The organism is Rathayibacter sp. AY1F4 (assembly GCF_002931775.1).
Classification (GTDB): domain Bacteria; phylum Actinomycetota; class Actinomycetes; order Actinomycetales; family Microbacteriaceae; genus Rathayibacter.
In genome coordinates this window covers 1-57671 of sequence record NZ_PSVE01000011.1, presented here as the reverse complement: position 1 = coordinate 57671, position 57671 = coordinate 1, and the positions used below count along the sequence as shown (strand labels likewise).

Below are 57671 nucleotides of genomic sequence, written 5' to 3'. Positions count from 1 at the left end.
AGGCGGATCGAGCCCGGTCGCGCACGCGACGGCCGGCGCCGGCACGGACGACGTGATCCCGCGCGACTACCGCCCGGGGGACGCCATGCGCCGGGTGCACTGGCGGGCGAGCGCCCGCTCCGGCGAGCTCATGGTCCGCCAGGACGAGCAGAACACCGATCCGCACGCGTGGATCCTCCTCGAGACCCGGGCCGAGCGCGTGCTCGAGCGGCGCGGCGACGATCGGCTCGACTGGGCGGTGTCGATGACGGCCTCCCTCGCCGTGCACCTGCTCGACCGCGGCTTCGAGACCCACCTCGTCGAGACGGGTGCGGACGGCGAGCCGGAGCACTCGGAGGACGAGCGCGAGGTGGCGCACGACGTGCTGCTGCGCCTCGCCGAGCTGGCGCCCTCGCGCGACTCGGTCGACGCGGTGACCCGGATCTCGGCCGACATGCGCGACACCGGGGGAGTGCGACCGGTCTTCGCCGTGCTCACGCGACTCCTCGAGTCGGACCTCGACGCCCTCGGCTCCCTGGCCGCGCAGTCGCGCCCCGCGATCGCCTTCGTCGTCGCCGGCACCGCTGAGGAGGAGGCGGCTCTCGCCTCGCTCGGCTGGTACGCGGTGTCCGTCGACCCGAGCGCCTCCGTCGAGGAGGCGTGGGCGCAGGCCCTCGCCCTGCGGGTGGTGGCGTGAGCCGCCGGGTCGAGAGCGATCCGCGCGCCGGGTCGGCTCCTCTGAGCGGTCTGCTCTTCCTCGCGATCACCGCCGCCGCCGCCGGCATCGGCCGGCTCCTCGTCGGCGTCGACTGGCTGGTGCTCCTCGCGAGCGCGGTCGCCGTCGTCCTCGGCGTCCCGGCGGCCGCCCGGGCGCTGCGCGTGCACCCCGTCGTCCCGCCGATCCTCGGCACGCTGACGATGGTCGGCGTGCTGACCGCGATGTTCGTGCCCGGTCGGGCCCTGCTGTTCGTGATCCCCACACCCGGCGCCGTCGCGCAGGCGGAGGCGCTCGCGCAGGGCGGCTTCCAGTCCATCGCGCAGCAGGGGCTTCCGGCGGTCGCCGATGACGGCATCTCGTTCCTCCTGATCGGCGGGGTGGTCGTGCTCGCCTGGGCGGCCGACCTGTTCGCCTTCTCCGTCCGCCTCCCCGCCCTGGCCGGTCTGTTCCCCGCGGCGCTGCTCGCGGTGCCGGCGATCGTGGACCCCTCCGAGGTGTCCTGGGCGAGCCTCGTCGTCACCGCGCTCGCCTACGCGGGCGTGCTCGCCGCAACGGCCGCCCCCCGCCGCCCGAGCGGCCCGAGCGCGGCCTCGGCCGTGCTGCCCGCCTTCGCGGCCGTGACCGTCGCCGTCCTGGGCGCGGGAGTCGTCGCCGGCTCGGCGGCCGGCTACGCGCGCACCACCGCCCCCTCGGGCGTCTCCGGGAGCCTCTTCAACGGCGCGATCGACCCGGTGGTCGCCCTCGGTGCGGACCTGCGCCGCCCGAACCCCGTGACCGTGCTGCGCTACGCCACCGACTCCGACCTGCCCGTCTACCTCCGCGTGCTGACCGTCTCGGACTTCGACGGCGACGACTGGGCGCCGAGCGAGACGGAGCAGACCGCTCCGATCGACGCGCCGATCGCGCCCGAGGGGCTCTCCGAGAGCGTGCCGCGCGAGGCGGAGGAGGTCGACGTCTCGGTGGAGACGCTGCGGAGCCAGTGGCTCCCCGTGCCGTATCCGGTCTCGTCGCTGACGGGCGTCGGCGACGGCTGGCTCCAGGACGTGCAGGACGGCTCGATCCGCGGCGACGCGACGACCCGCTCCGGAGACGACTACCAGGTGCAGGCGCTGCGGCTCGAGCCCGACCCGCAGCAGCTGCTCGCCGCTCCCGCGCCGTCCGGCGTCGACCGGTACCTCTCGCTCCCCGACGACGTGCCCGAGATCGTCCGCACCACCGCCGAGGAGGTCACGGCCGAGGCTCCGACCGCCTACGACCGGGCGCGCGCGCTGCAGACGTACTTCCGCTCGTCCGAGTTCCGCTACTCCGAGGACACCCCCGCGGAGGAGGGCTACGACGGCGACGGAGTCGGCGTGCTCTCGGCGTTCCTGACGACGAAGGAGGGCTACTGCGTCCACTTCGCCTCGGCGATGGCGGTGATGGCGCGCGAGCTCGGGATCCCGTCGCGGCTCGCCATCGGCTACCAGCCCGGCTCCGTCGTGCCCTCCGGCGGCAGCGACCTGACCACCTACCGCGTCCTCTCCTCCGACCTGCACGCCTGGCCGGAGCTGTACTTCGAGGGGGTCGGCTGGCTGCCCTTCGAGCCGACGCCCAGCCGCGGCGCTCCGGCCTCGTACACCCTGCCGAGCGCGACGGCGTCCTCGGGCCCCACCGCCCCGGGCTCGACCGCGACCACCGCGCCCGGTGCGACCAGCGCTCCCGCCGCGACGCCCACTCCGACGGCCGCGTCGGCGACGCCGACCCCCGGTGCCGTCGGCGCCTCGAGCACCACGGCGGCTCCCGCGGCGACGCTCTGGGTGCTGCTCCTGCTGCTCGTGCTCGTCCCCTGGCTGATGCGCGCCGTCCAGCGCGTGCTGCGGCGCCGGTCCGCGCGCTCCGGCTCCGTCGAGGCCGCGTGGGCCGAGCTGCTGGCGACCGCCCGCGACCTGGGCGTCCCCGTGGAGGACACGGAGTCGCCGCGCGCGCAGGAGGCCCGCATGGCTCCCGCCCTCGACCCCGGAGCGGCGGCACGTCTGCAGGGGCTCCGGGAGCGCGTCGAGCGCCGGCGCTACTCGCCGTCCGGGAGCGAGTCGGAGGCGTGGGACGACGCGACCGCCGTGGCCGCCGCGCTCCGCGGCTCCGCGGGTGCCGGTCGTCGGGTGCTCGCGTCGGTCGTGCCCCGCTCGGCGCTGGACCCGGTCGCCCGGCTCGCGCGTCCGAGGTCCGACCTATGATCGCTAGGTGATCCCGGACCCCCTCGACGCCTCGCTCGCGCCGCTGATCGGGCCGCGCACGGCGAGCGCGGTCGAGAAGGCCTTCGGGTACCGCACGGTCGGCGAGCTCCTGGGCCACTACCCGCGCCGCTACGCGAAGCGGGGCGAGTTGACGGCGCTCTCGCGCCTCCCCGTGGGAGAGAGCGTGACGATCGTGGCGGAGGTGCGCGAGGTGCGCGAGCGCCCGATGCGCAACCGGCGCGGCACCCTGCTCGAGGTCGTCATCTCGGACGGCTCGGGCACGCTCTCGCTGACGTTCTTCGGACAGCCCTGGCGCGCGGCGAAGCTCCACCGCGGCGTGCGCGGGATCTTCGCGGGCACGGTCTCGATGTTCCGCGACACCCCGCAGCTCACGCATCCCGACTACCGCCTGTTCGACGACGAGGAGGCCGCCGCGACGGAGACGGGAGGCGGTGAGCTCGCGAAGGACTGGGCCGAGCGGCCGATCCCGATCTACCCCGCGACCAGCGCGATCTCGAGCTGGCAGCTCCAGGCCGCGATCGGCGTGCTGCTGGACGGCCTGCGCGACGTGCCCGACCCGATGCCCGAGCAGGTGCGCGCCGGCCGCTCGCTGCTGGGCCTCGGCGAGGCGCTGGAGCTGATCCACCGCCCGCAGCGGGAGGGCGAGGAGGCGCAGGCGCGCGAGACGCTGCGCTTCCACGAGGCGTTCCTCCTGCAGCTCGCCCTGCTCGAGCGCCGGGCCTCGGCGCGCAGCAGCCCCGCGACCGCCCGCGTACCCGGCCCCGGCGGTCTGCTCGAGCGCTTCGACGCCGCGCTGCCCTTCGCCCTCACCGGCGACCAGACCGCGGTGGGGCACGAGATCGCCGCCGATCTGGCCGCCGAGAGCCCGATGACCCGGCTGGTGCAGGGCGAGGTCGGCTCCGGCAAGACCCTCGTCGCGCTCCGGGCGATGCTCGCCACGGCCGAGAGCGGCGGGCAGGCGGCACTGCTCGCTCCGACCGAGGTGCTCGCGGGGCAGCACCTCCGCTCGATCGCGAGGACCCTCGGCCCGGAGCTCGCGGCCGAGCTGGTGCCGACCCTCCTCACCGGCGGGCTGGGGGCGGCGCCGCGCCGCGCGGCCCTCCTCCGGATCGTCTCGGGCACGGCGAAGATCGTCGTCGGCACGCACGCCCTCCTTGGCGACGCGGTCTCCTTCTACGACCTGGGCCTCGTCGTGATCGACGAGCAGCACCGCTTCGGCGTCGACCAGCGGGACGCCCTGCGCCGGAAGGGCGCCACCCCGCCGCACGTGCTGGTGCTGACGGCCACGCCCATCCCGCGGACCGTCGCCATGACGGTCTTCGGCGATCTCGACACCTCGACCATCCGCGAGCTGCCCGCCGGGCGCCCCGGCATCACGAGCCACGTGGTCCCGCTCGCCGACCACCCCGCGTGGATCGCGCGGGCGTGGGAGCGCGCCGAGGAGGAGATCCGCTCGGGCCACCAGGTCTACCTCGTCTGCCCGGCGATCGAGCCGGGGGAGCCCGCCGAGGGCGCGCAGCCGCCCGAGGAGGACGCCGCCGCGCCGCTCACGACCGTCGCGGCGACGCTGGAGGGCGTGCGCGCGCATCCGCTGCTCGGGAAGCGGCGGTCGGCCGCGCTGCACGGGCGGATGACGACGGAGGAGAAAGACGCCGTGATGCGCTCCTTCGCCGCGGGGGAGATCGACGTCCTGGTGTCGACGACGGTCATCGAGGTCGGCGTGGACGTGCCGAACGCCTCGATGATGGTCGTGCTCGACGCGGAGCGGTTCGGGGTCTCCCAGCTGCACCAGCTCCGCGGGCGCATCGGGCGCGGCGGCGTCGCGGGGGTGTGCCTGTTCGTGACGGCGGCGGAGGCGGGGACGGTCGCGCGCGAGCGTGTGGAGGCGGTCGCCGCGACGCTCGACGGCTTCGCGCTGGCCGAGGTCGACCTGGAGCTGCGCCGCGAGGGCGACGTGCTGGGCGACTCGCAGTCCGGCGGGCGCTCGTCGCTCCGCCTGCTGCGGGTGGTGCAGGACGCGGACGTGATCGTGGAGGCGCGGGCGCTGGCCGAGCGGCTCCTCGCGGAGGATCCGTCGCTCGCCGCGCACAACCGGCTCCGTGCCGCGCTCGAGCGCCGCGTGCAGGACCGCGACCGGGAGTTCCTCGCCAAGAGCTAGGCGGTGCCCGCCCGCTACTCTGTCGGCATGGCCCGCATCGCCGTCGTCCCCGGCTCCTTCGACCCCGTGACCCTCGGTCATCTCGACGTGATCGAGCGGGCCGCGCGCCTGGTCGACGAGCTGCACGTCGTGGTGGTGCACAACCCCGCCAAGACGGCGCTGCTGCCGATCGCCCAGCGCGTCTCGCTCATCGAGCAGTCGATCGCGGAGGCAGGGGTCGAGGGGCGGATCGTCGTCGCTTCGTGGAGCATGGGCCTGCTCGTCGACTACTGCACCGACGTCGGCGCGAGCATCCTGGTGAAGGGCATCCGCTCGCAGGTCGACGTGGCCTACGAGACCCCCATGGCGATCGTGAACCGCAACCTCGCGCACGTCGAGACGGTGTTCCTCCTGCCCGATCCCGCGCACGCCCATGTGTCGAGCTCGCTGGTGCGGCAGGTCTCCTCCCTCGGCGGCGACGTCGCCCCCTACGTGCCGCCCGCGGTCGCCGCGTACCTCGCCGCCGGCTGAGGCGCCGCCGATCGTCCACTCGGGCGATCTCGGGCCGTGGACCCGTGCGCCCGCGGCAGCCGGGAGAATGGACCGGTGAGCGAGACGCGCGTGCAGGCCTGGGCCCTCGACGGCATCCCGGAGGTGACTCCCGGTGACGACCTGCTCGAGCTGATCCTCGCGGCCGTCGCCGCCGCCGCCGAGGAGGACCGGCCCGCGGACGGCGACATCCTCGTGGTCACGAGCAAGATCGTCTCGAAGGCGGAGGGGCGCGTCGTCGCCGCGACCGACCGCGAGGACGCGATCACGGCCGAGACCGTCCGCGTCGTCGCCACCCGGGCGCACGGCTCCGGCGTCACCCGCATCGTGGAGAACCGCCTCGGGATCGTGCAGGCGGCGGCCGGAGTCGACGCCAGCAACGTCGCGGAGGGGACGGTCCTCCTCCTCCCCGTCGACCCGGACGCCTCGGCGCGGGCCCTCTGTGCGGGCCTCCGGGAGCGGCTCGGCGTGGAGGTGGGCGTGCTCGTCAGCGACACCCTGGGCCGCGCCTGGCGCGTCGGGCAGACCGACGCGGCCATCGGAGCCGCGGGCGTCCTCGTGATCGACGACCTCCGCGGCGGGGTCGACGCCCTGGGGCGCACGCTCGGAGTGACCATGCCGGCCGTGGCGGACGAGATCGCCGCACTCGGCGACCTGGTGAAGGGCAAGGCGAGCGGCCGTCCCGTCGCCGTCGTCCGCGGGCTCGCCCGCCTGGTGACGGGGGTCGAGAGCCCGGGCGCCCGCACGCTGACCCGCACGGGCCCCGACGACATGTTCCGCCTCGGCGCCGACGAGGCCTTCGCCGAGGGCTTCGCGGCCGGAGCCGCCTCGCGCGAGGAGCGCGCGTGACCGGCTGGAGCGCGGTCGTCGTGTTCAAGGGCCGCGGTGGCTCGAAGACGCGCCTCGACGTGCCGGGCCGCGCGGCGCTGGCCGAGGCGTTCCTCCTGGACACGCTCGCCGCCGTAGCCGCTGCGGAGCCGGTGGCGAGCCTTCTCCTGGTCACCTCCGACGCCGGTGCGGCCGACCGCGCACGGGCGGAGCACCCGCAGTTGGTGGTGGTGCCCGACCCGGGGACCCTCGACGCCGCCGTGTCCGGGGGAGCCGAGGCCGCCCTGCACCGCCGGCCGGGCGCCCCGGTGATCGTGCTGACCGGGGACCTGCCCGCCCTGCTGCCGTCGGACCTCTCCGAGGCGCTCGCGACGCGGTCGCTCCCGGCCGTCGTCCCGGACCGCGAGGGGAGCGGCACCACGGCGCTCCTGCTGGCGGCCGGAGCCCTCGTCGCTCCGGCGTTCGGCCCGGGCTCTCTGGCCCGGCACCGCGCCGCGGGCTGCGCCGTCGTCGTGCTGCCCGGCTCGTCGACGCTGAGGCTGGACGTCGACACGCTCGCCGATCTCGGAGACGCGGAGGAGGCCGGCGTCGGCCCGCACACCTCCCGTGCGCTGGCCGCAGCGGCCTGAGGCGCAGGGAGTCCGAGCCGCGGACGCGGTCAGCCGGCGAGCAGCCCCGCCTCGAACACCACCGTCAGGCCGGCGTCGATCGCGAGCGGTGCGCCGTCGACCGAGCGGACGGGGATCGCCCGCCGGGTGCTCGACACCAGCCACGCCGCATCGGCACCGGTGAGCGCCGAGACCGGCAGCTCGCGGCGCGACGACGCGAGCCCGCGGCGCTCGCCCAGCGCGAGGACCCGCTCGACCGTCGTGCCGGCGAGCACGCTGCCCGAGAGCGGCGTCGCGAGCACCCCGTCGCCGAGGAGCACCAGGCTCGACGTCGCTCCCTCGAGGAGCAGCCCGTCGCTCGTGCGCCAGACCACGTCGTCCGCGCCCCGGGATGCCGCCTCGCGCAGCGCCGCCCGGGTGACGGCGCCCGAGGTGGTCTTGACGCCCGGGAGCAGCCACGGCGCGAGCGGACCGCTCGCGTACCCGCGGTCCAGCACGACGACGGCCGCGCCCTTCTCCCGGAGCGCCCTCGAGTCGGGAGTCGGAGCCGCGCGCACGGTGCACCGGGCGGAGTCGCCCGACCCGTGGGCGGCGATGAAGCGGACCGTCAGGTCGTCGACCCGATCGTGCTCCGCCACGGCGAGGTCGACCGCTCGGGACCAGAGGGGCGCCTCCGGGATCGTCAGCCCGACGGCCCGGGCCGATCCGGCCAGCCTCTCGAGGTGCTCGCCGAGCGCGCGGGGACGTCCATCGAGGACCGCGACGGTCTCGAAGACCCCGTCGCCGCGGAGGTAGCCCGCCTCGTCGACGCGGACGAGCGGACCCTCCGGGTCGCGGAGGACGACGACGCCGGAGGTGATCTCGACCAGGACGGGGGTGCTCATCCGCCCATCCTGCCCCCGGCGGAGCCTCAGCGGGGGAGGAGGCCGCTCGCCACGTCGGACGGCTCGACGATCTCGCGCCACGGCTCCGGCCGGAGTCCTGCCGAGCCGAGCACGTCGGCCCCGGCGAGGAGGTCCACGTCGAGACCTGTCAGCTCGCCGATCGCGGCGACCGGCAGCTGGAACGTCCTGAAGCCGCCGAGCGGCACCAGGCCCTCGCGCACGCGCTCCACGAGCTCGCTCTGGTCGAGCAGGTACGCGCTCGTCGCGAGCGTCGATCCGTCCGGGCTCCACGCCGCGATCTTCCAGAAGCGGCGGGGGATGCCCGTACCGCGGTAGACCGGGTCGTCGTCCGCGAGCACGGGCCCGGTGAAGACGCTCAGGCGCGTGCGCCAGGTCTGCGCGTACTCGAGCACCAGCGTCTCGAGCCCGAGCCACAGCTCCTGCGACTGGTTGAAGCCGCTCGCCTGGGGCGCGGCGTTCGTGTAGCAGAAGCTGTCGCGGTTGGCCGCGGCGGCCTCGTCCCGGTCGCCCCAGACGGGGTCGCGGCGGCGGACGAGGTGGCCCCGGTCGAGGTCGTTGCGGGCGTACACCTCCGGCCCGGTCTGCTCGGAGGCGGGGATGCGGTCGTCGAGGTGCCAGTCGTCGCCGCGGCCGAGCTCGACCAGGCGCGCGCCGTCGATGTTCACGGCCGTCGAGACGGCCAGGCGCCGCTCCGGATCCAGCAGCACCTCGAAGTGCGTGTACGGCAGGAGCCGCACCGGGCGCTCGACCCTCAGGCGCGGCGCACCCGCGGGGACGCCGAGGAAGTCCGCGTCGAAGCTCACTCCTCGACCTCCGCCGTCGGAGTCGCCGTGGCTGTCGCTGTCGGGGTCGCCGTGGGCGTCGCCGGGGGAGCCTCGGTCGCGGGGACTCCCGTGCCGGTCGGAGCCGGAGCCGGTGCCTGGGTGGCGGGAGCCGGGACCTGCGAGCCGTTGCTGATCAGCAGGGCGATGTCGGAGTAGCGCGCGACGGTCGTGCCCGCGGCCGGGTCGGTGCCCGCCACCACGCCGGCGGGGAGCGACGAGTCGATGGTCGCCCCCTCCTCGACGTCGAAGCCGAGGTCCTCCAGCGCCTCCGTGGCGTCGTCGACCGAGCGGCCGGAGACGGTCGGCACGGCGATCTGGCGGCCGTTCAGCAGGGCGCTGCTGGGCTCCTCGAAGTCGTCCCCGCCGTACTTCTGGTCGGCGCGGGTCATCACCGAGTTCCAGATGTAGTGGCGGATGTTGGAGGCGTACGGGCGGCTCTCGAGCTCCGAGTTCGGGAAGCGGACCTCGCGCATCGAGGTGTGGCCGTCGATGTTGCCCACCCAGACCACGGTCGCGACGCGCGAGCTCGCCCCGTCCATCCAGGTCGACTCCGCGTTGTCGGTGGTGCCGGTCTTGCCGATGTGCTCGATACCGTCGTCCGGGTCGGACTGGGCGGCCGTGCCGCCGGTGACGACGCGCTGCAGGGCGTAGTTCGCGACCGCCGTCAGCTCGGGGCTGAGGGCCTGGTTGCAGGTGGAGGTCGGCGGCTGGACGGCGGCGCCGGTCGCGTCGGTGATCGAGTCGATGGCGATCGCGGAGCAGGCGGTGCCGTTGTTGGCGAAGCCGGCGAAGGCGGTGACCATCGAGAGGGGGGAGATGAGCGTGTCCGAGCCGAGGATGGCGGACGGCTTGTAGTCGACCTCGCCGCCGTCGGCCGCCTTCACGCCGAAGCCGACCGCGCGGTCGCGGATCGCGCAGAGGTCGAGCTGCTGCGCCATCGAGACGTAGACGGTGTTGATCGACTGCATCGTGCCGGTCAGCACGCTGTAGCTCCCGTTCTCGCTGTCGTCGTTGTTGACCTCGTACGAGGTGTCGAGCTCGCCGCCCGGGGCGCAGCTGGCGGGGAAGCCCGAGAAGGTGCGCTCGCGGCCGTTGATCGTCTCGTTCAGGGTGCGTCCGCTCGCGAGCCACTGCGCGAGCGTGAACACCTTGTAGGTCGATCCGACCTGGAACCCGGCGGAGCCGCCGTAGGCCGTGTCGGTGTTGAAGTTGACGGCGGAGAAGTTCGCGCCGTTGACGGCGCCGGCCGCGTCGTAGTCCTTGTTCTGCACCATCGCCAGGATCCGGCCGGTGCCGACCTCCATCGAGACGGTCGCGCTGCCGATGTTGGTGTCGAGGGTGGGGACCTTGGGGACGGCGTTGTTCGTCGCGTTGGCCGCGGTGTCCTGCAGGTCGCGGTCGAGCGTCGTGTAGATCTTGTAGCCGCCGCGCTGGAAGTTCGCGAGGCGGGTGTCCGCGTCGTCGCCGAACGCCGGGTCGTTCTGGACGACACGGGTGATGTAGTCGCAGAAGAAGGCCGCGTTGCCGGCGGTCTGGCAGCCGGTGGGCGTCTGCGTGATCGCGGGGACGACCTCCTCGGCGACGGCGGCGTCGTGGTCGGCCTGCGAGATCTTCCCCTCCTGCAGCATCTGGTCGAGGACGTAGTCGCGGCGGATCTTGTTGTCCGGGATGTTCTCGGGCTGGTCGATCCTGAGGCCGTTGGGGTTGTTGACCGTGGCGATCAGGCTCGCGGCCTGCGCGAGGCTCAGGTCGGCCGCGCTGGTCGAGAAGTAGTACTCGGCCGCCGCCTGGATGCCGTAGACCTGGCCGCCGAAGCCGGCGATGTTGAGGTAGCCGAGGAGGATGTCGTCCTTGCTGTACTTCTTCTCGAGGTCGACGGCGAGCTTCATCTCCTTGAGCTTGCGGCTCGGAGTGGTCGCGGTCGCCTCCTCGTAGGCGGCCTCGGAGGCCGCCTCGTCGGTCGCGCTCAGCGACTCCGCCTTCTGCACGAGGACGTTCTTGACGTACTGCTGAGTGATGGAGGATCCGCCCTGGAGGTCACCGCCGACGATGTTGCTGAGCACCGCGCGGATCGTGCCCTGCAGGTCGACGCCGCCGTGGTCGTAGAAGCGCGGGTCCTCGGTCGAGACCGCCGCGTCCTTCACGGACTGGCTGACCTGGTCGAAGGCCACCTCCTCGCGGTTCTGCGCGTAGAAGGAGGCGAGCAGCTCGTCCGAGCCGTCGGTGCGCTTGGCGTAGATCTCGGTCTTCTGGGCCAGCTGGCCGAGCTCGAGGTACTCGGGCACCGTCTCGAACAGCCCGATCGGGTTGTTCTCGGCGAGACCGGTGACGGCGAGGGCGGGAGTGACCCCGACCGTGATCAGCAGGCCCCCGGCGAGGCTGGCTCCGACGATCCCGAGGACCCGGGCGAGCACGCCGCCGCGGGCGGTTCCTTGCGCAGACATGGCTACGAGAGTAGGCGACGAGTCTGGATCCGTCGTGCGGCCGCGCTCGGGGGCCCGGATGCCCGCCCTCCCGGCCCCGGGAGCGGCGGCCGCCGGTACGGTGAGCGGGTGACCAGAGCCCGAGCATGACCGCCTCCGCCGACCCCGCCGAGACGCGCCGCCGCGCGGTGCTCGTGGTGGCCGTCCTCGCCTCCTTCGTCGCCTTCCTCGACGGCACCGTCGTCAACGTCGCCCTGCCCGCCATCACCCGCGAGCTCGGCGGCGGGCTCGCGGTGCAGCAGTGGGTGGTCGACGGGTACCTGATCACGCTCGGCGCGCTGATCCTCGTGGCCGGCTCGCTCGCCGACCGCATCGGCCGGGCCCGCAGCATGACCATCGGCCTGATCGGCTTCGGTGTCACCTCGCTGCTGTGCGCGCTGGCCCCCACCGCCGAGGTCCTCATCGTGGCGCGGATGCTCCAGGGCGCCGCCGGCGCGATCCTCGTGCCCAGCTCGCTCGCCCTCATCATCGCGACCGTCCACGGCGCCGCGCAGGCCCGGACCATCGGCGCGTGGACGGCCTGGACCGGCACGGCGACGATCGCCGGCCCCGTGCTCGGCGGCCTGCTGGTGGACGCGGGCTCGTGGCGGTACGTCTTCGCGCTCAACCTGCTGCCGATCGCGGTGACCCTGGTCCTGCTGCGCAGGCTCGGCGCGGTCGACTCGGGGACCCGGGTGCCGATCGACGGCGTCGGCGCGGTGCTCGGGGTGATCGGCCTGGGAGGGCCGGTGTTCGCGCTGATCGAGCAGGAGCGGCTCGGGATCCAGCATCCGCTCGTGCTGACCGCCCTGATCGGGGGAGTCGCCGCCCTCGTCGCGTTCGTCGTGTGGGAGCGGCGCGCGGCGCATCCGATGCTGCCGCTGTCGCTCTTCGCGTCGCGGAACTTCACCGTCGGCAACGTCTCGACGGCGTTCGTCTACGGCGCGCTCTCCTTCGGCTTCTTCGCGCTGGGCCTGTTCCTGCAGCAGACCCTGGGCTTCTCGGCGACCCTGGCCGGGCTCGCGACGCTCCCGCCGACGATCCTGCTGCTCCTGCTCTCGCAGGTCTCCGGGTCGTTGTCGGCGCGGTTCGGCCCGCGGCTCTTCATGGGCGTCGGACCGCTGATCGCCGCGGCCGGGTTCCTCCTGCTCTCCTTCGTCGACGAGGGCGCCGACTACGCCACGCAGCTGCTCCCGGGGATCCTCCTCTTCGGCTTCGGCCTCGCGGTGACGGTCGCCCCGCTGACCTCGACGATCCTCGGCGCGGTCGAGGACGGGCACAGCGGAGTCGGCTCCGCCGTGAACAACGCCGTCTCGCGCATCGCCGGGCTGGTCGCCATCGCCGCGACCTCGCTCGTGGTCGGCGACTCGCTCGACGTCGAGGGCTTCTCCCGTGCCGCCGTCGCGACCTCCGCCCTCCTGGTCGCCGGCGGCGTCGTCTCCCTCCTCGGCATCCGCAACCCGGCTCCCGCCGACCGCTGACGACTGCTCGGGGAGCGTCTCCGACCCCCGTCCGGGGTGCGGCGCTCCGTGTTCACGCGGTGTCCGCCGATCCTTCGACGGAACGTGGATGAAATAGTTGTCGCTACATGGAATACTGATCGACGTCGATGCGCTTGCATACATCGGACGGGGACGCTCTCCCCGCGACGACCGTCACACTCGAGGAGAAACCATGACCGACACCGTCACCATCCCCGGCTACAAGGCCGGCACCTGGGTCATCGACCCCACCCACAGCGAGGTCGCGTTCAGCGTCCGCCACCTGATGATCAGCAAGGTCAAGGGCAAGTTCGAGCGCTTCACCGCCACGTTCACCACCGGCGAGAACCCGCTCGACTCCAAGGTCGAGGCCACCGCCGAGGTCGCCTCCGTCAACACCAACGAGCCCAACCGCGACGGCCACCTCCGCACCGGCGACTTCTTCGAGGCCGAGCAGTACCCGGAGATCCACTTCGTCTCGACCGCCGTCCGCCCGAACGGCGACGACTTCCTCGTCGACGGCGAGCTCACCATCAAGGGCACCACCAAGCCCGTCACCTTCGAGGTGGAGTTCGGCGGCTTCGGCACCGACCCCTACGGCAACTACAAGGCCGGCCTCACCGCCAAGGCCACCATCGACCGCACCGACTTCGGTCTGACCTACAACGCGGCCCTCGAGACCGGTGGCGTGCTCATCGGCGAGAAGGTCACCATCACCCTCGACCTGCAGGCCGCCCACCAGGCGTAGTCCGAGCCGATCGACCGGAGCCGTCCCTCCCCCCGGGGAGCGGACGGCTCCGTCGTTCCCGGAGCCGGTGCGGGATCAGAGGATGCCGAGCTCCGTCAGCTGCTCGGAGATGCCCGCGCCGTCGGGCGCGAAGACCCAGGTCGTGCCGCTGGTCAGGGAGCGGTCTTCGGCCTTGGAGCGGCCTCCCGCGAGCACCGCCTCGCCGGTGGAGAGCTGGCGGATCGCGATCGCCGCGACCTTGTCGGGGTGCTCGTCCGCGAAGTCGGAGTAGATCTCCTCGTCGTGCTGCCCGTCGTCGCCGACCAGCAGCCAGCGCACGTCCGGGAACTCGGCCGCGAGTCGGCGGAGGTTCATCTCCTTGTGCTGCTTGCCGCTGCGGAACCAGCGGTCGTGCGTCGGGCCCCAGTCGGTCAGGAGGAGCGCTCCGGCCGGGTACAGGTGCCGCGAGAGGAATCGGGTGAGCGCCGGGGCGACGTTCCACGCGCCGGTGGAGAGGTAGATGACCGGGGAGCCCTCGTACTGCCGGGCGAAGCGGTCGAGGAAGACCGCCATGCCGGGCGTGGGCATCCGGGCGTGCTCGTCGAGCACGAAGGTGTTCCAGGCGGCGACGAAGGGGCGGGGGAGCGCGGTGACCATCACCGTGTCGTCCACGTCCGACACGACGCCCAGCCGCGCCTCCGGACGCACGATGAACACGGGCGCCTCGACGGGCTTCGAGCCCGCGGTCGAGAAGGTGATGGTGTGCCAGCCGGGCTCGAGCGTGATCGGGAGATCCGCGTCGACGACTCCGCCGCGATCGGCCGTCACCCGGTGGGTCTGCCCGTCGGCCTCGACGGTCACGACGGCCCCGCTCACGAAGACGCTGGTGAAGCTCCGCCAGCCGCGCACGCCCTCGACGGGGCGGACCTCCTCGACTCCGGGAGGGGTCGGCCGCGTGTAGAGGACGCGGGCCAGGACGCGCAGCTGCGTCGTCGAGCCGTAGCCGGTGTAGGGGATGACCCTCGGGACGTAGCCCTTGCGCTTCACGCGCCTCATCCGGAAGGAGTGGAGTCGGTCCTCGAGGCGGGCGGCGCGGTGCATGACCTCCGCCTTGCCCGCGCTCAGGGGCTTGCTCTCGGGCGTCAGCGGCATCCGCCCAGTCTGTCAGACCGGATGCCGGACCGCGGATCGCGCTCTCACGCGATCGTCAGGCTCCGGTCGGCTCGATCAGCTCGGGGCCGTTCGCCGAGACGGAGCCCACGGCCGCACCGACGCCGTGCACCTCGAGCTCCTCGGCCAGCTCGGCCGCGCCCTCGGCGGCCGCGCGCAGCAGCTCGCCGTCCCCGGGGGAGGCCGGGTCCAGCCAGTCCTCGATCAGCTCCGGCTGCAGCAGCACGGGCATCCGCTCGTGCACCTCGGCGAGCGGCCCGACGGAGGGGCGGGTGAGGACCGTCGCCGAGAGCAGCCACGGAGAGCCCGGCTGGGCCGAGCGCCACCACTCGTAGAGACCGGCGAAGAGGAGGAGCGAGCCCTCGCCCGGCGAGACGTAGACGGGTGCCTTCGCCCCGTCCGCGCCGACCCGCCACTCGTACCAGCCCGAGGCGGGCACGATCGCGCGCCGGGAGGCGTAGGACTCGCGGAACGACGGCTTCTCGGCGACGGACTCGATCCGCGCGTTGAACAGCGGCGGCCCCGCGGACGGGTCGGCGGCGGAGCGGGGCACCAGGCCCCAGCGGGCTCCGGCGAGCCGGCGCCGCGGCGGGCTGCCCTCCTCGACCCCCTTCATCGACTCCGCGACGACGGCGATCCGCTGGGTCGGCGCGATGTTCCAGGACGGCTCCGGCAGGTCGGCGCCCGGCTCGTCGATGTCGAAGAGCGCCACCAGGTCGGCGGTGGTCTGCGAGAGGACGAAGCGTCCGCACATGGTTTCTCCCGGGTGGATCGGACCCGCGGAGCCGTCGCCCTTCCGGGGGCGCGAAACACGAGGGACTTTCGATGAGACGACCCCGACCGGCGGTCGCCGTGCGTACGATTGTAGGAACCACGACCGAAGGAGCCCGCCGTGCCTCTTGGAAACCTCGTCGATCGACCGTTCGGTGAATCGTCCCAGGTCCGCAACGAGCCGGTGCAGGTGCGCAGCGCCGCCCGTCTCGCCTCGCTGCTCGACGCGGCGGCCGCCGTTGTCGACGAGGTCGGCTTCGACCGCCTGACCACGGCGATGGTCGCCGAGCGCGCGGGAGCCGCGATCGGCACGGTCTACCGCTACTTCCCGGACCGCATCGCCGTCCTCCAGGCGCTGCGCGAGCGGGCCCTCGAGCGCTTCCGCCGCCGCGTCATCACCGAGATCCGCGACACCCACCCGGGCAACTGGTGGGGCGCGGTCGACTGCGCCATCGACGCCTTCTGCGAGATGCACCGCAACGAGCCGGGCTTCCGCTCCATCCGCTTCGTCGACACGATCCACGCCCCCGAGGTCGCGGGCGAGGCGTTCGAGGCCGGCTTCTTCGCCCGCCGCTTCGCCGAGATCCTCGCGTCCGAGTACGGCCTCCCGGGCGGCGCGCAGCTGTCCTTCCGCCTCGAGGTGACCATCGAGGTCGCGGACGCGCTGCTCACGCGCGCGTTTCTCATCGACCCCAACGGCGACCAGCGCTTCATCGACGAGAGCCGCTCGCTGCTGCGCCACTACATGACCTCGCACTACGGAGCCGTCGAGGAGTCCTGACCCGCCCGGGCTGTCAAGGCCCTAGTCGCTCCCGGAACATCCCGCAACACTTCGCGGTCCGGGTTGGCAGGCGGCTGCTATTGGTGTTTTCCTTGCCGCCTGGCCCCGTTCGGGGCCGCGGGCCGTGCAACGGCCGGACGCGCGGAGCGAGAGCGGGCACAGTCGTGGATCAGGGACAGATCGGCGCGCACACCGCCGGACGGCGGGCGGCCTCGTGATCGAGTTCCGCAACGTCAGCAAGCAGTACCCGGATGGCACGCGGGCGGTCGACGACTTCTCGCTCGTGCTGCCCTCCCGGCAGACGACCGTCTTCGTCGGCTCCTCGGGCTGCGGGAAGACCACGATCCTCCGCATGATCAACCGGATGATCGAGCCGACCTCCGGCACCATCGAGATCGACGGCGAGGACATCTCCTCCCTGCCCGCCGTCGCGCTCCGCCGCCGCATCGGCTACGTGATGCAGAACTCCGGCCTGCTGCCGCACCGCAAGGTCATCGACAACATCGCGACCGTGCCGCGGCTGAACGGGGTCGCCAAGAAGCAGGCGCACGCCCGCGCGCTCGAGCTGATGGACACGGTCGGACTGGACCGTGCGCTCGCCGCCCGGTACCCCAGCCAGCTCTCCGGCGGCCAGCAGCAGCGCGTCGGCGTGGCGCGCGGCCTCGCGGTCGACCCGAACATCCTGCTGATGGACGAGCCGTTCGGCGCGGTCGACCCTCTCGTGCGCGCCGACCTGCAGCGCGAGACCCTGCGGCTCCAGGACGAGCTCGACAAGACCGTGGTCTTCGTCACCCACGACATCGACGAGGCGTTCCTCCTCGGCGACCAGGTCGTCATCCTCGAGAAGGGCGGCCGGATCGCGCAGAAGGGCTCGCCCGCCGAGATCCTGGCGAACCCCGCGAGCGAGTTCGTCGCCGGCTTCGTCGGTGCCGACCGCGGCAAGCGCTCGCTCCGGATCGAGGAGCGCGACGGCGCCCGCATCGTGGTCGACGGCGACGGGCGCCCGACCGGAGTGCTGCGCGCGCAGGACGGCCCCGCCGCGTGAACTGGGTCGTCAACAACACGGACGCGATCGTCGCGAACCTGCTGGCGCACCTGGCCCTGTCGGTCCCGCCGATCCTGCTCAGCTTCCTCGTCTCGCTGCCGTTCGGCTGGTTCGCGAACCGCTACCGCTGGAGCCGCGGCACCCTGCTGACAGGGCTCGGCGTGCTCTACGCCATCCCCTCGCTGGCCATGTTCATCCTGCTGCCGGTCCTGCTGGGCATCCCGCTCCGCTCGACCGCCAACGTGATCACGGGCCTCACCCTGTACGGCGTCGCGCTGATGGTCCGCACCACCTCGGACGCACTGGGCGCGGTGTCGGACGACGTCCGCCAGTCGGCGACCGCGATGGGCTACTCCGGCTGGGCGCGCTTCTGGCGGGTCGAGTTCCCGCTGGCCGGTCCGGTCCTGCTCTCGGGCCTGCGCGTGGTCACGGTCAGCACGGTCAGCCTGGTGACGGTCGGCGCGGTGCTCGGGATCCAGAGCCTCGGCCTGCTCTTCACCGACGGCTTCCAGCGCGGCATCACCGGTGAGATCGTCACGGGCATCGTCCTCACGATCGTCCTCGCGCTGGTGCTCGACGGACTGCTGGTGCTGATCGGCCGTCTCCTCATGCCCTGGACGGCTCTGGACCGCACGCGCCGCTCGCGCAGACCGGTCGCGGTCGAGAGGGCGGTGACGTCGTGAACCTCATCGCCGAGGCCTTCGCCTGGATCGCCGACCCCGCGCACTGGACCGGGGTCTACGCGATCCCGACCCGCGTCGCCCAGCACGTCGGCATCAGCCTGCTGGTGCTCGTGATCGCGGCCGCGATCGCGATCCCGATCGGCTACCTGATCGGGCACACCGGGCGCGGCAAGGGCATCGCCGTGCCGGTCGCAGGCGGCCTGCGCGCCCTGCCGACGCTGGGCGTGCTCGTCCTCGCGGCGATGAGCCTGGGGCTCGGCCTCGGCGCTCCGGTGATCGCCCTCGTCGTGCTCGCGATCCCGTCGGTGCTCGCCGGAGCGTACTCCGGGCTCGAGGCGGTCGACCGCCGCACGGTCGACGCGGCGCGCTCGATGGGCATGACCGAGTGGCAGATCCTGACGAAGGTCGAGATCCCGCTGGGGCTGCCGCTGCTGATCGGCGGGCTCCGCTCGGCGGCGCTGCAGATCATCGCGACCGCCACGCTCGCCGACTACATCGGCGCCGGCGGCCTCGGGCAGTACATCTTCCGCGGAGTGAAGTCGGGGGACTACCCGCAGATGCTCGCCGGCTCGATCCTGGTGATCGTGCTGACGCTCCTCAGCGAGGTCCTCTTCGCCCTCCTCCAGCGGCTCGCCGTGCCGCGCGGAGTCGTGCTCGGCCTGGCCGGCACCGCCGGCCGCACAGGTTCCCGCGCCTCGTCGCCCCGACGACGCGCGGTGATGGGAATCCCCATCGAAGAAGGGAAATAGCAATGTTCACAGCACATTTCACGAAGGGCCGTGTCGCGCTCAGCGCACTCGCGGTCGGTGCCGTCGTGGCACTGGCAGGGTGTTCCTCGAGCGATCCGCTCGATGAGGGATCGGGTGCGACTGCGGGCAGCGAGACCATCGTGGTCGGCTCGCAGGACTACTACTCGAACGAGATCCTCGCCGAGATCTACGCGCAGGCGCTGGAGAACGACGGCTTCACCGTCGACCGCCAGCTGCGCATCGGCCAGCGCGAGATCTACCTGCCCGAGATCGAGAGCGGATCCATCGACGTCTTCCCGGAGTACGACGGCAGCCTCCTGCAGGCGCTCGAGCCCGACGCGACGGCCACCACTGCCGACGACGTGTACTCCGCGCTCGGCGACGCGCTGCCCGACGGCCTCCGCGCCCTCGACGCCGCCGAGGCCAGCGACCAGAACTCGTACACCGTCACCCAGGCCTTCGCCGACAAGTGGGACCTGACCGACATCGCGTCGCTCAAGAACGTCACCGACCCGATCGTGGTCGGCGGCAACTCCGAGCTGCAGACGCGCCCCTACGGGCCCGACACCCTGCAGTCGAAGTACGGCATCACGACCACCTTCCAGGCGATCGAGGACAGCGGCGGATCGACCACCGTCGACGCGCTCACCAGCGACCAGATCCAGCTGGCGAACGTCTACACGGCCGACCCGAACATCCAGAAGAACGACCTCGTCGCTCTCGAGGACCCGGACGGACTGTTCGTGGCCGACAACGTCGTGCCGATCGTCTCGAGCAAGATCACGGACGACGCGGCCGAGGTGCTGAACGCGGTCAGCGCGAAGCTCACGGCGGACGACCTCGTCGCCCTCAACTCCGAGAGCGTCAACGAGCAGAAGTCCGCGTCCGCGATCGCGGGCGAGTGGCTGAAGTCGGCGGGTCTCGTCGACTGATCCTCCCCGGATCCACGCCCGGAGGCGCGTCACTCGTCGAGGTGACGCGCCTCCGCTCTGTTCAGGAGCTTCTTCCCGAGGAGCACGAGCAGGGCGAAGACGACGATGACGCCCACGAAGACGTAGCCGGCGCCGTGCAGGCTCTCCGAGAGCTCCCGGTAGCTGCCGGCCGCGGCCGCGCCGACGCCGACGTAGGCGGACGACCAGAGCACGCACGCCGGGATCGTCCAGGCCATGAAGGTCCGGTAGCGCATCCCGCTCATCCCCACCGTCAGCGGGATCAGCGAGTGCAGCACCGGCAGGAATCGCGAGAGGAACACGGCGAACCCGCCGCGCCGCGCGAGGTAGCGCTCGGCCTTCAGCCAGTTCTTCTCGCCGAGCCGGCGTCCCAGACGCGACGCGCGGATCCGCGGCCCGAACCAGCGGCCGAGGTAGAAGCCGACGGACTCGCCGGAGAGGGCGCCGATGACGACCGTGACGGCCAGCGCCACGAACTGCAGCGGGCTGGTCACGCCGGTCGCGCTGACGATCACGATCGTGTCGCCGGGGACGACGAGGCCCGCCAGGATCGTGGTCTCGAAGAAGATCGCGAGTCCGGCGAGGAGCGTCCGCCAGACCGGGGGGACGCTGACGACGAAGTCCAGGATCCCGGTGAGGGTGTCGTTCACCGGGCGCCCCCGCCCGCCGCGGACTCGATCGGGGGCTGGGGCCGACGGCGGCTCCGAATGCTCGGCATGGCTCGATCGTAGGGGCGCACGGCTGGGCGGCGGCAGGGCTGCGCCCCGGAGGCCGGTGGACGCCGAGCGGTCAGGGGACGGCGACGAGCGCGGAGGCCGCCGGGCCGGTGCCGTTCGCCGTGACCGCCTGCACCGAGAGGGTGTAGCTGCGGCCCGGGACCAGCTTCGTGAAGGTCTGCGAGCGCTTGGTCGCGGCGACCACGGCGCTCCAGGCTCCGGCTCCGCTCGTGTCGGACCCGTCGCGCGACACCCGGTAGCCGGTGACCGCCGAGCCACCGGTCCCCGCGGGGGGCGACCACGCGAGCGTCGCCGTGCCGTCCGAGCCCGCCGTGGCGGTGACCGCGGTCGGCGCGCCGGGGAGCCCGGCGGCGACGAGGGTCGCCGTCAGCGTGGTGCTGCTCCCGGGAGTGACGACGCTGTGCGAGGCGGCGCCGCCGTCCGACCAGGACGAGAACCGGTAGGCCGTGCCCGACGCGTCGGTCTGGTCCGGGACCTCCAGCTGGAGGGCCGAGCCCGCCCACGACACGACGGTCGTGCCTCCGGCGACCTCGGTGCCGTTGACGACGACCGTCCGGCCGGCGGGAGCGGTGGCCAGGGTGACGGAGACCTTCTGCGGGGAGAACGTCCGCGTCGCCGTCGTCGACACTCCGCTCGAGTCCGTCGCCGTGACGCTGATCAGGAGGTCGCTGTCCGCGGCGGCGGCGAGGTCCTCCGGACCGGGGGCGACGAAGGAGAGGTCGTTCCCCGCCAGCGGCCCGAGGAAGGGATGCGTGTGCTGAGCGTGGCGGCGCTGGACGGTCCAGGTGAGCGCCGAGGCGGGCAGGACGCCGTCCTCGGCGTCGGTCGCCGTGGCGCGGAGGCCGTAGCTCCGGCCCGTGACGAACACCCCTCCGTCGGCGGGTGCGGTGATGCTCACCGTCGGGGCACTGTCGCCCGAGGTGATCCTCGTCGTCGCGGGGGCGGAGACGGCTCCCTTCGGATCGCGGACGCGGAGGGACGCGGTCCAGCTGCCGGCGGCGTAGCTGTGGGTGAAGGTCGGGCCGGTCGTGATGCGGTCGGGGGTGCCGTCGCCGAACGACCACAGGTAGGTCAGGGCACCGCCCTCCGGGTCGCTGCTGCCCGAGCCGTTCAGCCGCGCGGCGAGAGGAGCCGCGCCGGAGGAGGGGGCGGCGGTGAGGGCCGCGGTCGGAGCGCGGTTCGCCGCGGCGGTGTAGGCGAGGCGCCGGACCTCGCCGCCGTTCGCGTAGCTGGTGTAGAAGAGGTCCTGGGTCCCGCGCGAGGGACCGAAGGCCATGGCGACGGCGCTGCTGCCGCCGAGGCCGGTCACGAGGTCGCCGGCCGCGCCGGTGCGGCCGAGGGTCCGGATCTTCCCGCACACGTAGTCGCCGAAGAGGTACGCGCCGTCGTAGGCGGCCGGCCAGACGCCGCGGGGGACGTAGGCGCCGCCCGTGATCGAGGCGCAGCCGCTGCTGTGCGCGTAGTCGTGGACCGGGTCGGTGAGCCCGGCGGGCGCCGCGGCTCCGCAGTTCGAGGCCGAGCCGGTCTTCGCGCAGTGGCCCTCACGGGTGTTCCAGCCGTAGTCGGCGCCGGCGACGCCCTGGTCGATCTCCTCCCAGGCGTCCTGGCCCACGTCGTTGATGCGGAAGACGGTGCCGGTCGCGTTCGGGTCGAAGGCCATCCGGAACGGATTGCGCAGGCCGCTCGCGAACGTCTCGCGGCAGCGCAGGCCCGCGGCGGCCGGGGCGAGCCGGCAGGAGGCGGTCCCGGTGCCCAGGTAGGGGTTGCCGGCCGGGACGCCGCCGGTGAGGGTGATCCGGAGGATCTTGCCGTTCAGGATGTTCGGGTCGCGGGCGGCGTCGTTCCGGCCGCCGCAGCCGCTGCCGCCCGGCGAGCCGACCCCGCCGCGGTAGTCGCAGCCGCCGTCGCCGACGCTGACGTAGAGCAGGCCGTCCTTGCCGATGGCGAGGTCGCCGCCGTTGTGGTTGCTCGCGGGGGAGTAGATGCCGTCGAGGAGGACGCGCTCGGAGGCCGGGTCGATGCGGTCGTCGGTGCCGAGCTGGAACGAGGAGACGCGGTTGCGCGGGGCTCCCGCGGGGTTCACCGTGCCGCCGGCGTTGGTCGGGCAGGAGGAGTCGGAGCCCTTCGCGGTGTAGTAGACGACGACGGTGCGCGAGCCCGGTGCCGGGTCGACCGCGAGGCCGAGCACACCGCGCTCGCCGTTGGCGCAGACCTTCGAGCGCAGGTCGAGGGCCGGGGTGGCGATAAGGCTGCCTCCGCGGATCACCCGGATCGCTCCGGTCTGCGAGGAGACGAGGGTGCGCCCGTCGGTCGTGAAGGCGAGGGCGGTCGGCGCGGGGACGGCCGCCACCCGCGAGTCGGTGAAGCCGGCGGGCACGACGGGAGCGGCGGACGCCGGACCCGCGGGCCCGGCGACGAGCGCGGCGGCCGTGATCGCCAGGACGGTGAGCAGGGCGAGACCGCGGGGGCGGATCCTCGAGCGGGGCATCGGTGACTCCGAGACGGTCGGCGCTGCTGAGCGAGCGGCGGTCTGCGGCGGTGCAGAGGGCGCTGTCGGCGATGACGCGGGGCCAGGATAGGCGCGCGCGGCGGAGGGGCCGTGTCCCCCTTCAGGGTCAACACTGGGGGCTCCGGGCGCGGTGTCCCCGGGCCGCTCACGTCGAGCGGGCTGCAGTGCGTCGGCCCGCCGGTTCACTCCAGAGCGGGCAGGACCACCGCGCGGACCGCCTCCGAGAACCGGGCGTAGCCGGCCTCGTCGAAGTGCAGGCCGTCGTCGACGAAGAGGGAGGGGTCGACAGAGCCGTCGGAGGTGACGAGCGCGTCGGCGGTGGGGACGAAAGTGACGCGGTCGTCCGTCTCGGCGTAGGCGCTGACCGCGGTGTTGGCGGCGCGGACCTCGGCACCGACGGAGGCGCGGGCGGGCGTCTCCGCGATCTCGACGTAGAACAGCTCGGCGTCGGGGGCGACCTCCTCCACACGCTGGAGGTACTCGACGACGGCGCCGGCGGTCTGGGCGCCGGTGCGCGAGCCCTCCTCGCCGCTGATGTCGTTCGCCCCCACGTACACGATCACGGCGCGCGGATCGAAGGGGGCGACCATGCGGTCCAGCCACGCGAGGTGATCGGCGACGGTCGTGCCGCCGATCCCGATGTTGTAGGTCTCGAGCGGGCGCAGGTCCTCCTTGGAGGTCGTCCAGCGGCCGATCGTGGAGCTGCCCGTGAGGACGATGCTGTGCTGCGGGAACCCGGCGGCGAAGCGCTTCTCGAGACCGGCGACGCGCTCGGCCATGTCGACGGAGGAGGTCGGGCCGGGGTCGGGGGAGCTCGCGGCCGGAGCGCCCGCGCCTCCGCTCCGCGAGGCGAGCGAGAGGGCGATGCCCGCGCAGGCGAGGACCAGCGCGAGCACCAGCAGCGCGACCAGGAGGCGGAGTCGGATGCGGCGGGCGCCGGGGGCGGAGCCGGGGGGCGTCGCTCGAGTCATGGCTCGATCTTCGGGCATCGGCGGGGGCGCGTCGTCCACGAGGAGGCCGTCCGAGGACCCGCGCACCTGTTGGCCGTCTCTCCGTCACCGGATCGCCGTGATCGGATCCGTGCAGAACATCACAGAGGATGCACAGCCGTGCGACACTTGCACATCGCCATCGTCATCGTCGCCGCCGGCCGACTTCCGATGGACGATCACGACGAGGACTCATGGCACGCGCACGCATCACCTGGGTGGACACGGCGAAGGGCATCGCGATCATCCTGGTCGCCCTGGCCCACTCCGTGCAGTGGACCACGACGGCCGGGATCGCCCCCGACTCGTGGAACGAGATCAACCTCCTCCTCATCACCTTCCGGATGCCGCTGTTCTTCCTCGCCTCGGGGCTGTTCGCCGGCTCCGTGCTCACCCGGTCGTGGCCGGAGCTCTGGCGTTCGCGGCTGAGCCTGCTGGTCTGGGCCTTCCTGCTCTGGTCCGTGGTGCGGTTCCTCTTCTTCCTGGTGGTGCCCAACCCGGGCGGCACCGACGAGTCCGACCCGCTCGCGCTGCTCCTCCAGCCGGTGATGCCGCACAACGGGCTCTGGTTCCTCTACGCGCTCACGATCTTCTTCGTGGCCGCCAAGCTCGCGCAGGGCCGGATCGACTGGCGGGTGCAGATCGGCATCGCGACCGCGATCGCCGTGGTCTGGTACGCCGTCCGCTCCAGCACCTCCGAGGGCACCGGGAACATCGCCTGGGACGGCATGGCCCGCTACCTGATGTTCTTCCTGCTCGGCCTCTACCTGCGGAACGCGGTGATCGCGTTCGTGGAGCGCCGCGGGATCGTCAGCGGAGTCGGCTTCGGCGTGCTGTTCCTCGTGCTCGCCGGCGTGATCCTCGCCGTCCGCGCCCGCTTCCCGCTGCTGACGATCGGGCTGGTCCTGGTGAGCGTGCTGGCGGTCCTCGCCGGGCTCGTGGTCGCCCGCTTCCTCTCGAACCGGCGCGGCGCGGGCTGGATCACCTTCATCGGCCGCAACACGCTCCCGGTGTACGTGGTGCACGTCCTCTTCGTCTCGCTCGCCACGAGCGCCCTGCTGCTCTTCGACGGAGAGCGCTGGCTCGACGTCATCGGGCCGGTCGTGCCGCTCCTGGTCTGCGCGATCGGCGTCGCTGCGGCGCTGGGCTTTTGGCGCCTCACCCGCGACCTGCCCGTGCTGAAGTACGGCTTCCAGGCGCCCGCCTGGTTCTCCGGCTCCCGCTCGCGCGTCGACGCCGGCTGACCGCGGGGCGCCAGCCGACGGCGCCTCGGCATCGGCCCCGGGATTCTCTTCACCGGGCGAGTCCGTCGATGCGTCGCGCGGTGGACGGATTCCCACGGCCGATCTCGCGGATGTGCGCCTGGCAATCCGCTGAAGGCCCGTGAGAGGAAGTCTCAGCGCTCCGTGGCCCGCCTGATCGCTCGGCGTCGAGAGGCCGGCGGCGGCGCGTCCGACGGAGGCGAGCCCCGCTCGGCAGTCGTCGCGCGGTGGACTCCCTCGACGTCGAGAGGGACTGTCTCGACGTCGAGCGACCGGTCGGCGGGAGTGCTCGGAGGGGCGTCCGGGGCCACCCCGGAAAGGGTGCCGCCCAGAGCTCGCGGAAGGCCGCACATCCGCCCCAGTACTGGGATCGGGGGCCGTCGGACCCCTCCCGCCCACCTACTCTCGGAGCTGTGAACGAACTCCTGGACCCGCTCCTGCTGTCGAGATGGCAGTTCGGTCTGACGACGATCTACCACTTCCTGTTCGTGCCGCTCACGATCGGCATGGCGCTCACCGTCGCGATCTTCCAGACCTGCTGGGTGCGCACCGGGAAGGTGCACTACCTGCAGCTGACGAAGTTCTTCGGGAAGCTCTTCCTGATCAACTTCGCGATGGGCGTCGTGACCGGGATCGTCCAGGAGTTCCAGTTCGGGATGAATTGGAGCGACTACTCCCGCTTCGTCGGCGACGTCTTCGGGGCACCGCTGGCGTTCGAGGGCCTGCTCGCCTTCTTCCTCGAGGCGACCTTCATCGGCCTCTGGATCTTCGGCTGGGACAAGCTGCCCGAGAAGCTGCACCTGGCCACCATCTGGCTGACCACGCTGGGCACCACGCTCTCGGCCTACTTCATCATCGCCGCGAACGCGTTCATGCAGAACCCGGTCGGCTTCCGCATCAACGAGACCAAGGGCCGCGCGGAGCTCACCGACATCTGGGCACTCCTGACCAACAAGGTCGCGCTCGCCGCCTTCCCGCACACGATCTTCGCCTGCTTCATGGTCTCGGCCGCCGTCATCATCAGCGTCGCGGCCTACCACCTCTCGCGGAACCAGCACCTCGAGACCATGCGCCCCGCACTGAAGTTCGGCGCCTGGATGATGCTCGTCAGCGGCGGCCTGACCCTGTTCACCGGCGACTCGCTCGGCCTCGCGATGGTCGACACGCAGCCGATGAAGATGGCGGCCGCGGAGGCGCTCTACAGGACCTCCACGGGCGTCGACGCCTCCTTCTCCGTCTTCACCTGGGGCACGCCGGACGGCTCGAGCGAGCTGTTCTCGATCCGCATCCCCTACCTGCTCTCCTTCCTCTCGACGCACACCTTCACCGGCACGGTCGAGGGCATCAACGACCTCCAGGCGCAGTACACCCAGGTCTACGGACCCGGCGACTACACGCCGATCATCTGGGTCACCTACTGGTCGTTCCGCTGGATGATGGCCCTCGGCGTCCTGGCCATCGGCGTCGCCGCGGCCGGCCTCTGGTTCACCCGGAAGGGCCGCGAGCCGAAGCAGTGGATGTGGAAGGTCGCGATCTGGGCCGCCCCGCTGCCGCTGATGGCGATGATCGTGGGCTGGGTCTTCACCGAGATGGGCCGCCAGCCGTGGCTCGTGTTCGGACTGCTGAAGACCGCCGACGGAGTCTCGCCCGGAGTGAGCGGCCTCGAGGTCCTGATCTCGCTGCTCGCCTTCACCGCGATCTACGGCACGCTCGCCGTGGTCGAGTTCCGCCTGATCAAGCGGGCCGCGCAGGCCGGCCCCGACGACGCTCCCGAGGTCGACGAGGAGAGCGGTCGCCCGCAGCTCGTCGGCACCGTCTACTAGGAGGCACCCCTCATGGATCTCGCCGTCCTCTGGTTCTGGATCGTCGCGTTCTTCTTCATCGGCTACTTCGTCCTCGACGGGTTCGACTTCGGTGTCGGCATGTCGCTCCCGTTCCTCGGGCGCGACGACACCGACCGCCGCGTGCTGATCAACACGATCGGCCCGGTGTGGGACCTGAACGAGACGTGGGTGATCGTCGCCGGCGCCGCCCTGTTCGCCGCGTTCCCGGAGTGGTACGCCACGCTCTTCAGCGGGTTCTACCTGCCGCTTCTGCTCATCCTGCTCGCGCTGATCGCCCGCGGCGTCTCGTTCGAGTACCGGCACCAGCGTCCGGAGGCGCAGTGGAAGCGGCGCTTCGACACGATGATCGTCGTCGGCTCCGCGGTGCCCGCCTTCCTCTGGGGCGTGGCCTTCGCGAACATCGTGCAGGGCGTCCCGATGGACGCCGACCACAACTACATCGGCACCGTCCTGGACCTGCTGAACCCCTACGCCCTGCTGGGCGGAGCGACGACCCTCCTGCTCTTCTTCACGCACGGAGTCGTCTTCGTCGCCCTGAAGACGGAGGGGGAGATCCGCGAGCGTGCGCGCCGCCTGGCGACCCGCGCGGGGCTGCTCACCGTGGTCGTCGCCGCGGTCTTCCTGGCCTGGACCAACCTCGGCCAGGGGAGCACCGCCTCCTGGGCGCTCTCGGCGGGCGCGGCCGCGACCCTCGTCGGCGGCTGGCTCGCGATCACGCGGGGCCGGGAGGGACGCGCCTTCGCGCTGCTGGCCGGCACCATCGCGCTCGCCGTGCTCGCCCTCTTCGCGACGCTGTTCCCCGCGGTGATGCCGGCCTCGAACGTCCCCGCCTACGGGCTGACGATCGAGAACGCCTCCAGCACGCCCTATACGCTGACGGTCATGAGTTGGACCGCCCTGGTGTTCGTGCCGCTCATCGTCGGCTACCAGGCCTGGACCTACTGGATCTTCCGCAAGCGCATCAGCCGCGCGCACATCCCGGTCGACGCCCACTGACGTGAAGCCCCTCGATCCGCGCCTGCTCCGCTACGCCCGGGCGGCCCGCGTGTTCCTCCTGCTCGGCGGGGCGCTCGCGCTGGCCAGGACCCTGGCGATCGTCGCCTTCGCGTGGCTGGTGGCGCAGCTGGTGGCCGGTGCGGTCGACGGGAGGAGCGCCGATGATCTCGCGCCGCTGCTGGCCGCCCTGCTCGCGGTCGTCGCTGCGCGGGCGGCTCTCGCCTGGGCGACCGAGGTGAACGCGGTGCGCGGAGGAGCAGGAGCGACGGCGCAGCTGCGGCAGGCGGTCCTCGCCGCACTGGTCGAGCTCGGCCCGGCGGGCCGCTCCGAAGGGGGCTCGGGCGGGGTCGTCGCGCTGCTGGGCGGCGGACTGGACTCTCTCGACGGCTACTTCGCCCGCTACCTCCCGCAGCTGATCGCCACCGCGGTGGCGACGCCGCTCGTGACGCTCGTGGTCTTCCTCGCCGATCCGCTCAGCGCGGTGTTCCTGGTGGTGACCCTGCCGCTCATCCCGGTGTTCATGGTGCTGATCGGCTGGGCGACCCAGGCCGTGCAGGCGCGGCAGTGGGAGCGGCTGCAGGCGCTCGCGTCCGGCTTCGTCGACACCGTCGGCGGCCTCGCGACGCTCAAGATCTTCGGGCGGGCCGAGCGGCAGGCGATGCGGATCCGCGCGCTGACCGAGGACTACCGCGTGCACACGATGAAGGTGCTGCGGGTGACCTTCGTCAGCGGCTTCGTGCTGGAGCTCGCCGGCTCGCTCTCGGTCGCGCTGGTCGCCGTCTCGATCGGGCTGCGGCTCGTCGACGGCTCGCTGGGGCTGGCCGTCGGGCTGTTCGTCCTGGTGCTGGCGCCGGACGTGTTCCTGCCGGTGCGCCAGGTCGGTGCCGAGTTCCATGCGGCGGCGGACGGGGTGCAGGCGGCGGACCGCGCCTTCGCCGTCCTCGAGCGCGCGGCGGCCCTGCCCGCTCGCAGGAAGGCCCCGGCGGCGACGGGGGCGCTCGAGCTGCGGGGTCTCGCGGTCGACGACGGACGCGGGCGGACGCTCGCTCCTGTCGACGCGGTGCTCCCCGTCGGGTCGATCACCGTGGTGACCGGGCCCAGCGGGTCGGGGAAGTCGACGCTGCTCGCCGCGCTCGCGGGCTTCGTGCCCTTCTCGGGCACGCTGCTGCTCGGCGGGTCGCCGGTCGCGGAGCTGCGGTCGACGCTCGCCTGGGCGGGCCAGCGGCCCGACCTGCTCCCGGGGAGCGTCGCCTCCGCCGTCGGGCTCGGAGCACTCTCGCCGGACCCCGAGCGCGTGCGGCGGGCCCTGGCGATCGCCGCCGTCGACGTGGACCCCGAGCGCCGGCTCGACGCCGAGGGGACGGGCCTCTCGGGCGGGCAGAGCGCCCGCGTCGCCGTCGCCCGCGCCGTGCACCGCCTGCTCGAGCGCGGGTGCGCGGTGCTGGCCCTGGACGAGCCGACCGCCGCCCTCGACGACGAGTCCGAGCGGGCGCTGCTCGCCGGACTCCGGACGCTGGCGGAGAGCGGGACGATCGTCGTCGTCGCCAGCCACCGGCCCGCGACGGTCGCGGCGGCCGACGCCGTGATCGCCCTGGCGCCGGCGGGGGCGGTCGCGAGGTGAACCGCTCCGACGTCCTCCGCGCCGCGATGCCCGGGCCGCGCCGCTTCCTGCCGGGGCTGTCCTTCGGTCTGCTCTCCTCTTCGGCCGTCGTGGCGCTGCTGGCCTGCTCGGCCTGGCTGATCGTCCGCGCGGCCGAGCAGCCGCCGATCCTGTTCCTCTCCATGGCCGTCGTGGGCGTGCGGGCGTTCGCGCTGGCGCGGGCCTTCTTCCGCTACCTCGAGCGGCTGACCGGCCACGACGCCGCCTTCCGCGCGCTCGCGGAGCTCCGGGCGGGCGTCTACGAGCGCCTGGTGCCGGTCGCGCCGGACGGGCTGGGCCGCGTGCGCCGCGGCGACCTGGTCTCCCGGGTGGTATCGGACGTCGACGCCCAGCAGGATGTGCCGCTGCGCGTCGTGCAACCGCTGGTCGTCGCGGCGCTGGTCGCTGCGGTCTCCGTGGTCGGCGTCTCGCTGCTGCTGCCGGCGATGGGCGCCGTGCTGCTGGCGCTGCTCGTCCTCGCCTTCGCCGGCGGGGCTCTGGGCGCCGGCCGGCTCTCCGCGCAGGCGGACCGCGAGCTGGCGCCGTTGCGCGGGGAGCTGGCCGAGCGCCTCAACCTGCTGGTCACCCGCCTCGACGTGCTCATCGCCTTCGATGCGGCGGGTGACGCTCTGGCGGACGTGGCACGCGCGGAGGAGTCGCTCGCCCGGGCGGCGCGACGACGGGCCGCATCCGCCGGACTTGCCGCGGCCGTCCTCGCCCTCTGCTCGGGCGGTGCGGTCTGGGCGGGCCTCGTGCTCGGGATCCCGGTGATCGGCGACCTCGGCGGTCCGGCGCTGGGAGTCGTCGCGCTCGTGCCGCTCGCGGTCTTCGAGGTCGCCGCCGCCGCGCCGCTCGCCGTGCAGGCGGCGCGCACCGCGCTCTCGAGCGCTCAGCGGCTGGCCGATCTGGACGCCGAGGCGGCGTCGCCGGCGCTCGCGACCGACGCGGACGTGGACCCGGACGCCTCGGAACCCCGGGGCGCCGGCATCGTCCTGCGCGACCTGTCGGTGAGCTGGCCCGGCGCGCACACGCCCGCGCTGCGGGGCGTCTCGCTCGACCTGCCGGAGGGTGCGCGCGTCCTCGTCACCGGCGGCAGCGGGTCCGGGAAGACCACGCTCGCGCACGCTCTGGTGCGCTTCCTCGACCACTCCGGCAGCTACCTCCTGGGCGGAGTCGAGGCGCGCACGCTGCCGCAGGCGGAGGTGCGGAAGCGGGTCGGGCTCGTGGAGCAGCAGCCGTACCTCTTCGACGACACGATCCGGCAGAACCTCCTCTTCGCGCGGCCCGAGGCCGACGCCGCCGTGCTCGAGGCGGTGCTGGAGCGGGTCGGGCTCGGGCCCTGGGTCGCTGCACGCGGCGGGCTCGACGCGCGGGTGGGGGAGCGGGGCTCGCTCGTCTCGGGCGGCCAGGCTCAGCGGATCGCCCTCGCTCGCGCACTCCTGGCCGACTTCCGCGTCCTGGTGCTGGACGAGCCGACGGCGTCGGTGGACGCTCCCGTGGCCGACGCTCTGCTCGGGGATCTGCTCCGCGCCGCCGAGGGGCGGACGGTGGTCCTGATCGCGCACCGGGTCGATCCCGGCCTGGAGTTCGACACGCGGATCCGGGTGGCGGACGGCACGGCGGCTCAGGAGCACCGGGCCGCCTGAGCAGGCGCCCGGCTCCGCGGGGCGGTCGGTCCGAGCGGCCGTTCAGCCGTGCTCCGTCGGGACCGAGGCCCGCGCCAGGGCGGCCGCGCGCGCCAGGCGCCCGCCCTCCGCCCCCCAGCGGACGAGGACCGCGTCCGCCCGGGTCCGCGCCGCACCGCGCAGCCCTGCCAGGAGCGGAGCGACGACGTCGCGGGCCAGCGGGTCGCTCAGCTCGTCCACGCGGGAGTCGCGGACGAAGCCCTCGAGCCGGGTGAGGTCGGAGCCGCGCAGCCACTCGGCTCGGGACTGCAGCAGCACGACGGCCGCCAGCCGCGGCTCGAACACCGCCGGCTCCCACAGCTCGGAGGAGAGGGCGGTCACGTCGTCGTGCTCGAGCGAGCGGAACTTCCTCAGCGCGTCGCGGACGGTGCCGCGGACCGCCCCGACCGAGGCGCCTGTCGAGTCGAGCCCTGATCCCAGGCGCTCGCGCACGTCCTGCGCGCGCCAGACGTCGCCCTCGTACTCCAGGGCCGAGCGGATGAAGTCGCCGGGGTCGCTCACCCCTCCATCATGCGTCGCGCGTCAGCCCCGGCTGGCCCAGACGGCCCGTCCGATGCCGTCGTACTCGACGAGGCGGCCGTCGTTCTGCAGTACGAGGCGGTAGGGCGCGACGACGCCGCTCTGGCCGATGCCGAAGGAGATCCTCGGGAACCGCAGCCAGAGGATCCGGGAGTCGGCCACGTCGAGCCGGCCCTCGGAGCTCATCGAGAAGGCGGCACCGGAGGCGGAGGAGGTGTTCGTCGCCCAGTCCGCGCCGTTCGGCCCGTAGACGACGAAGTTGCCGTCGCGCTGCATCTCCGCCCGCCACTGCCCGCTCGCCGAGGTCAGCCGCGTGCCCGCGACGACCAGGCCGCTCGGGGAGAGCGAGTCGCGCACGACGAGCGCGGCACTGCTCCAGAGGACGCCGGAGTCGTCCGCGATCCGGAGATCGCCCTCGCGGAGGACCATCGTGGCGCCCGGCTCGCCGGACGTGTCCGAGGCCCACAGGGGCGCGCCGTCCGCGGTGTAGACCACGGCGTTCCCGTCTTCCTGCATCCGGAGGACGTTGCCCCGGCCGCGGGTGCCGCTCGCCCAGAGAGCCCCGCCCTGTCCGTAGACGACGAGGTTGCCGTCCGCCTGCATCACCGCCGTGGTGCCTCCCTGGGTGGCGAGCCGGTTCCCCGCGTAGAGGGAGCTGCCGCGGCGGAGGGTGTCGGTGCGCGGCTCGTCGATCCGGCCGCCGATGCTGCTGGCCCAGGCGGCCGAGCCGCTGCGGCGGTAGATCACGAGATTGCCGTCGTCCTGCATCCGCAGCTCGCCGCCCGGGTCGGCCACCGTGCCGCTCGCCCAGACCGGGCGCCCGTCCGCGGCGTACACGACGAGGTTGCCGTCGTCCTGCATCCGCAGGCTGTCGCCGCGCCCCTGCGTGCCCGAGGCCCAGGTGGGACGGCCGCCGGCGGCGTAGACCACGGCGTTGCCGTCGGTCTGCATCACGAGGGAGGAGGCGCCGTCGGGGGACACCAGGCGCTCGCCGCGCGCGAGCTGCTCGCCGGCACGGAGGACCGCGGCGGAGGCGACGGCGGAGGACGCCGAGGGCGGGGCCTCGACCGCGGCGGCGGGCAGCGAGCCCAGCAGGAGCGCGCTCGTGGCGGCGAGCGCCGCGAGGGAGGCGGTCAGGGAGCGGCCGGAGGGGAGATGCGTCATCGCAGGTGTCCTGTCGGGGAGGGCGGCGGGGTCGGGGGAATCGTCCCACGGCGGGGGAGACGACGACGCCCCCCGGTCCGGGGACCAGGGGGCGTCGTGGCGGAGGGGCGTCAGCCGCGGCTGGCCCAGACCGCGCGGCGGCTGTCGTACTCGACGAGGTTGCCGTCGTCCTGCATGACGAGCTTGTAGGGGCCGACCGACGCGGCGGGCGGGACGACCGACCATCCGCTCGTCGTCTCGGTGCCCACGGCGATCTGGCCGCTGGTGTCGAGGGCGAAGAAGCCGCCTGCGCGGGTGGTCTTCGACGCCCAGATCGGGCCGTTCTTGCCGTAGACGACGAAGTTGCCGTCCGCCTGCATCACCGCTCGGTAGACGCCGTTCGCGGAGCGGAGGAAGCTGCCCGCCTCGAGCGAGTTCGCCGCGTAGAGCGTGGTCGAGGGGAAGGCGGCCTGGCTGGTCCAGATCACGTCGTCGGACGGGTTCACGATGATCAGCGAGCCGGCGTTGTTGATGCCCAGGCGGAGGTCCTTTCCGCGCGTGCCCGAGAACCACTTGACGGAGCCGTCGGAGCCGTAGATGACGGCGTTGCCGTCCTTCTGCATGGTGATGCGGTTGCCGGAGCCGCCGGTGCCGGTGCCCCAGACGGCGCCCTGGGGGCCGTAGCCGACGAAGTTGCCGTCGTTCTGCATGACGGCGCTGAAGCGGCCGTCGGCGGAGGTGAGCTGGTGGACGGGGCGGAGGGTCTGCTCCGTGAACAGCGTGTCGGTCACCGGCTCGGCGATGACGCGGCGGACGCTGCTCGCCCAGGCGGGCGAGCCGTTCTCGCGGTAGACGACGAGGTTGCCGTCGGGCTGCATGATCACCGAGGCGCCCGCCTCGTTGATCGTGTTCGTGCTCCACACGGGGCCGCCCTTGGCGGAGTAGACGACCATGTTGCCGTCGGTCTGCATGACCAGGTGGTCGCCGCGGCCCTGGGTGTTCGTGGCGAAGGTGGGGCGGCCCTGCGGGTCGTAGACCACGGCGTTGCCGTCGGTCTGCATCCGGAACGAGTAGCCGTTCGTGCCCGAGACGATCCGCTGTCCGGCGGCCAGCTCCTCGCCGCCGACGAGGGCGTTGTAGTAGCTGACGGCCGCGCGGGCGGTCTGCTGGGCGGCCTCGGGCGACTCGCTCGCGGGAGCGAGGCCGGTCGGCGCCTCCTCGGAGGAGGACAGGGGCTTCTGCGGGTTCTCCGCGGCGAGGGCCGGGGTCGCGCCGAAGAGCAGGGCACCGGTCGCGACGAGCGCGATCAGCCCGGAGGCGAGGGGGCGGGGGGAGGGGGAACGCGTCATCGCAGGACTTTCTCGAGTGGCCGGCGGGGGCCGGGAGAGGGGGTACTCGATGCTCGCACGGCGGACGCACGAGTGCGACCGGAACGGGGGCCCTCCGTCTGGGGGACGCGCGGGAGCTGAGGTCCTCCGCGGGTCAGAGCGCCGGGAGGGGCCGCCTGAGAGCGTCCAGCCGCTTCCGCCAGGCGTCCAGGCGGCCCGGCTCCGCGGCGAGCGCCGGTCCGTCCACCCAGGCGGTCGCCAGCCGGAGACCGTGCAGGGCGTTGGCCGTCCAGACCTCACGGCCTTCCAGCGACGCCGGCTCGGCCGGGGCCTCGATCACGTCCACACCGAGCGCGCCGGCGAGCACAGAGACCGTGCGGGCCGTCACGCTGCGCACGCGGGTGCTCGTCGCCGGAGGGACGACCAGCGCGTCGCCCAGCCACCACAGGATCGCGCTGCTCGCTCCGTCGATGACGGCGCCCTCGGCGTCGAGCAGCACGGCCTCGTCCGCTCCCGCGGCGTGCGCGCGCGTCCGCAGGAGGGCGAGACGTGCGATGTCCGGCCCCTTCCAGGACGGTGTCCGGCGCGGATCCACGGGGCTCGTCCACAGCACCACGGAGCGGGTCGTCGGCGGGGCGGATCGCAGCCGGAGCCGCAGGGCGCCTCCCGAGAGCTCGACGCGGGGGAAGGAGCGGCCCTCGCGGGGCAGGGCGGCGATCGCGGCGTGGAGGAACGGCTCGACGTCCGGGTGCCCGCCCGCCGAAGCGACGGAGGCGGCGAACCGCTCGCGGTGCAGGTCGAGCCCGCGGACGCGTCCCTCGTCCACCAGCCAGGAGTCGGCCGCGTCCAGGAAGGTGCCGGGCGGCTCGGGAACGCTCGTCAGGGCCCGCCCGTCCCACTCCCGAACCTGCTCGCCGTCCACGACCGCCTACGCTAGCCCAGTGGTCTCGGAGGATCGGCACGTCCGCTCGATCGAGCTGCCCTGGGTCGATCCGGAGCTCGCGCACCACGCCCTGTTCGCCTCGGCCGAGACGTCGTTCTGGCTCGACTCGGGCCTCGGAGCGGCGAGCGGCCGCTCCTACCTCGGGGCGTGCGCCCGCGAGGACGTGCTCCTCGTCGAGGCCGGCGGCGACGTGGCGGCGGCGCTCGCCGCGGTCGACGACGAGGCCCCCGCGGGCGACCGCGCGCTCGGCCGCTACGGCTGGATCTCCTACGAGGCGGGAGCCGCCTCCGTCTCCCTGCCCTCGGCGCCGACCGGCCCCGCGGATCCGCCGGCCCTCGCCCTGCTCCGGGGCGACCCCGTGCTCGAGTTCGACCACGGCACTCGGACCGTCCGCCTGGTCGCCACGGGAGACGTGCAGGAGCTCACCGCGCGCCTGCTCGAGCTCGTCGGCGCGCCCGCACCCGCGGACCCCGCGAGTCCCGAGCCCGCCGGCGACCCGGTCCGCCGCCACTCCGCCGCCGAGTACACGGCGCTGATCGGCCGCTGCCAGGAGGCCATCCGCGCGGGGGACGCCTACCAGCTCTGCCTCACCGACGAGATCGTCGTCGAGGGCCGGTTCGATCCGGTCGAGGCGTATCGTCGCCTCCGCCGCTCCAGCCCGAGCCATCACGGCGGGCTGATCCGCCTCGGCCCGCTCGCGCTCGTCAGCGCCTCGCCCGAGCGGTTCCTCACCGGCGGGGCCGATGGACGCGTCGCCACGCATCCCATCAAGGGCACGCGCCCCCGGGGCCGGGACGCCGACGAGGACCGCGCGCTCCGGGACGAGCTCGTGTCGAGCGTGAAGGAGCGGGCCGAGAACGTGATGATCGTGGACCTCGTCCGCAACGACCTCGCCCGGATCGCCGCCCCCGGCTCCGTCGTCGTCGACCGCCTGCTCGAGGTGGAGAGCTACCCGCACGTCCACCAGCTGGTCAGCGAGGTCTCGGCCCGCCGGGCGCCCGGCGTCGGGATCGCCGAGCTGATCGCAGCCCTCTTCCCGGCCGGCTCGATGACGGGAGCGCCCAAGCGCCGGGCCGTGGAGCTGCTGCGGGAGTGGGAGGGCGGTCCCCGCGGCGTCTACTCCGGCGCCTTCGGCCGCCTGGGCTCGGACGGCTCGCTGGACCTCGCGATGACGATCCGCACCCTCGTGCTCGACGGCGAGCGCGCCCGCCTGGGGACCGGCGGCGGCATCACCGCGCTCTCGGTGCCGGAGGAGGAGGTCGAGGAGACGCGGCTGAAGGCGCGGGCGCTCCTCGCGGTGCTGGGCGCCGCCGAGGAGTGAGCGGGCGCCGCGTTCGTCTGCCGTGCGCGCGGGGCCAGTAGGGTTGATGGTCGAACGCAGCCGCCCACGCGTGCGCGTTCTCCCCCTCCTTCAGAAGTGAGAAGCACCTGTGGCAGAAGACACCTCCCGGCAGACCGGCGCGAGCGACGAGGAGCGCTACGACTTCCGAGCGCTCCAGGAGAAGTGGCTCCCGATCTGGGAGGAGACGCGCCCGTTCGCGACGGACGACCCGGACGACAAGCGCCCCCGCAAGTACGTGCTCGACATGTTCCCGTACCCCTCGGGCGACCTGCACATGGGCCACGCCGAGGCGTACGCGCTCGGTGACGTGATCGCTCGCTACTGGCGCCAGCAGGGCTTCAACGTCCTCCACCCGATCGGCTGGGACAGCTTCGGCCTGCCCGCCGAGAACGCCGCGATCAAGCGCGGGCTGAACCCGGTCACCTGGACCTACGACAACATCGAGCAGCAGAAGCGCTCGATGAAGCGCTACGCCGCGTCCTTCGACTGGGACCGCGTGCTGCACACCTCCGACCCCGAGTACTACAAGTGGAACCAGTGGCTGTTCCTCAAGATGTACGAGAAGGGCCTCGCCTACCGCAAGGACAGCTGGGTCAACTGGGACCCGGTGGACCAGACGGTCCTGGCGAACGAGCAGGTCCTCGCGGACGGCACCTCCGAGCGCTCCGGCGCGGTCGTGGTCAAGAAGAAGCTCACGCAGTGGTACTTCAAGATCACCGACTACGCGGACCGCCTGCTCGACGACCTGAACCAGCTCGAGGGCTCCTGGCCGTCGAAGGTCATCGCCATGCAGCGCAACTGGATCGGCCGCTCCATCGGCGCCGACGTCGAGTTCGAGATCGAGGGCCGCGACGAGCGCGTCACCGTCTTCACCACGCGCCCCGACACGCTCTACGGGGCGACCTTCATGGTCGTCGCGCCCGACTCCGACCTCGCCTCCGAGCTGGTCGAGGGCTCCGAGCCCGCGATCCGCGACGCGTTCCGCAGCTACCTCGAGACGGTGCAGAAGTCGAGCGAGATCGAGCGCCTGACCGCTGACCGCCCCAAGACCGGCGTGTTCCTCGGCCGCTACGCGGTGAACCCCGTGAACGGCGAGCGGCTGCCGATCTGGGCCGCCGACTACGTCCTCTCCGACTACGGCCACGGAGCCGTCATGGCCGTGCCGGCGCACGACCAGCGCGACCTCGACTTCGCCCGCGCCTTCGACCTGCCCGTGCGCGTGGTCGTCGACACCAACGCCTCCGTCACCGGGGCGATCCCGGTCATCCCGGAGGACCCGGAGGAGCTGGCCGCGCTCGAGAAGGAGTACTCGCTCGACCCGGCCACGACCGGCGAGGCGCTGACCGGCGACGGCCGCCTGATCAACTCCGGGCCGTTCGACGGGCTCTCCAAGCGCACCGCCATCGAGCGCGTCATCAGGATGCTCGAGGAGCGCGGCCGCGGCCGCTCGGCCAAGAACTACCGCCTGCGCGACTGGCTGATCTCGCGTCAGCGCTACTGGGGCACCCCCATCCCGATCATCCACGGAGCCGACGGCGAGCTCGTGCCGGTGCCCGAGGACCAGCTGCCCGTCGTCCTGCCCTCCACCGACGGCCTCGACCTGCAGCCGAAGGGCTCGTCGCCGCTCGGAGCGGCGGAGGACTGGGTGAACGTGCCGCACCCGGTGGACGGCTCGCCCGCGCGCCGCGACCCGGACACGATGGACACCTTCGTCGACTCCTCGTGGTACTTCCTCCGCTTCCTCTCGCCGAAGGACGACACGCAGGCCTTCGATCCGAAGCTCGCCGAGAAGTGGGCGCCCGTCGACCAGTACGTCGGGGGCGTGACGCACGCGATCCTGCACCTGCTGTACGCGCGCTTCATCACCAAGGTGCTGTTCGACCTGGGCTACGTGTCGTTCACGGAGCCGTTCACGGCGCTGCTGAACCAGGGCATGGTGCAGATGGACGGCGCGGCGATGTCGAAGTCGAAGGGGAACATCGTCCGCCTCTCGGACCAGCTGGACGAGTTCGGCGTCGACGCCGTGCGCCTGACGATGGCGTTCGCCGGCCCGCCCGAGGACGACATCGACTGGGCCGACGTCTCGCCCGGCGGCAGCGCGAAGTTCCTCGCCCGCGCCTGGCGCCTGGCGAAGGACGTCACCTCGAGGCCCGACGTCGAGTGGAAGTCGGGCGACGCGGCTCTGCGCCGCCAGACCCACCGCTTCCTCGCGGAGTCCCCGTCGCTGATCGAGGCGTTCAAGTTCAACGTCGTGGTCGCGCGGCTGATGGAGCTCGTCAACGCGACCCGCAAGGTCGTCGACTCGGGCGCCGGGGCCGGGGACCCCGCGGTCCGCGAGGCGGTCGAGGTGGTCGCGATGGCTCTCAACCTGTTCGCGCCGTACACGGCCGAGGACATGTGGCACCGCCTGGGCTACGAGGGCACCGTCGCGCACGCGCTGTGGCGCAAGGCCGACCCGTCGCTGCTGGTCGAGGAGAAGGTCACGGCGATCCTGCAGGTCGACGGCAAGGTCCGCGACCGGCTCGAGGTCTCGCCGAAGATTTCCTCCGACGAGCTCGAGGAGAAGGCGCGGGCCACGGCTGGCGTCGCCCGGGCTCTCGTCGGCCGCGAGGTCGTGAAGGCGATCGTGCGGGCGCCGCGCCTGGTGAACCTGGTGACGAAGGCGGTCTAGCCGCCGATCCGTCCCGACGGGGCTCCTCCTCTCCTGGGAGGGGCCCCGTCGTGCGTCCTGCGCCGGTGCTGCCCTCTCCTCCACAGGGAGGCGATCCGGCGGGCTCTCCCCGGATCGGGGTCTGCGGCCGCGCGGGGCGGTGACGCGGGTCCTACCGTCGGCGGATGCCAGAGACCAGCGGGACGGACGACGAGCAGCTGACGGCGCTGCTGCGACCCCGCCGCGCCCGCCCGCGCTGGCGCGTGGGAGTGGGAGCGGCGGTCGTGCTCGTCATCGGCGCCGCGGTGGTCGCGGTGCTGCTCGCGGGAGCGCGGTCGAGCGGTCGTGAGCGGGTCCTGGAGCCCGCCGTGGCGACGAGCGCGCCCGCTGCTGCGGTGGTCGAGTCGCTGTACGTGCACGTGGCCGGGGAGGTCGCCTCTCCCGGGCTGTACGTCCTGTCGCCGGAGGCGCGGGTGGCGGACGCGGTCGCCGCCGCCGGAGGGTTCCAGGAGTCGGCGGAGCGCGCGGCGGTCAACCTGGCCCGGAGGCTCGTCGACGGCGAGCAGATCGTCGTGCCGGCCGCGGGAGCGGTGCCGGCCGCGGCGGGAGCGGCTCCGGGCGGATCCGCTCCGGGAGGGGCGTCCGCCGCCGGATCCGTGCTGAGCCTGAGCACGGCGACGGCGGCCCAGCTGGAGGAGCTGCCTGAGATCGGCCCGGCGACCGCGAAGAAGATCGTCGCCCACCGGGAGGCGAACGGCCCGTTCTCCTCCGTCGACCAGCTGCTCGAGGTCCCCGGGATCGGCGAGAAGACGCTCGCCGCGTTCCGCGACCAGGTCGCGCCGTGAGGAGCGTGCGGGCGGCGGACCTGCGGCTCCTGCCGGCAGCGGTGGCCGCCTGGACCACCGCGTGGGCGGCCGGGATGCTGCCGGTCGCGGCAGTGCTCGACGGGGGCCTCTCGTGGTGCGCCGCGGGCTGGGTGCTCCTCGGGGCGGTGTGCGTCCTGCTCCGGCGCGGCCTCGGCGGGCGGCTGGTCGGAGCGGTGCTCGTCGCGGGCGCGGGTGCCGCCCTCGCCCTCACCTCCGTGGTCGCCGCGGCGCCCGGTGACCACCCGGCGTCGCTGCGGGACGCCCAGGAGGATCGCGCCCTCACCCCGGTCACCGTGCGCGTCGACACGGGTGCCCGACCGCTCGCGACCGGGGGAGTGTGGTTCGACGCGACGGCGCTGCGGGTGGGAGACGCGTCGACCGCGGCCCCCATCCGCGTGCTGCTCGCCGATCCCGGTGGTCGGCTGCCGGTGGGCGCCGAGCTCGACCTGCAGGCGCGCGCCGCGGTGCGGGAGGGGCCCGTCGGCGAGGCGACGATGCTGAGGGCGGCGTCCGTTGAGGACCGGCGCGGTCCCGGGGGAGCGGCGGCCGTCGCGGAGGTGCTGCGCTCGCGTTTCCTCGAGCGCGCGGCGCTGGTCGGCGGCGACGTGGCGGGGCTGCTGCCGGGCCTCGCGACCGGCGACACGTCCGCGCTCGACGCGGGGCTCGAGGAGGCGATGCGCACCGCGTCGCTCACCCACCTGACCGCCGTCTCGGGCGCCAACTGCGCCGTGGTGGTGGTCGCCGGCTGGACGATCGCGGCGCTCCTCGGTGCCGGGCGCCACCTCCGGACCGTCGCCGCCCTCGCCCTGCTCGCCGGCTTCGTGGTGCTGGTGACCCCCGAGCCGAGCGTGGTGCGGGCCGCGGTGATGGCGACGGTGGTCCTCCTCGCGCGGCTCGGGCGGCGCTCCGGAGCGGCCGTCCCCGCCCTGCTCGCGACCGTCGTCCTCCTCGTGGCCGCCGACCCCTCGATCGCGGGGAGGCTCGGCTTCGTGCTGTCCGTCCTCGCCACCGCCGGACTCCTGCTGCTCGCCGAGCCGATCGCGGGCGCTCTCGGTCGAGTGCTGCCCCGGCCTCTCGCCCTGCTGCTCGCGGTGCCGACCGCGGCGCAGCTCGCCTGCCAGCCCGTGCTGCTGCTCGTGGACCCGTCGGTGCCGGTGTACGGAGTGCTCGCCAACCTGCTCGCCGAGCCCGCGGCACCCGCCGCGACCGGGCTCGGGCTCATCGGCTGCCTGCTCGCTCCCTGGTGGCCCGGAGCCGCCGACGCGGCGATCCGGCTCGCCGCCGTCCCCGCCTGGTGGATCGCCTCGATCGCCCGCGCCGTCGACTCGTGGCCCGCCCCGAGGATCGCCTGGTGGCCCGGAGTGGGAGGAGCGCTCGCGCTCACCGTGCTGACCCTGCTCGGTCTCGTGCTGGTCACGCAGTCGCCGCGGCTCGCGCGGGCGCGCCGGATCGCCGCCGTCGGGCTGGCGTGCGCGATCGCGGCCGCCGGCGGCACCACCGTCGCCACGCCGCTCCTCCGCGCCGCCTCGGTTCCCGAGGACTGGCGTGTCGCGATGTGCGACGTCGGGCAGGGCGACGCGGTCCTCCTCCGCGGAGACGCGGGCGTGCTGCTCGTCGACACGGGGCCCGAGCCCGCACCGCTCGAGGCCTGCCTCCGCCTGATGGGAGTGGACCGGATCCCGCTGCTGGTGCTCACTCACTACGACCTCGACCACGTCGGCGGGCTCCACGCCGTCCTCGGACGGACCGACGCCGCGCTCGTCGGGCCCGCCGCGGGCCGCGACGACGAGCGCGACCGGGCGGCGCTCACCGGCGCCGGGGTCGCCGTGCAGGAGGCGGTCCGCGGCGACAGCGGCGCGCTCGGCTCGCTGCGCTGGCGGGTCGAGTGGCCGGAGCGGCGGAGCGCGCTGCGGGGCAACGAGGCGAGCGTGACCCTCCGGGTCGACATCGGCCCGGACGCCCGCGGCGGCCCGCTCTCCGTCGCGCTCCTGGGCGACCTCGGCGAGCAGGAGCAGGGACGCGTCTCCCGGCTGCCGGTCGGCCGGGTCGACGTCGTCAAGGTCGCGCATCACGGCTCCGCCGACCAGTCGCCCGCCCTCTACGACGCGCTCGGCGCGAGCGTCGGGCTGATCTCCGTCGGGGCGGAGAACGACTACGGACATCCGAATCCGTCGCTCCTCGCTCTGCTGGCCGAGCGCGGGGTCGAGGCGCTGAGGTCGGATGTCGAGGGTACGGTCGTGCTCGCGTCCCGCAGCGACGGGATCGCGGTCTGGGTGAGCGGCGCGACGGCTCCCGCGGCGGCCTCGGGGCGCCGTGAGCGGGCCGTAGGGTGGAGGGCGCTCGGACGGGCGCGGCACGGAAGGACACGGCATGGCAGGCAGGGCCCCGGCGCGCGCGAAGGCAGCGCCCTCGAAGGCGGCTATCCCGCAGCTCGCCTGGAACCAGACCCGGCCGGCGCCGATCGTGCTGATCACCGGCCCGGAGCAGTTCCTCGCCGACCGCGCGCTGCGCTTCCTCCGCGAGTTCCTCCGGGCCGAGGATCCGAGCCTCGAGGTCAGCGACATCGACGCCGGCGGCTACGCGCCGGGGGAGCTGCTGACGCTCGCGAGCCCGTCCCTCTTCGACGAGCCCCGCCTCATCCGCGTCTCGAACGTCGAGAAGTGCACGGACGCGTTCCTCCTCGAGACCCTCGACTACCTCTCGGCGCCCGCGGACGGGGCGACCCTGGTGCTCCGCCACGGCGGTGGCAACCGGGGCAAGAAGCTCCTCGACGCCATCCGCTCGGGCACGGGCGGCGGCATCGAGATCGTCTGCGCCGAGCTCAAGCGCGAGAGCGACAAGGTCGACTTCGCGATCGCCGAGTTCCGCACCGCCGGCCGCACGGCGACCACCGGTGCCGTCCGAGCCCTGGTGTCTGCCTTCTCCGACGACCTCGACGAGCTCGCGTCGGCGTGCCAGCAGCTGCTGTCCGACGTCACCGGCGAGATCACCGAGGCGACCGTCGCGAAGTACTACGGCGGCCGCGTCGAGACCACGGCCTTCACCGTCGCCGACTCCGCGATCGCGGGCCGTCACGGCGAGGCGCTGCTCGGGCTCCGCCACGCCCTCGCCTCCGGTGCCGACCCGGTACCGATCGTCGCCGCATTCGCGAGCAAGCTGCGGACCATGGCGAAGGTCGCCGGCTCCCGCGAGGGCTCGGGCCAGGTCGCCTCGCGTCTGGGCCTCGCTCCGTGGCAGGTGGACCGGGCCCGGCGCGATCTGCAGGGCTGGACCGGCGAGGGCCTCGGCACCGCGATCCTGACGGTCGCCGACGCCGACGCGAACGTGAAGGGCGCCACCCGCGACCCCGTGTACGCCCTCGAGCGCATGGTCTCCGTCGTCTCCGCCCGGGGCCTCTGACCCGCCCGAAAGGCCCTGCTCCCGCGATCCACACCGACCTCGTCCCGGCGGGTCTCCATACGCCACTCCGCGGCTGCTCGATCAGCAGTGAAGGGATCACCTCCCCTCGCAGGGTCGCACCGCGGCCGACGAAGAGTCGGACGACGACCTCGCAGGGTCACCGGCGATCCGCGTGTCAGCGGATCGTCGTACCCGGAACGGAACCCGCTCCTCCCACCGCAACCATGCGCGGAAGTCGACTGCGCGACGGGCGACGAGGCACGAGGAGCCCGTCGAGATCGGTGCGGGTCACCGCCGATCCGCGTGTCAGCGGATCGTCGTACCCGGAACGGAACCCGCTCCTCCCACCGCGACCACCCCTGGAGGCCGACCGCGTGACGGGCGACGAGGAACGAGGAGCCCGTCGAGAACGGTACGGCTCACCGGCGATCCGCGTGTCAGCGGATCGTCGTACCCCGAAACGCTCTCCGCTCCTCCCCCTCGCGACCCTCCGCGGTAGCCGACCGGGCCGCAGCCGATCGAGAGCCGGACGATGCCCTCGCAGGGTCACCGGCGATCCGCGTGTCAGCGGATCGTCGTACCCGGAACGCAGGACGCTCCTCCCACCGCGACCACCCCTGTAAGCCGACCGCGCGACGGGCGACGAGGCACGAGGAGCCCGTCGACCGCGAAGCTGCAACGACGAAGGGCCCGGCCAGAGGCCGGACCCTTCGTCGTTGCAGCTTCGCGCAGTACTACAGCGCGGCGACCTGCTTCGCGATGGCCGACTTGCGGTTCGCGGCCTGGTTCTTGTGGATGACGCCCTTGCTGGCGGCCTTGTCGAGCTTCTTGGCGGCGAAGGCGAGGGCGGTGCCGGCCTTCTCGGTGTCGCCGGCGGCGATGGCGGTGTGGACCGAGCGGATGGCGGTCTTCAGCTCGCTCTTGACGGCCTTGTTGCGCTCGTTCGCCTTCTTGTTGGTGAGGTTGCGCTTGATCTGCGACTTGATGTTTGCCACGTGGATTACCTTCTTCTCGGATGTGCGTGTGTGCAGCCGGCTACTCGACGGAGTGCCCCTTCCGCGGGCGTCTGAACGCCCTGCGGTGCGACTGGAGGTCGCCGGCTTCTGATCACTCCACGCCTGCCGGGTGTCCGGAGGGGGAGCGCAAGCCAACAAGGAACTTTAGCGCACCCGTCGTCACCCTTCAACCGCGCCGCGCCCGCGGGTGCAGCGCCGTCCGGGTCGGGGCCGCCGGGGCGACACGCCGGGGGAGGCGGACCGCCGTGGCGTCTCGCGGTCCGGGCCCGCCGGTAACGTGACGCCGGTGCCCCGTCTCGCCGATCACCTCTCCGCGGTGCCGCCCTCGGGCATCCGCCACCTGTTCGAGATCGCGCTGCGGCTCGACGGAGTCACCCTCCTCGCGGTGGGCGAGCCCGACGTGCCGACCGCGCCGCACATCATCGAGGCGGCCCGGGCGGCGTGGGCGGCCGACGACACCCGCTACGGGCCCAACGGCGGAGTCCCCGAGCTCCGGCGCGCCATCGTGGAGAAGCTGGCGCGCGACAACGGCATCGAGGCGGACGTCGAGCAGGTCTGGGTGACCGTCGGTGCCACGCAGGCGCTGCACCAGGCGATGACGCTCCTGCTCGGGCCCGGCGACGAGGTGCTCATCCCCGACCCGGGCTACACCGTCTTCACGACCAACGCGCGGACCATCGGCGCTGTGCCCGTGCCGTACACGCTGCGCGCCGAGAACGCCTTCCTCCCCGATCCCGAGGAGGTCGAGCGCCTGATCACCGACCGGACCCGCGTCCTGATCGTCAACAGCCCGTCCAACCCGCTCGGCGTGGTGTTCCCGAGGGAGGTCCTCGAGCGCCTGCTCGACATCGCCCGGCGCCACGACCTGTGGGTGCTCAGCGACGAGGTCTACGAGTACTTCACCTACGGGCGCCCGCACGTGAGCCTCGCGGCGATCGCGCAGGAGCGCGGGGACGACGCCGACCGCGTCCTCTGCGTCTTCTCCTTCTCGAAGACCTACGCGATGACCGGCGTCCGCGTCGGCTACCTCGTGACGCCTCCCGGCTTCACGTCGATCATGGTCACGGTGCAGGAGGCGGCGATCAGCTGCGTCGCCACTCCGGACCAGCGCGCCGCTCTCGCCGCTCTGACCGGGCCGCAGGACGCGGTGGCCGCCGCCTCCGACCACTACCTCGCCAACCTGCGGCTCGCGACGGGCGTGCTCGACGAGCGGGGCATCGCCTACCGCGAGCCCGAGGGCGCGTTCTACCTGTGGATCGACATGGCGCACGCGACCGGCGGGGACGTCGCCTCGTGGGTCGAGTCCTTCCTCCTCGAGACCCTCGTCGCCGTCGCGCCCGGCAGCGCCTTCGGCCGCACCGGCGAGGGCTGGATCCGCGTCTGCCTCGCCGCGGATCCCGCCGCGCTCGAGCACGGGCTGCGCGCCCTCCCGGCCCCGGTGCGCGGATGAGCGCCGCCGAGGTGCTGGTCCGGCGCGTCCGGGCCCAGGAGTACGACGAGGTCTCGCGCCTGCGGCTCGCCGCCTACGCCCACGACTACGAGCTGGGGGAGGAGTACGCCGCCGACGTCGCCGCGGTCGCCCGGCACGACGTCGAGGGGGAGGTCTGGGTCGCCGTCGAGGGCGACGGGCGGATCCTCGCCACGGTCACCACCGCGCGCCCGGGCGCGAACCTCTACGAGCTCGGCCGCCCCGGCGAGCTGGACTGGCGGCTGCTCGCCGTCGCCCCGGAGGCACGTGGGCGGGGTCTCGGGCGGCTGCTCACCGAGTTCGTCGTGATGCTCGCCGCCGAGCGGGGCCTCCAGCGGGTCGTGATGAACAGCGGCACGCTGATGACCACCGCGCACGCCCTCTACGAGAGCATGGGCTTCGTCCGCCTCGGCGAGCGGGAGAACCCGCCCGGCGTCGAGCCCACCCGCACCTACGGACTCGATCTGTAGCCGCCGGTCCCGGCCTCCGCCGCCGGGCATGGGACACTGGTCCCACGATGTCTCCACGTGCACACTCCGGGCTCGAGCCCGCCGCGACCGATCCGGCGTCCATCCGCAACTTCTGCATCATCGCCCACATCGACCACGGCAAGTCCACCCTCGCCGACCGGATGCTCGGCATCACGGGTGTCGTCGAGGACCGGGCGATGCGCGCGCAGTACCTCGACCGCATGGACATCGAGCGCGAGCGCGGCATCACGATCAAGTCGCAGGCCGTGCGGATGCCGTGGGAGCGCGACGGGCGCACGTTCGCCCTGAACATGATCGACACTCCGGGCCACGTCGACTTCTCCTACGAGGTCAGCCGCTCGCTGGCGGCCTGCGAGGGCGCGATCCTCCTGGTCGACGCGGCGCAGGGCATCGAGGCCCAGACGCTCGCGAACCTCTACCTCGCGCTCGAGAACGACCTCACGATCATCCCTGTCCTGAACAAGATCGACCTGCCGGCCGCGGATCCCGAGAAGTACGCGAAGGAGCTCGCGAGCCTGATCGGCGGCGACCCGGACGACGTCCTCCGCGTCTCCGGCAAGACCGGCATGGGCGTCGAGGCGCTGCTCGACCGCGTCACCGAGCTCATCCCGCCGCCCGTCGGCGACCCCTCCGCCCCTGCGCGTGCCATGATCTTCGACTCCGTGTACGACGCCTACCGCGGGGTCGTCACCTACGTCAGGATGATCGACGGCAAGCTCTCGCCGCGCGAGAAGATCCAGATGATGTCGACCCGCGCCACGCACGAGATCCTCGAGATCGGCGTGTCGAGCCCCGAGCCCGTCGCGACGCAGGGTCTCGCGGTCGGCGAGGTGGGCTACCTGATCACCGGTGTGAAGGACGTGCGCCAGTCGAAGGTCGGCGACACCGTCACCACGGCGTCCAAGCCCGCGACGCAGGCGCTGCCCGGCTACACCGAGCCGCTCCCGATGGTCTTCTCGGGCCTGTACCCGATCGACGGCAGCGACTACCCGGACCTGCGCGAGGCCCTCGACAAGCTCAAGCTCTCGGACGCGGCGCTCGTCTACGAGCCCGAGACGTCGGTGGCGCTCGGCTTCGGCTTCCGCTGCGGCTTCCTCGGCCTCCTGCACCTCGAGATCATCACCGAGCGCCTGCAGCGCGAGTTCGGTCTCGACCTCATCACGACGGCGCCCTCGGTCATCTACGAGGTCTCGACGGAGGACAAGAAGACCGTCACCGTCACGAACCCGAGCGAGTTCCCCGTCGGGAAGATCGCCGCCGTCACGGAGCCGATCGTCAAGGCCGCGATCCTCGCGCCGAAGGACTACGTCGGCACGATCATGGAGCTCTGCCAGAGCCGCCGCGGGACCCTGATCGGCATGGAGTACCTGGGCGAGGACCGGGTCGAGATCCGCTACCACATGCCCCTCGGCGAGATCGTCTTCGACTTCTTCGACAACCTCAAGTCCAAGACCGCCGGCTACGCCTCGCTCGACTACGAGCCCGCCGGCTCGCAGGAGGCCGACCTCGTGAAGGTCGACATCCTGCTGCAGGGCGAGCAGGTCGACGCGTTCAGCGCGATCGTGCACCGGGAGAAGGCCTATGCCTACGGCGTGCTGATGACGGGGCGCCTGCGCAAGCTGATCCCGCGGCAGCAGTTCGAGGTGCCGATCCAGGCCGCCATCGGCGCCCGGATCATCGCCCGCGAGTCGATCAGCGCGATGCGCAAGGACGTCCTGGCCAAGTGCTACGGCGGCGACATCACCCGCAAGCGCAAGCTCCTCGAGAAGCAGAAGGAGGGCAAGAAGCGGATGAAGATGGTCGGCCGCGTCGAGGTCCCCCAGGAGGCGTTCATCGCCGCGCTCTCGGGTGACGTCGAGACCAAGGACAAGAAGTAGCGCGAGCCCCGTCGCCGCCGCCCGTCCCCCCTCCCGGACGGGTGACGCACCCCCCGTCCGGGACATCGTGTCCTCGGGGATTGCGGCGCCTCACAGCGGACCGATAGCTTTCGGACGCCAGGACGCGGCCGTGGATCGAGACCGATCCGCACGGGGGGCTGCAGCGTCGACGACCGGTCCTCCACCATGACGAAGGGTGGTAGTCCGTGGTGCCTACGAGCACGAGGAAGCGCTGGATCAGGACGGGGGCGGCGCTCGCGAGCATCGCGGCCGTCGCAGCGGGATCGCTGGTGGCGGCGGGACCGGCCTCGGCAGCGAACAAGGTGATCCCGGTCGCGCCCGCGCCCTACTCCTGGTCGGACAGCGCCCGGTTCGGCACCGACGTGCCGCTTCCGGTGGCCGCAGACGCGACCACGCTGACCGTCGAGCTGCCCGACTCCACCGCTCCCGACACCTTCACCGAGTGGTCGCACCCCGGCTACCGGGTCGTGACGTGGCAGCTGGGGAGCACCGCGACGGACCTCGAGAGCGGCGAATCCGTCGTCGACACCGCCACCAACTCGATCGAGATCCCGATCGGACGCGCCGCCGGCTCCTTCGGCGGCGCCTCGCTCTCGCTCCTCCTGAACGGCGGCGAGGACGAGGCGGACGACGCGTACGCTCCGGCCGGCGTCGACCGGACCGGCTTCGTCCTCGCCCTCTCCGCCGCCCTCCAGGTGACTGCTGCGAGCGGATCCGCGGAGGCCGACCTCGACCTGTCGACGTCCACCTCCTCCGAGCGCGCCGGCGGCGAATTCTGGGCCGGCGGCGGCACTGTCACCGAGGCCGGCGCGGGCGACGTCATCGTCCTCGACTCCGGTGTCCCCGGCTTCTTCGACCTCGCGGGCCTCAGCGCCACGGTCGGAACGGAGGACGGTGGCCGCCTGAAGGCCGCCCCCACGGTCGTCGAGGGCGGACGGGGCATCGCGATCCGCCCGACCCAGGAGTTCTTCGACCGCTACCTCACCTTCAGCGACACGACGCCGCTCGGCGCCCCGTCGGTCGAGGTGAAGGGACTCAGCCGCGGCGGGGAGCAGCCTTCCGGCACCGGTGTCGTCGTGCGCGCGCCGCTGCGCGTCGTCCCGTCGACCACCACCCCGACGCCGACGCCGGGCACCGGCCCGGAGGTCGTCCGCCTCGCGGGCACCGACCGCCAGGGCACCGCCGTCGAGATCTCGAAGGCGACTTTCGACACCCCCGGCGTCCCCGTCGTCTACATCGCCACCGGCGCGAACTTCCCCGACGCGCTCAGCGCCGGTCCCGCCGCCGCGAAGCAGGGCGGCCCGCTCCTCCTGGTCGACCGCGACTCGGTGAGCCAGGTCGTGCGCGACGAGCTCACCCGTCTCAAGCCCCAGCGGATCGTCGTCGTCGGCTCCGACCTCAGCGTCAGCGACGCTCTCGCCACCGACCTCGGCCAGTACGCGAACGGGAGGGTCTTCCGCCTCGGAGGCACCGACCGCTACGACACGTCGCGGAAGATCATCGAGAGCGCCTTCGGCACCTCGCCGAAGGGGGCCTGGCTCGCGACCGGCGAGAAGTTCCCCGACGCGCTCAGCGCCACCGCCGCCGCGGGCAAGAACTCCGCCCCCGTCGTCCTCGTGAACGGCGGCCTCCCGGCGGCCGACCCGACCACTGTCGGGATCCTGACGCGGCTCCGGCCTCCGGTGCTCACCATCGCGGGATCCGAGCTGTCGGTCAGCGCCGGCATCCAGAACTCCCTCACGGTGCCGGCCGGACCGATCGTCACCCGCATCGGCGGGGTCGACCGCTACGACACCTCGGAGCAGCTCAACCGGGCGGCCTTCCCCCGCGGGTCGAAGACCGTGTTCCTGGCCACCGGAGAGAACTTCCCCGACGCCCTGGCGGGAGCCGCGGCCGCCGGGCGCACGGGGAGCCCCCTCTTCGCCGTGCCCCCGACCTGCGTGCCGGTCAAGGTGCTGCAGGACATCAAGGCCGGCGGAGCGACGCGCGTCGTCCTCCTCGGCGGCACCGGCACCCTGTCGCCGGCCGTCCAGAAGCTGACTCCCTGCAGCTGACCCGACCCGCACCACGACGAGGGCCCTCCTCCCGCTCCGGCGGGGGAGGGCCCTCCGTCGTTCCCGGCTCGGGACGCCGACGGTCGGATACGCTGGGTCGGATGGACAGCACCACCCGGCGCGCGGACTCGACGCGCGCCGCGCTCGAGGAGTCCGGGAAGAAGGTCGGGACGTGAGCATCCGCCGCTCCAACTTCGAGGGCCAGCCGCAGGTCACCTACGCGGCCGTCGGCGGCACTCTGGCACCCGACCTGCTCGAGTACCCGCCGGACGGCTTCACGGCCGAGCGCTTCGAGGCCCGTCTCGGCTCGGGCGACGAGCGCTTCGCCATCACCACCGCCTCCCTGATGACCTGGGGCGTGCAGCGCGGCAGCGGCATCGAGGTGACCGACATCACCAGCGGCAGCGGCGTGCAGTACACCGGCGTCAACTTCGACGCCTCCGGCACCCCGATCGACCTCGTCAGCCGGCCGACGGAGGAGCACTTCGCTCCCGACGGCACCCCCTACATCACCGCCGGCGTGACCGCCGTGCTCCGCGTGACCCTGCTCGGCCGCGCCTTCGACGCCCCGGTCCGCGTGGTCTACGTCGTCGACGAGCCCGACCAGGTCGGCTTCGCCTACGGCACCCTCGAGGGCCACCCCGAGAGCGGCGAGGAGTCCTTCGTCGTCGAGAAGCGCGCGGACGACTCGGTCTGGCTCGTCATCCGGGTCTTCTCGCGACCCTCCACCCGCCTCTACCGCCTGGGCGCGCCGGTGCTGCGCGCCGTGCAGAAGCGCCAGGTCGCCAAGTACCTGCGCGCGCTGCTGCCGGCGCGCGTCAGCTGACGTGGGGAGCGCCCTCCCGATCGCCGATCCTGCTCCGCTCGACGGCGGACTGCCCGCGTCCGTCGTCGACGGCGTGGAGCAACGCGACCTCGGCCTCTACGTGCACGTGCCGTTCTGCCGGGTCCGCTGCGGGTACTGCGACTTCAACACCTACACGGCGACCGAGCTCCGCGGGGCGAAGCAGCAGGACTACGCCGACGAGGCGATCACCGAGATGGCTCTCGGTGCCGAGGTGCTCGAGCGCGCGGGCCTGCCCCGGCGCCCCGCCCGCACGGTCTTCTTCGGCGGCGGGACGCCCACCCTCCTGTCCGCCGGCGACCTGGTGCGGATGCTGGACGGCCTCCGCACCCATTTCGGGGTCGCGCCCGACGCCGAGATCACCACCGAGGCGAATCCGGACTCCGTCGACGCCGCCTACCTCCGCGCGCTGGCCGAGGCGGGCTTCACCCGCGTCAGCTTCGGGATGCAGTCGGCCGTGCCGCACGTCCTCGCCACGCTCGAGCGCACCCACGACCCGGAGCGGGTCCCGCTCGTGGTCGAGTGGGCGAGGGAGGCCGGCCTGCAGGTCAGCCTCGACCTCATCTACGGCACGCCGGGGGAGTCCCTGGCCGACTGGGAGCGGTCGCTCGACTCCGCGCTCGCCAACCGGCCGGACCACCTCTCGGCCTACGCCCTGATCGTGGAAGACGGCACGAAGCTCGCCCGGCAGATCCGCCGCGGCGAGGTCGCGACCCCGGACGACGACCTCACCGCCGACATGTACGAGCTCGCCGACGCGCGCCTGGCCGCTGCCGGGTACTCCTGGTACGAGGTCAGCAACTGGGCCCGCGACGACGCCCACCGCTCCCGGCACAACCTCTCGTACTGGCTCGGCCACGACTGGTGGGGCGTCGGTCCCGGCGCCCACAGCCACGTCGGAGGCGTGCGCTGGTGGAACGTGAAGCACCCGGCGGCCTACGCCGACCGGCTGAGCACCGGGGCCTCGCCCGCTGCCGGGCGGGAGACGCTCGACGCGGGGACGCGGCGGGTGGAGGACGTGCTGCTGCGCTCGCGCCTGGCGGACGGGCTGCCCATCGACGCGATCGACGCCGGTCGGCGCAGCGAGGTGGCGGGGCTCATCGCCGACGGCCTCGTCGACGGCCGGGCGGCGCTCGGCGGCCGGATCGTGCTGACTCTGCGCGGCCGTCTGCTGGCCGACGCGGTCGTGCGCCGCCTCACCGACGGCTGAGGCCGGATCCCGGGGCGGCCGACGCACGGCCGCCCCGGTTCCGCGGCTACTTGAAGAACGGGATACTGAGCGGATAGGTGTAGTACTCGCCCGCGCTGGCGCGCACCGAGGCGATGATCGCGAAGACGATCACCAGGATCGGCACGACCAGGAACACGATGAAGCCGACGAGCACGAAGGACAGGATCGTCCCGGCGACGTAGGCGATCAGCGTCGTCAGGTGGAAGTTGAGGGCCGTCTTGGCGTGCGCCTCGAGGAACGGTCCGCGCCCCTTGAAGACCAGGAAGACGATCAGCGAGGGCAGGAAGCTGAAGAAGATGCCGGTCACGTGCGTGACGATCGCCCAGGTCTTCTCGTCCGCCGGGTTCAGCGGCGGAGCCGGGGTCCCGTAGACGGGGGGCGGGGGAGGGGTGGCCGACATGATGGTCTCCGTTCCGGCGGCGGCGACGGGCGTCCCCCGTGCGCTCGGCGTCCATCGTGGCATGCGGCGACTCCCTCCGCACCGGGCCGCGCGGGACCTCCTCCTCGGGGATGACGGGGCTCCTCCCCGCGGCCCTGCAGGAGTGCACCCCGGCCGATCCCCGCGCAACCCCGCCGGGCGGTCCACCTCCCGGTTATGATTGGCACTCAGAGTTGCGGAGTGCCAGGCTCCGCGCGGCGTCAGCGCCGCAGACGGTCGTGCCCGCGGGCACTCGGAGTCCGGCGGGAGGTCGGTCGTATGGTCACGGAGCGCGGTCTCCAGGTCCTGCGCGTGATCGTGCAGGACTACGTGGCGAACCGGGAGCCGGTGGGCTCCAAGTCGATCGTCGAGCGCCACGCGTTCGGCGTCTCGGCCGCCACCATCCGCAACGAGATGGCCCAGCTGGAGGAGGAGGAGCTGATCGCGGCTCCGCACACGTCCTCCGGACGCGTGCCGACCGACAAGGGCTACCGCCTCTTCGTCGACCAGCTCGCCGACCTGCGCCCGCTCACCTCCGCGCAGCGCCAGGCGATCGAGACGTTCCTCGGGCAGAGCCCGGACCTCGACGAGGTGCTGGTCAAGACCGTCCGCCTGCTCTCGCAGCTCACCAACAGCGTCGCGCTCGTGCAGTACCCGTCGTTCGGAGCCGCGCGGCTGCGCCACGTGGAGCTCGTCGCCCTCGCTCCCCGCCGCCTCCTGTCGGTGCTGATCACCGACACCGGCCGGGTCGACCAGCGCGTGCTCGAGACCCCGGAGGACGTGGACGACGCGCTCCTGGGCGAGATCCGCGCGAAGCTCAACACGGCCGTGCTGGGCCTCGGGCTCCAGCAGGCGGCCGAGACGCTCGGCTCCGTCGCGGAGCGCTTCAGCCCCGAGCGGCGCCACGTGCTGACGCCGATCGTGCAGACCCTGCTCGAGCAGGTCGGCGCCAACCGGCAGGACCGCCTGGTCATGGCCGGCGCCGCCAACCTCGTCCGCACCGAGGAGGACTTCTCGGGCAGCATCTACCCCGTGCTCGAGGCGATCGAGGAGCAGGTGGAGCTGCTGCGCCTCTTCGCCGAGATGACCCCGGACCCCCGGGGCATCTCGGTGCGCATCGGCCGCGAGAACGCGCCGTTCGGGCTGCAGGAGACCTCGGTGCTCACGAGCGGGTACAACACCGCGGGCGGCCAGGTCTCGCGCCTGGGCGTGCTCGGCCCGATCCGGATGGACTACTCCGGCAACATCACCGCGGTGCGCGCCGTCGCCCGCTACCTCTCCCGCCTCCTCGGCGAGGAGTAGGCCCGACCTCCCGGCCCCCCGCCGGATCCCCCCGGTGCGCCGTGCCCGGCCCACCGACCCACGAACGAAGGACGAAGCCACCTGTGGCCGATCACTACGAAGTGCTGGGCGTCGACCGCGACGCCTCCGCCGACGAGATCAAGAAGGCGTACCGCCGACTCGCCCGCGAGCTGCACCCCGACGTCAACCCGAGCGCGGACGCCTCCGAGCGCTTCAAGCTCGTCACGCACGCCTACGACGTCCTGAGCGACGCCCAGCAGCGGGCGCAGTACGACCGCGGGCCCCAGGAGGGCTTCGGCGGCGGCGGCCAGGGCTTCGGCGGGTTCGGCGACATCTTCGAGACCTTCTTCGGGCAGGGCGCGCAGGGCTCGTCCCGCGGGCCGCGCTCCCGCCGCGAGCGCGGCCAGGACGCGCTGCTGCGCGTGGAGGTCTCGCTCGACGAGGTCATCTTCGGCACCCACCGCGACCTCGAGGTCGACACGGCGGTGCTCTGCGAGACGTGCCAGGGCTCGTGCTGCCAGCCCGGCACCTCGCCGGTGACCTGCGACATCTGCCACGGCTCCGGCCAGATCCAGCGCACGGTCCGCTCGCTCCTGGGCAACGTGATGACGGCGAGCCCCTGCGGCACCTGCCGCGGCTACGGCACCGTCATCGCGACCCCCTGCTCCACCTGCCAGGGCCAGGGACGCGTCCGCGCCCGCCGCACCATCCCCGTCGACGTCCCCGCGGGAGTCGACACGGGCCTGCGCCTGCAGATGCCCGGCAGCGGCGAGGTCGGCCCGGCCGGCGGCCCCAACGGCGACCTGTACCTCGAGATCAAGGTCAAGCACCACGACGTCTTCAGCCGCAACGGCGACGACCTGCTCTGCACCCTCGAGGTGCAGATGACCGACGCGATCCTCGGCTCCACGGCGTCGCTCAAGGCGCTCGACGGCGATATCGATATCGAGATCAAGCCGGGCACGCAGAGCACCGAGATCGTCACGATCAAGGGACGCGGAGTCACGCGCCTCCGCGGCAGCGGACGCGGCGACCTCCGCATCGGCATCCAGGTCGTCACCCCGACGAAGCTGGGCCACCGCGAGCGGGAGCTGGTCCAGGAGCTCGCGAAGCACTACAAGCCGCAGAAGCCCGCGCTGACCCACTTCCAGCAGGGCCTCTTCTCGAAGCTCCGCGACCGCTTCCTGGGCTGAGCCCGTGGCGCACCACTACATCGACGAGTCGCTGGACTCCGAGGGCTTCGTCGTCGGGGGCCGGCTCGCGCTCACCGGCGCGGAGGCACGGCACGCCGCGACCGTCAGCCGGATCCGCGCGGGCGAGAGCGTCCGGGTCGGTGACGGGCGCGGACTCGTCGCGACCGCGGTCGTCGAGAGCGCGGAGCCGGCGCGAGTGGTGCTCGTCGTGGAGTCGGTGCAGGAGTCCCCGGTTCCGTCCCCGCGCCTGGTCCTCGTCCAGGCCCTCGCGAAGGGCGACCGCGACGAGCTCGCCGTGCAGGCGGCGACCGAGCTCGGGGTGGACGAGGTCGTCCCGTGGCAGGCCGCGCGGTCGATCTCGCGGTGGTCGGGCCCGAAGGAGGAGAAGGGGCGCGAGCGCTGGCGGGCCATCGTGCGCGAGGCGAGCAAGCAGTCGCTGCGCCCCCGGGTGCCCGAGGTCGCGCCGCTCGAGCAGGTGCGCGGTCTCGTCGCGCGCGCCGCGACGTCCCGCGTGCTGGTCCTCGAGCCCTCGGCGCAGGCGCGGCTCTCCCAGGTGGTCCCGGACGGACGCGACCTGGTGCTCGTCGTCGGGCCCGAGGGCGGCATCGCTCCGGAGGAGCTGCGGCTGCTCGCGGAGGCGGGCGCCGAGGCCGTCGCACTCGGCGACTCCGTCCTGCGCACCTCGACCGCAGGTCCCGCTGCCATCGCCGTCCTCTCGGCCCGCCTGGGCCGCTGGTGACGCTCCTCCACAGCCTCCTCGGCGCGCCGGAGCAGGGTGCCGTGGGCGAACGCGGCACCCGTCGCGCACGGGCCCCGTTTAAGATGGGTGCATGAGCGAACCCACCGTCTTCACGCGCATCGTCCAGGGCGAGATCCCGGCCGATGTGGTGTTCGAGAACGAGCGCATCCTCGCGATCACGGACATCGAGCCGAAGGCGCCCGTCCACCTCCTCGTGTTCCCGAAGACCCAGGAGCACGCCACGGTCGCCGCCCTCGCCGCCGCCGATCCCGCCCTGCTCGCCGAGATGGTGCAGGTCGCCCAGTCGCTCGCCGACGCCCACAGCAACGGTCAGTTCCGCCTCGTCTTCAACTCCGGCGAAGAGGCGGGCCAGACCGTGTTCCACGTGCACGCCCACGTCCTGGGCGGCCACCAGACGGAAGGCTCCCTTGCCACCGGTTGAGAACACGGGCGCGAGCCCCGACGAGCGTCCCGCCCCCGGCGCGGACGCGTCCGAGACGACGCGGCGCGTCGTCGCCGTCGACGGAGTCGCGATGGTGCGCCTCCTCGGACCCCAGGACCGCCTCATCCGAGCGGTCGAAGGACGATTCCCCGATGTCCGGGTGCACGTGCGCGGCAACGAGGTGACGCTCGACGGCGAGCGCGAGCCCGTCGCCGCTGCGACGCGCCTGGTGGAAGAACTGGTGCGCATGACCGCGAGCGGGCACGATCTCGACCCGGAGGGCGTGCGCGAGTCCGCCCGCATCCTGCAGAACGGCGGGCCGGTGAGCCCGGCCGAGGCGTTCGGCCAGGCCATCCTCACGGCGCGCGGACGGAGCGTGAGGCCCAAGACGCTCGGGCAGCGCGAGTACGTCGACGCGGTCGATCAGAACACCATCGTCTTCGGCATCGGCCCGGCCGGAACCGGCAAGACCTACCTGGCGATGGCGAAGGCCGTGCAGTCGCTGCAGCGCAAGGAGGTCGAGCGGATCATCCTGACCCGCCCGGCGGTCGAGGCGGGGGAGCGGCTGGGCTACCTGCCCGGCTCGCTCACCGACAAGATCGACCCGTACCTGCGCCCGCTCTACGACGCGCTGAACGAGATGATGGACCCCGAGATCGTCCCGAAGCTGCTCGCGGCCGGCACGATCGAGGTCGCGCCGCTCGCCTACATGCGCGGGCGCACGCTCAACAACTCGTTCGTCGTGCTCGACGAGGCGCAGAACACGACGCCCGAGCAGATGAAGATGTTCCTCACCCGCCTCGGCTTCGGCTCCAAGATGGTCGTCACCGGCGACATCACCCAGGTCGACCTGCCGACCGGCGCGAGCGGACTCCGCCTCGTGACGCGCGTGCTCGACGGCATCGACGACATCCACTTCTCGCGCCTGACCAGCGAGGACGTGGTGCGCCACAGCCTGGTCGGCCGCATCGTGGACGCGTACACCGAGTACGACCAGCAGAAGCAGGCGCAGCACTTCGAGCGCGAGCAGGCCCGGGAGTTCGCGAACCGCGCCGAGCGCCGCGGCCAGGCCGCCCGCCCGCCCGGCGACCGCCAGCCTCCGCGCGGCTGAGCCCGCCCGCCC

General features: G+C 73.1%; 47 protein-coding genes and 1 pseudogene (1 of these 48 running past the window's edge). 34 read left to right on the top strand and 14 right to left on the bottom strand.

Annotation, left to right across the window (positions count from 1 at the left end; genetic code table 11):
* The 6 genes from C5C59_RS08755 to cofC form a co-directional block, all read left to right on the top strand.
* A protein-coding gene (locus C5C59_RS08755) for a DUF58 domain-containing protein (RefSeq protein WP_104237905.1) crosses the window boundary here: on the top strand, nucleotides 1-676 show its 3' portion. The gene continues 620 nt to the left of window position 1, outside the view; only the last 676 of its 1296 coding nucleotides appear in the window; its start codon lies off the left edge, out of view; it ends in the stop codon at nucleotides 674-676.
* The gene (locus C5C59_RS08750; RefSeq protein WP_104237906.1) at nucleotides 673-2910 is read left to right on the top strand and encodes a DUF3488 and transglutaminase-like domain-containing protein; all 2238 of its coding nucleotides are present in this window, start codon (nucleotides 673-675) and stop codon (nucleotides 2908-2910) included. Before C5C59_RS08755 ends, C5C59_RS08750 begins: the two co-directional genes overlap by 4 nt.
* A 7-nt stretch (nucleotides 2911-2917) precedes the next feature.
* Nucleotides 2918-5089: an ATP-dependent DNA helicase RecG gene (locus tag C5C59_RS08745; protein ID WP_374953894.1), complete on the top strand. Its 2172-nt coding sequence runs from the start codon at nucleotides 2918-2920 to the stop codon at nucleotides 5087-5089.
* A gap of 27 nt (nucleotides 5090-5116) precedes the next feature.
* Nucleotides 5117-5599: a pantetheine-phosphate adenylyltransferase gene (gene coaD, locus C5C59_RS08740; protein ID WP_104223138.1), complete on the top strand. Its 483-nt coding sequence runs from the start codon at nucleotides 5117-5119 to the stop codon at nucleotides 5597-5599.
* Between the two features lie 75 nt (nucleotides 5600-5674).
* Entirely contained in the window at nucleotides 5675-6466 is a 792-nt protein-coding gene (locus C5C59_RS08735; RefSeq protein ID WP_258062672.1) for a coenzyme F420-0:L-glutamate ligase, read from the top strand.
* Nucleotides 6463-7074, top strand: coding sequence for a 2-phospho-L-lactate guanylyltransferase (gene cofC, locus C5C59_RS08730; protein WP_104237907.1), 612 nt, complete (start codon nucleotides 6463-6465; stop codon nucleotides 7072-7074). The genes C5C59_RS08735 and cofC overlap by 4 nt, the downstream gene beginning before the upstream one ends.
* Before the next feature lie 29 nt (nucleotides 7075-7103).
* Here the strand turns inward: cofC and C5C59_RS08725 are convergent, their stop codons facing one another.
* The 3 genes from C5C59_RS08725 to C5C59_RS08715 are packed head-to-tail and all read right to left on the bottom strand — an operon-like array spanning nucleotide 7104 to nucleotide 11226.
* A complete protein-coding gene (locus C5C59_RS08725; RefSeq protein ID WP_104237908.1) occupies nucleotides 7104-7937 on the bottom strand; it encodes an aminotransferase class IV in 834 nt (277 codons plus the stop codon).
* Between the two features lie 26 nt (nucleotides 7938-7963).
* Nucleotides 7964-8761 (bottom strand): DNA/RNA non-specific endonuclease, encoded by a 798-nt coding sequence (locus C5C59_RS08720; RefSeq protein ID WP_244230625.1) that lies wholly within the window; start codon nucleotides 8759-8761, stop codon nucleotides 7964-7966.
* Entirely contained in the window at nucleotides 8758-11226 is a 2469-nt protein-coding gene (locus C5C59_RS08715; RefSeq protein WP_104237909.1) for a transglycosylase domain-containing protein, read from the bottom strand. The genes C5C59_RS08720 and C5C59_RS08715 overlap by 4 nt, the downstream gene beginning before the upstream one ends.
* A gap of 125 nt (nucleotides 11227-11351) precedes the next feature.
* On the opposite strand from C5C59_RS08715, the gene C5C59_RS08710 reads away from it, so the two are divergent.
* Together C5C59_RS08710 and C5C59_RS08705 are read left to right on the top strand one after the other, a co-directional pair.
* Complete coding sequence (locus tag C5C59_RS08710) at nucleotides 11352-12725, top strand: DHA2 family efflux MFS transporter permease subunit (protein WP_104225629.1); 1374 nt, start codon at nucleotides 11352-11354, stop codon at nucleotides 12723-12725.
* A 193-nt stretch (nucleotides 12726-12918) separates the two neighbouring features.
* Nucleotides 12919-13473, top strand: a complete 555-nt coding sequence (locus C5C59_RS08705) for a YceI family protein (protein ID WP_104237910.1) — start codon at nucleotides 12919-12921, stop codon at nucleotides 13471-13473.
* A 75-nt stretch (nucleotides 13474-13548) separates the two neighbouring features.
* Here C5C59_RS08705 and C5C59_RS08700 read toward each other — a convergent pair whose 3' ends face one another.
* Together C5C59_RS08700 and C5C59_RS08695 are read right to left on the bottom strand one after the other, a co-directional pair.
* The gene (locus C5C59_RS08700) at nucleotides 13549-14604 is read right to left on the bottom strand and encodes an App1 family protein (protein WP_244229442.1); all 1056 of its coding nucleotides are present in this window, start codon (nucleotides 14602-14604) and stop codon (nucleotides 13549-13551) included.
* A 55-nt stretch (nucleotides 14605-14659) separates the two neighbouring features.
* Nucleotides 14660-15376 carry an SOS response-associated peptidase gene (locus C5C59_RS08695; RefSeq protein ID WP_104237911.1) on the bottom strand — a complete coding sequence of 239 codons (717 nt, stop codon included), beginning with the start codon at nucleotides 15374-15376 and terminating at the stop codon, nucleotides 14660-14662.
* A 138-nt stretch (nucleotides 15377-15514) separates the two neighbouring features.
* Here C5C59_RS08695 and C5C59_RS08690 point away from each other — a divergent pair, with 138 nt between their 5' ends.
* The 5 genes from C5C59_RS08690 (at nucleotide 15515) to C5C59_RS08670 (ending at nucleotide 19583) form a co-directional block, all read left to right on the top strand.
* Nucleotides 15515-16174, top strand: a complete 660-nt coding sequence (locus C5C59_RS08690) for a TetR/AcrR family transcriptional regulator (protein WP_104223107.1) — start codon at nucleotides 15515-15517, stop codon at nucleotides 16172-16174.
* Between the two features lie 214 nt (nucleotides 16175-16388).
* On the top strand, nucleotides 16389-17219 hold the full coding sequence (locus tag C5C59_RS08685; protein WP_104225631.1) for an ABC transporter ATP-binding protein: 831 nt from the start codon (nucleotides 16389-16391) through the stop codon (nucleotides 17217-17219).
* Nucleotides 17216-17902 carry an ABC transporter permease gene (locus tag C5C59_RS08680; protein WP_104223109.1) on the top strand — a complete coding sequence of 229 codons (687 nt, stop codon included), beginning with the start codon at nucleotides 17216-17218 and terminating at the stop codon, nucleotides 17900-17902. Before C5C59_RS08685 ends, C5C59_RS08680 begins: the two co-directional genes overlap by 4 nt.
* Nucleotides 17899-18651: an ABC transporter permease gene (locus tag C5C59_RS08675; protein ID WP_104225632.1), complete on the top strand. Its 753-nt coding sequence runs from the start codon at nucleotides 17899-17901 to the stop codon at nucleotides 18649-18651. Before C5C59_RS08680 ends, C5C59_RS08675 begins: the two co-directional genes overlap by 4 nt.
* Before the next feature lie 2 nt (nucleotides 18652-18653).
* A complete protein-coding gene (locus tag C5C59_RS08670; RefSeq protein ID WP_104223111.1) occupies nucleotides 18654-19583 on the top strand; it encodes an ABC transporter substrate-binding protein in 930 nt (309 codons plus the stop codon).
* A gap of 29 nt (nucleotides 19584-19612) precedes the next feature.
* Here C5C59_RS08670 and C5C59_RS08665 read toward each other — a convergent pair whose 3' ends face one another.
* The 3 genes from C5C59_RS08665 to C5C59_RS08655 form a co-directional block, all read right to left on the bottom strand.
* Nucleotides 19613-20251, bottom strand: a complete 639-nt coding sequence (locus tag C5C59_RS08665) for a DedA family protein (protein ID WP_104237912.1) — start codon at nucleotides 20249-20251, stop codon at nucleotides 19613-19615.
* A gap of 139 nt (nucleotides 20252-20390) precedes the next feature.
* Entirely contained in the window at nucleotides 20391-22826 is a 2436-nt protein-coding gene (locus tag C5C59_RS08660) for a PQQ-dependent sugar dehydrogenase (protein WP_104237913.1), read from the bottom strand.
* Between the two features lie 203 nt (nucleotides 22827-23029).
* On the bottom strand, nucleotides 23030-23818 hold the full coding sequence (locus tag C5C59_RS08655) for a GDSL-type esterase/lipase family protein (protein WP_181134866.1): 789 nt from the start codon (nucleotides 23816-23818) through the stop codon (nucleotides 23030-23032).
* A 212-nt stretch (nucleotides 23819-24030) separates the two neighbouring features.
* Here C5C59_RS08655 and C5C59_RS08650 point away from each other — a divergent pair, with 212 nt between their 5' ends.
* The 5 genes from C5C59_RS08650 to cydC all read left to right on the top strand — a co-directional run bounded on the left by C5C59_RS08650 (nucleotide 24031) and on the right by cydC (nucleotide 31223).
* Entirely contained in the window at nucleotides 24031-25080 is a 1050-nt protein-coding gene (locus C5C59_RS08650) for an acyltransferase family protein (RefSeq protein WP_181134865.1), read from the top strand.
* 431 nt (nucleotides 25081-25511) lie between these two features.
* Nucleotides 25512-26921 (top strand): cytochrome ubiquinol oxidase subunit I, encoded by a 1410-nt coding sequence (locus tag C5C59_RS08645; RefSeq protein WP_104237916.1) that lies wholly within the window; start codon nucleotides 25512-25514, stop codon nucleotides 26919-26921.
* A gap of 12 nt (nucleotides 26922-26933) precedes the next feature.
* Nucleotides 26934-27938 carry a cytochrome d ubiquinol oxidase subunit II gene (gene cydB, locus C5C59_RS08640; protein WP_104237917.1) on the top strand — a complete coding sequence of 335 codons (1005 nt, stop codon included), beginning with the start codon at nucleotides 26934-26936 and terminating at the stop codon, nucleotides 27936-27938.
* Between the two features lies 1 nt (nucleotide 27939).
* On the top strand, nucleotides 27940-29559 hold the full coding sequence (gene cydD / locus C5C59_RS08635; RefSeq protein WP_104237918.1) for a thiol reductant ABC exporter subunit CydD: 1620 nt from the start codon (nucleotides 27940-27942) through the stop codon (nucleotides 29557-29559).
* Complete coding sequence (gene cydC / locus C5C59_RS08630; protein ID WP_104237919.1) at nucleotides 29556-31223, top strand: thiol reductant ABC exporter subunit CydC; 1668 nt, start codon at nucleotides 29556-29558, stop codon at nucleotides 31221-31223. The genes cydD and cydC overlap by 4 nt, the downstream gene beginning before the upstream one ends.
* 42 nt (nucleotides 31224-31265) lie before the next feature.
* Here cydC and C5C59_RS08625 read toward each other — a convergent pair whose 3' ends face one another.
* From C5C59_RS08625 to C5C59_RS08610, 4 genes are all read right to left on the bottom strand, one after another.
* The gene (locus C5C59_RS08625; protein WP_104237920.1) at nucleotides 31266-31763 is read right to left on the bottom strand and encodes a DNA alkylation repair protein; all 498 of its coding nucleotides are present in this window, start codon (nucleotides 31761-31763) and stop codon (nucleotides 31266-31268) included.
* Between the two features lie 21 nt (nucleotides 31764-31784).
* Nucleotides 31785-32945, bottom strand: coding sequence for a hypothetical protein (locus tag C5C59_RS08620; protein ID WP_181134864.1), 1161 nt, complete (start codon nucleotides 32943-32945; stop codon nucleotides 31785-31787).
* 110 nt (nucleotides 32946-33055) lie between these two features.
* Nucleotides 33056-34273 (bottom strand): hypothetical protein, encoded by a 1218-nt coding sequence (locus C5C59_RS08615; protein WP_104251260.1) that lies wholly within the window; start codon nucleotides 34271-34273, stop codon nucleotides 33056-33058.
* A gap of 133 nt (nucleotides 34274-34406) precedes the next feature.
* The gene (locus tag C5C59_RS08610) at nucleotides 34407-35174 is read right to left on the bottom strand and encodes an aminotransferase class IV (RefSeq protein ID WP_104239308.1); all 768 of its coding nucleotides are present in this window, start codon (nucleotides 35172-35174) and stop codon (nucleotides 34407-34409) included.
* Nucleotides 35175-35193: 19 nt separating this feature from the next.
* Here C5C59_RS08610 and pabB point away from each other — a divergent pair, with 19 nt between their 5' ends.
* The 5 genes and pseudogenes from pabB (at nucleotide 35194) to holA (ending at nucleotide 43452) form a co-directional block, all read left to right on the top strand.
* Nucleotides 35194-36516 carry an aminodeoxychorismate synthase component I gene (pabB, locus tag C5C59_RS08605; protein ID WP_104239307.1) on the top strand — a complete coding sequence of 441 codons (1323 nt, stop codon included), beginning with the start codon at nucleotides 35194-35196 and terminating at the stop codon, nucleotides 36514-36516.
* Nucleotides 36517-36625: 109 nt separating this feature from the next.
* Nucleotides 36626-39208: a leucine--tRNA ligase gene (leuS, locus tag C5C59_RS08600; protein WP_104239306.1), complete on the top strand. Its 2583-nt coding sequence runs from the start codon at nucleotides 36626-36628 to the stop codon at nucleotides 39206-39208.
* Between the two features lie 164 nt (nucleotides 39209-39372).
* Nucleotides 39373-40032 (top strand): ComEA family DNA-binding protein, encoded by a 660-nt coding sequence (locus tag C5C59_RS08595; RefSeq protein WP_104239305.1) that lies wholly within the window; start codon nucleotides 39373-39375, stop codon nucleotides 40030-40032.
* Between the two features lie 74 nt (nucleotides 40033-40106).
* A pseudogene (locus tag C5C59_RS17765) lies at nucleotides 40107-41855 on the top strand (ComEC/Rec2 family competence protein); the annotation flags it as partial.
* A gap of 568 nt (nucleotides 41856-42423) precedes the next feature.
* Nucleotides 42424-43452: a DNA polymerase III subunit delta gene (gene holA / locus C5C59_RS08580; RefSeq protein WP_104225645.1), complete on the top strand. Its 1029-nt coding sequence runs from the start codon at nucleotides 42424-42426 to the stop codon at nucleotides 43450-43452.
* A 734-nt stretch (nucleotides 43453-44186) separates the two neighbouring features.
* Here holA and rpsT read toward each other — a convergent pair.
* Nucleotides 44187-44447 (bottom strand): 30S ribosomal protein S20, encoded by a 261-nt coding sequence (rpsT, locus tag C5C59_RS08575; RefSeq protein ID WP_097165711.1) that lies wholly within the window; start codon nucleotides 44445-44447, stop codon nucleotides 44187-44189.
* Between the two features lie 307 nt (nucleotides 44448-44754).
* Here rpsT and C5C59_RS08570 point away from each other — a divergent pair, with 307 nt between their 5' ends.
* The 6 genes from C5C59_RS08570 to hemW all read left to right on the top strand — a co-directional run bounded on the left by C5C59_RS08570 (nucleotide 44755) and on the right by hemW (nucleotide 52433).
* On the top strand, nucleotides 44755-45918 hold the full coding sequence (locus C5C59_RS08570; RefSeq protein ID WP_104239304.1) for a pyridoxal phosphate-dependent aminotransferase: 1164 nt from the start codon (nucleotides 44755-44757) through the stop codon (nucleotides 45916-45918).
* Nucleotides 45915-46406: a GNAT family N-acetyltransferase gene (locus C5C59_RS08565; RefSeq protein WP_104223126.1), complete on the top strand. Its 492-nt coding sequence runs from the start codon at nucleotides 45915-45917 to the stop codon at nucleotides 46404-46406. The genes C5C59_RS08570 and C5C59_RS08565 overlap by 4 nt, the downstream gene beginning before the upstream one ends.
* Nucleotides 46407-46453: 47 nt before the next feature.
* On the top strand, nucleotides 46454-48304 hold the full coding sequence (gene lepA, locus C5C59_RS08560) for a translation elongation factor 4 (protein WP_104223127.1): 1851 nt from the start codon (nucleotides 46454-46456) through the stop codon (nucleotides 48302-48304).
* 206 nt (nucleotides 48305-48510) lie between these two features.
* Nucleotides 48511-50379 (top strand): cell wall-binding repeat-containing protein, encoded by a 1869-nt coding sequence (locus tag C5C59_RS08555; RefSeq protein WP_104239303.1) that lies wholly within the window; start codon nucleotides 48511-48513, stop codon nucleotides 50377-50379.
* Nucleotides 50380-50551: 172 nt separating this feature from the next.
* The gene (locus C5C59_RS08550; protein WP_258062668.1) at nucleotides 50552-51205 is read left to right on the top strand and encodes a DUF1990 family protein; all 654 of its coding nucleotides are present in this window, start codon (nucleotides 50552-50554) and stop codon (nucleotides 51203-51205) included.
* A 1-nt stretch (nucleotide 51206) separates the two neighbouring features.
* Nucleotides 51207-52433 carry a radical SAM family heme chaperone HemW gene (gene hemW / locus C5C59_RS08545; RefSeq protein WP_104239302.1) on the top strand — a complete coding sequence of 409 codons (1227 nt, stop codon included), beginning with the start codon at nucleotides 51207-51209 and terminating at the stop codon, nucleotides 52431-52433.
* A gap of 46 nt (nucleotides 52434-52479) precedes the next feature.
* Here the strand turns inward: hemW and C5C59_RS08540 are convergent, their stop codons facing one another.
* Nucleotides 52480-52854, bottom strand: a complete 375-nt coding sequence (locus C5C59_RS08540; protein WP_104223130.1) for a DUF4870 domain-containing protein — start codon at nucleotides 52852-52854, stop codon at nucleotides 52480-52482.
* Between the two features lie 297 nt (nucleotides 52855-53151).
* Between C5C59_RS08540 and hrcA the strand changes: the two genes are divergently transcribed.
* The 5 genes from hrcA to C5C59_RS08515 all read left to right on the top strand — a co-directional run bounded on the left by hrcA (nucleotide 53152) and on the right by C5C59_RS08515 (nucleotide 57659).
* Entirely contained in the window at nucleotides 53152-54174 is a 1023-nt protein-coding gene (hrcA, locus tag C5C59_RS08535; protein ID WP_104223131.1) for a heat-inducible transcriptional repressor HrcA, read from the top strand.
* Between the two features lie 83 nt (nucleotides 54175-54257).
* Nucleotides 54258-55367: a molecular chaperone DnaJ gene (gene dnaJ, locus C5C59_RS08530; RefSeq protein ID WP_104251259.1), complete on the top strand. Its 1110-nt coding sequence runs from the start codon at nucleotides 54258-54260 to the stop codon at nucleotides 55365-55367.
* Between the two features lie 4 nt (nucleotides 55368-55371).
* Nucleotides 55372-56106, top strand: coding sequence for a 16S rRNA (uracil(1498)-N(3))-methyltransferase (locus C5C59_RS08525; protein WP_104239705.1), 735 nt, complete (start codon nucleotides 55372-55374; stop codon nucleotides 56104-56106).
* A gap of 91 nt (nucleotides 56107-56197) precedes the next feature.
* A complete protein-coding gene (locus tag C5C59_RS08520) occupies nucleotides 56198-56548 on the top strand; it encodes an HIT domain-containing protein (RefSeq protein WP_104225201.1) in 351 nt (116 codons plus the stop codon).
* Nucleotides 56549-56639: 91 nt separating this feature from the next.
* Nucleotides 56640-57659: a PhoH family protein gene (locus tag C5C59_RS08515; RefSeq protein WP_104225204.1), complete on the top strand. Its 1020-nt coding sequence runs from the start codon at nucleotides 56640-56642 to the stop codon at nucleotides 57657-57659.
* Nucleotides 57660-57671 lie beyond the last annotated feature (12 nt).

Coding starts and splice junctions, on each gene's coding strand:
- C5C59_RS08700 (WP_244229442.1), bottom strand. CDS start 14,604: ATGCCGCTGACGCCCGAGAGCAAGCCCCTGAGCGCGGGCAAGGCGGAG.
- C5C59_RS08540 (WP_104223130.1), bottom strand. CDS start 52,854: ATGTCGGCCACCCCTCCCCCGCCCCCCGTCTACGGGACCCCGGCTCCG.
- C5C59_RS08620 (WP_181134864.1), bottom strand. CDS start 32,945: ATGACGCATCTCCCCTCCGGCCGCTCCCTGACCGCCTCCCTCGCGGCG.
- C5C59_RS08710 (WP_104225629.1), top strand. CDS start 11,352: ATGACCGCCTCCGCCGACCCCGCCGAGACGCGCCGCCGCGCGGTGCTC.
- hrcA (WP_104223131.1), top strand. CDS start 53,152: ATGGTCACGGAGCGCGGTCTCCAGGTCCTGCGCGTGATCGTGCAGGAC.
- cydB (WP_104237917.1), top strand. CDS start 26,934: ATGGATCTCGCCGTCCTCTGGTTCTGGATCGTCGCGTTCTTCTTCATC.
- C5C59_RS08615 (WP_104251260.1), bottom strand. CDS start 34,273: ATGACGCGTTCCCCCTCCCCCCGCCCCCTCGCCTCCGGGCTGATCGCG.
- C5C59_RS08515 (WP_104225204.1), top strand. CDS start 56,640: ATGGTGCGCCTCCTCGGACCCCAGGACCGCCTCATCCGAGCGGTCGAA.
- C5C59_RS08670 (WP_104223111.1), top strand. CDS start 18,654: ATGTTCACAGCACATTTCACGAAGGGCCGTGTCGCGCTCAGCGCACTC.
- C5C59_RS08655 (WP_181134866.1), bottom strand. CDS start 23,818: ATGACTCGAGCGACGCCCCCCGGCTCCGCCCCCGGCGCCCGCCGCATC.
- C5C59_RS08660 (WP_104237913.1), bottom strand. CDS start 22,826: ATGCCCCGCTCGAGGATCCGCCCCCGCGGTCTCGCCCTGCTCACCGTC.
- C5C59_RS08595 (WP_104239305.1), top strand. CDS start 39,373: ATGCCAGAGACCAGCGGGACGGACGACGAGCAGCTGACGGCGCTGCTG.
- C5C59_RS08520 (WP_104225201.1), top strand. CDS start 56,198: ATGAGCGAACCCACCGTCTTCACGCGCATCGTCCAGGGCGAGATCCCG.
- lepA (WP_104223127.1), top strand. CDS start 46,454: ATGTCTCCACGTGCACACTCCGGGCTCGAGCCCGCCGCGACCGATCCG.
- C5C59_RS08650 (WP_181134865.1), top strand. CDS start 24,031: ATGGCACGCGCACGCATCACCTGGGTGGACACGGCGAAGGGCATCGCG.
- holA (WP_104225645.1), top strand. CDS start 42,424: ATGGCAGGCAGGGCCCCGGCGCGCGCGAAGGCAGCGCCCTCGAAGGCG.
- C5C59_RS08565 (WP_104223126.1), top strand. CDS start 45,915: ATGAGCGCCGCCGAGGTGCTGGTCCGGCGCGTCCGGGCCCAGGAGTAC.
- coaD (WP_104223138.1), top strand. CDS start 5,117: ATGGCCCGCATCGCCGTCGTCCCCGGCTCCTTCGACCCCGTGACCCTC.
- C5C59_RS08725 (WP_104237908.1), bottom strand. CDS start 7,937: ATGAGCACCCCCGTCCTGGTCGAGATCACCTCCGGCGTCGTCGTCCTC.
- C5C59_RS08715 (WP_104237909.1), bottom strand. CDS start 11,226: ATGTCTGCGCAAGGAACCGCCCGCGGCGGCGTGCTCGCCCGGGTCCTC.
- C5C59_RS08695 (WP_104237911.1), bottom strand. CDS start 15,376: ATGTGCGGACGCTTCGTCCTCTCGCAGACCACCGCCGACCTGGTGGCG.
- C5C59_RS08705 (WP_104237910.1), top strand. CDS start 12,919: ATGACCGACACCGTCACCATCCCCGGCTACAAGGCCGGCACCTGGGTC.